This is a genomic window from Rhodococcus spelaei, assembly GCF_006704125.1.
Taxonomy (GTDB): domain Bacteria; phylum Actinomycetota; class Actinomycetes; order Mycobacteriales; family Mycobacteriaceae; genus Rhodococcus_G; species Rhodococcus_G spelaei.
The window spans coordinates 287765-343521 of the sequence record NZ_VIGH01000001.1 but is presented as its reverse complement, the minus strand read 5'-3'; the positions used below and the strand labels follow the sequence as shown (position 1 = coordinate 343521).

59 protein-coding genes and 1 pseudogene (1 of these 60 cut by a window edge) are annotated in these 55757 nt (G+C 70.0%); 32 read left to right on the top strand and 28 right to left on the bottom strand.

Going from position 1 to position 55757, the window contains the following annotated elements; genetic code table 11:
• Positions 1-585, bottom strand: the 5' end (the start) of a protein-coding gene (glf, locus tag FK531_RS01575) for a UDP-galactopyranose mutase (protein ID WP_142094891.1). 636 nt of this gene lie to the left of the window's left edge; 585 of the gene's 1221 nt are visible here — the first part of the coding sequence; its start codon is at positions 583-585; its stop codon lies off the left edge, out of view.
• Positions 586-699: 114 nt separating this feature from the next.
• Between glf and FK531_RS01570 the strand changes: the two genes are divergently transcribed.
• The gene (locus FK531_RS01570) at positions 700-1446 is read left to right on the top strand and encodes a VIT1/CCC1 transporter family protein (protein ID WP_142094890.1); all 747 of its coding nucleotides are present in this window, start codon (positions 700-702) and stop codon (positions 1444-1446) included.
• An 18-nt stretch (positions 1447-1464) separates the two neighbouring features.
• Here FK531_RS01570 and FK531_RS01565 read toward each other — a convergent pair whose 3' ends face one another.
• On the bottom strand, positions 1465-2031 hold the full coding sequence (locus FK531_RS01565) for a DJ-1/PfpI family protein (RefSeq protein ID WP_142094889.1): 567 nt from the start codon (positions 2029-2031) through the stop codon (positions 1465-1467).
• Positions 2032-2300: 269 nt separating this feature from the next.
• On the opposite strand from FK531_RS01565, the gene FK531_RS01560 reads away from it, so the two are divergent.
• Positions 2301-2831, top strand: coding sequence for an IclR family transcriptional regulator domain-containing protein (locus FK531_RS01560; protein WP_142094888.1), 531 nt, complete (start codon positions 2301-2303; stop codon positions 2829-2831).
• A gap of 12 nt (positions 2832-2843) precedes the next feature.
• Here FK531_RS01560 and FK531_RS01555 read toward each other — a convergent pair whose 3' ends face one another.
• The 4 genes from FK531_RS01555 to FK531_RS01540 form a co-directional block, all read right to left on the bottom strand.
• A complete protein-coding gene (locus tag FK531_RS01555; RefSeq protein ID WP_142094887.1) occupies positions 2844-3431 on the bottom strand; it encodes a TetR/AcrR family transcriptional regulator in 588 nt (195 codons plus the stop codon).
• Positions 3428-4666: a cytochrome P450 gene (locus FK531_RS01550; RefSeq protein ID WP_142094886.1), complete on the bottom strand. Its 1239-nt coding sequence runs from the start codon at positions 4664-4666 to the stop codon at positions 3428-3430. The genes FK531_RS01555 and FK531_RS01550 overlap by 4 nt, the downstream gene beginning before the upstream one ends.
• Before the next feature lie 125 nt (positions 4667-4791).
• Positions 4792-4974, bottom strand: coding sequence for a hypothetical protein (locus tag FK531_RS01545; protein WP_142094885.1), 183 nt, complete (start codon positions 4972-4974; stop codon positions 4792-4794).
• 121 nt (positions 4975-5095) lie between these two features.
• On the bottom strand, positions 5096-6637 hold the full coding sequence (locus FK531_RS01540) for a SpoIID/LytB domain-containing protein (protein WP_142094884.1): 1542 nt from the start codon (positions 6635-6637) through the stop codon (positions 5096-5098).
• Between the two features lie 245 nt (positions 6638-6882).
• On the opposite strand from FK531_RS01540, the gene FK531_RS01535 reads away from it, so the two are divergent.
• Positions 6883-9030 (top strand): N-acetylmuramoyl-L-alanine amidase, encoded by a 2148-nt coding sequence (locus FK531_RS01535; protein ID WP_142094883.1) that lies wholly within the window; start codon positions 6883-6885, stop codon positions 9028-9030.
• Position 9031: 1 nt separating this feature from the next.
• Here FK531_RS01535 and FK531_RS01530 read toward each other — a convergent pair whose 3' ends face one another.
• Together FK531_RS01530 and FK531_RS01525 are read right to left on the bottom strand one after the other, a co-directional pair.
• Entirely contained in the window at positions 9032-9871 is an 840-nt protein-coding gene (locus FK531_RS01530) for an HAD family hydrolase (RefSeq protein WP_142094882.1), read from the bottom strand.
• A 43-nt stretch (positions 9872-9914) separates the two neighbouring features.
• Positions 9915-10712, bottom strand: a complete 798-nt coding sequence (locus tag FK531_RS01525) for a polysaccharide deacetylase family protein (RefSeq protein ID WP_142095309.1) — start codon at positions 10710-10712, stop codon at positions 9915-9917.
• A 150-nt stretch (positions 10713-10862) separates the two neighbouring features.
• On the opposite strand from FK531_RS01525, the gene FK531_RS01520 reads away from it, so the two are divergent.
• The gene (locus FK531_RS01520; RefSeq protein ID WP_142094881.1) at positions 10863-12281 is read left to right on the top strand and encodes a HAMP domain-containing sensor histidine kinase; all 1419 of its coding nucleotides are present in this window, start codon (positions 10863-10865) and stop codon (positions 12279-12281) included.
• On the opposite strand, the gene FK531_RS01515 is transcribed toward FK531_RS01520, so the two are convergent.
• Complete coding sequence (locus FK531_RS01515; RefSeq protein ID WP_142094880.1) at positions 12257-12931, bottom strand: response regulator transcription factor; 675 nt, start codon at positions 12929-12931, stop codon at positions 12257-12259. The two genes, FK531_RS01520 and FK531_RS01515, sit on opposite strands and share 25 nt — an antisense overlap.
• Before the next feature lie 109 nt (positions 12932-13040).
• Between FK531_RS01515 and FK531_RS01510 the strand changes: the two genes are divergently transcribed.
• Positions 13041-13880, top strand: a complete 840-nt coding sequence (locus tag FK531_RS01510; protein ID WP_181762769.1) for a phosphatase PAP2 family protein — start codon at positions 13041-13043, stop codon at positions 13878-13880.
• 77 nt (positions 13881-13957) lie between these two features.
• On the opposite strand, the gene FK531_RS01505 is transcribed toward FK531_RS01510, so the two are convergent.
• On the bottom strand, positions 13958-14539 hold the full coding sequence (locus FK531_RS01505) for a SanA/YdcF family protein (protein ID WP_142095308.1): 582 nt from the start codon (positions 14537-14539) through the stop codon (positions 13958-13960).
• Positions 14540-14646: 107 nt separating this feature from the next.
• Positions 14647-15402, bottom strand: coding sequence for a lysophospholipid acyltransferase family protein (locus tag FK531_RS01500; protein ID WP_142094878.1), 756 nt, complete (start codon positions 15400-15402; stop codon positions 14647-14649).
• 131 nt (positions 15403-15533) lie between these two features.
• Here FK531_RS01500 and FK531_RS01495 point away from each other — a divergent pair, with 131 nt between their 5' ends.
• From FK531_RS01495 to FK531_RS01480, 4 genes are all read left to right on the top strand, one after another.
• On the top strand, positions 15534-17081 hold the full coding sequence (locus tag FK531_RS01495) for a Rieske 2Fe-2S domain-containing protein (protein ID WP_142094877.1): 1548 nt from the start codon (positions 15534-15536) through the stop codon (positions 17079-17081).
• A 197-nt stretch (positions 17082-17278) separates the two neighbouring features.
• Positions 17279-18115, top strand: a complete 837-nt coding sequence (locus tag FK531_RS01490; RefSeq protein WP_142094876.1) for a mycofactocin-coupled SDR family oxidoreductase — start codon at positions 17279-17281, stop codon at positions 18113-18115.
• Between the two features lie 19 nt (positions 18116-18134).
• Positions 18135-19280, top strand: coding sequence for a 3-ketosteroid-9-alpha-monooxygenase, oxygenase component (locus tag FK531_RS01485; RefSeq protein ID WP_142094875.1), 1146 nt, complete (start codon positions 18135-18137; stop codon positions 19278-19280).
• Positions 19281-19284: 4 nt separating this feature from the next.
• Complete coding sequence (locus FK531_RS01480) at positions 19285-19509, top strand: hypothetical protein (RefSeq protein WP_142094874.1); 225 nt, start codon at positions 19285-19287, stop codon at positions 19507-19509.
• Between the two features lie 78 nt (positions 19510-19587).
• Here FK531_RS01480 and FK531_RS01475 read toward each other — a convergent pair whose 3' ends face one another.
• Both FK531_RS01475 and serS read right to left on the bottom strand, forming a co-directional pair.
• Entirely contained in the window at positions 19588-19983 is a 396-nt protein-coding gene (locus FK531_RS01475) for an ankyrin repeat domain-containing protein (RefSeq protein ID WP_142094873.1), read from the bottom strand.
• Between the two features lie 100 nt (positions 19984-20083).
• On the bottom strand, positions 20084-21343 hold the full coding sequence (serS, locus tag FK531_RS01470) for a serine--tRNA ligase (RefSeq protein WP_142094872.1): 1260 nt from the start codon (positions 21341-21343) through the stop codon (positions 20084-20086).
• A gap of 238 nt (positions 21344-21581) precedes the next feature.
• Between serS and FK531_RS01465 the strand changes: the two genes are divergently transcribed.
• From FK531_RS01465 to FK531_RS01440, 6 genes are all read left to right on the top strand, one after another.
• Entirely contained in the window at positions 21582-22595 is a 1014-nt protein-coding gene (locus FK531_RS01465; protein WP_246097826.1) for a septum formation family protein, read from the top strand.
• A 1-nt stretch (position 22596) separates the two neighbouring features.
• Positions 22597-22947, top strand: a complete 351-nt coding sequence (locus FK531_RS01460; protein WP_142094870.1) for a metallopeptidase family protein — start codon at positions 22597-22599, stop codon at positions 22945-22947.
• Between the two features lie 145 nt (positions 22948-23092).
• A complete protein-coding gene (locus tag FK531_RS01455) occupies positions 23093-23401 on the top strand; it encodes a PE family protein (protein ID WP_142094869.1) in 309 nt (102 codons plus the stop codon).
• A 34-nt stretch (positions 23402-23435) separates the two neighbouring features.
• Positions 23436-24671, top strand: coding sequence for a PPE domain-containing protein (locus FK531_RS01450; protein ID WP_142094868.1), 1236 nt, complete (start codon positions 23436-23438; stop codon positions 24669-24671).
• On the top strand, positions 24668-25465 hold the full coding sequence (locus FK531_RS01445) for an ESX secretion-associated protein EspG (RefSeq protein WP_142094867.1): 798 nt from the start codon (positions 24668-24670) through the stop codon (positions 25463-25465). The genes FK531_RS01450 and FK531_RS01445 overlap by 4 nt, the downstream gene beginning before the upstream one ends.
• 102 nt (positions 25466-25567) lie before the next feature.
• Positions 25568-26203, top strand: coding sequence for a TetR/AcrR family transcriptional regulator (locus tag FK531_RS01440; protein ID WP_142094866.1), 636 nt, complete (start codon positions 25568-25570; stop codon positions 26201-26203).
• A 42-nt stretch (positions 26204-26245) separates the two neighbouring features.
• On the opposite strand, the gene FK531_RS01435 is transcribed toward FK531_RS01440, so the two are convergent.
• Complete coding sequence (locus FK531_RS01435) at positions 26246-27028, bottom strand: enoyl-CoA hydratase (protein WP_142094865.1); 783 nt, start codon at positions 27026-27028, stop codon at positions 26246-26248.
• A 372-nt stretch (positions 27029-27400) separates the two neighbouring features.
• Between FK531_RS01435 and FK531_RS01430 the strand changes: the two genes are divergently transcribed.
• The 4 genes and pseudogenes from FK531_RS01430 to FK531_RS01415 all read left to right on the top strand — a co-directional run bounded on the left by FK531_RS01430 (position 27401) and on the right by FK531_RS01415 (position 31058).
• Positions 27401-28594: a thiolase family protein gene (locus FK531_RS01430; RefSeq protein WP_142094864.1), complete on the top strand. Its 1194-nt coding sequence runs from the start codon at positions 27401-27403 to the stop codon at positions 28592-28594.
• A 29-nt stretch (positions 28595-28623) separates the two neighbouring features.
• On the top strand, positions 28624-29400 hold the full coding sequence (locus tag FK531_RS01425; RefSeq protein ID WP_142094863.1) for a 3-hydroxyacyl-CoA dehydrogenase: 777 nt from the start codon (positions 28624-28626) through the stop codon (positions 29398-29400).
• A 26-nt stretch (positions 29401-29426) separates the two neighbouring features.
• Positions 29427-30049, top strand: a pseudogene (locus FK531_RS01420) (TetR/AcrR family transcriptional regulator).
• Positions 30050-30074: 25 nt separating this feature from the next.
• Complete coding sequence (locus FK531_RS01415; protein WP_142094862.1) at positions 30075-31058, top strand: NAD(P)H-dependent flavin oxidoreductase; 984 nt, start codon at positions 30075-30077, stop codon at positions 31056-31058.
• A gap of 74 nt (positions 31059-31132) precedes the next feature.
• Here the strand turns inward: FK531_RS01415 and FK531_RS01410 are convergent, their stop codons facing one another.
• From FK531_RS01410 to FK531_RS01395, 4 genes are all read right to left on the bottom strand, one after another.
• Positions 31133-31747: a TetR/AcrR family transcriptional regulator gene (locus FK531_RS01410; RefSeq protein ID WP_142094861.1), complete on the bottom strand. Its 615-nt coding sequence runs from the start codon at positions 31745-31747 to the stop codon at positions 31133-31135.
• A 141-nt stretch (positions 31748-31888) separates the two neighbouring features.
• Positions 31889-32563 (bottom strand): histidine phosphatase family protein, encoded by a 675-nt coding sequence (locus tag FK531_RS01405; RefSeq protein WP_142094860.1) that lies wholly within the window; start codon positions 32561-32563, stop codon positions 31889-31891.
• Positions 32564-32565: 2 nt separating this feature from the next.
• A complete protein-coding gene (pheA, locus tag FK531_RS01400) occupies positions 32566-33486 on the bottom strand; it encodes a prephenate dehydratase (RefSeq protein ID WP_142094859.1) in 921 nt (306 codons plus the stop codon).
• A gap of 71 nt (positions 33487-33557) precedes the next feature.
• The gene (locus FK531_RS01395) at positions 33558-34292 is read right to left on the bottom strand and encodes a hypothetical protein (protein WP_246097763.1); all 735 of its coding nucleotides are present in this window, start codon (positions 34290-34292) and stop codon (positions 33558-33560) included.
• Positions 34293-34402: 110 nt separating this feature from the next.
• Here FK531_RS01395 and FK531_RS01390 point away from each other — a divergent pair, with 110 nt between their 5' ends.
• The 4 genes from FK531_RS01390 (at position 34403) to FK531_RS01375 (ending at position 38016) form a co-directional block, all read left to right on the top strand.
• The gene (locus FK531_RS01390; RefSeq protein WP_142094858.1) at positions 34403-35143 is read left to right on the top strand and encodes a DUF2470 domain-containing protein; all 741 of its coding nucleotides are present in this window, start codon (positions 34403-34405) and stop codon (positions 35141-35143) included.
• Between the two features lie 62 nt (positions 35144-35205).
• Positions 35206-36018 carry a CPBP family intramembrane glutamic endopeptidase gene (locus FK531_RS01385; RefSeq protein WP_142094857.1) on the top strand — a complete coding sequence of 271 codons (813 nt, stop codon included), beginning with the start codon at positions 35206-35208 and terminating at the stop codon, positions 36016-36018.
• 194 nt (positions 36019-36212) lie between these two features.
• Positions 36213-37439, top strand: a complete 1227-nt coding sequence (locus FK531_RS01380) for an LCP family protein (RefSeq protein ID WP_142095306.1) — start codon at positions 36213-36215, stop codon at positions 37437-37439.
• A gap of 28 nt (positions 37440-37467) precedes the next feature.
• Positions 37468-38016: a ferritin gene (locus tag FK531_RS01375; RefSeq protein ID WP_142094856.1), complete on the top strand. Its 549-nt coding sequence runs from the start codon at positions 37468-37470 to the stop codon at positions 38014-38016.
• A gap of 48 nt (positions 38017-38064) precedes the next feature.
• Here FK531_RS01375 and FK531_RS01370 read toward each other — a convergent pair whose 3' ends face one another.
• The gene (locus FK531_RS01370) at positions 38065-38595 is read right to left on the bottom strand and encodes an LGFP repeat-containing protein (protein ID WP_246097761.1); all 531 of its coding nucleotides are present in this window, start codon (positions 38593-38595) and stop codon (positions 38065-38067) included.
• 189 nt (positions 38596-38784) lie between these two features.
• On the opposite strand from FK531_RS01370, the gene FK531_RS01365 reads away from it, so the two are divergent.
• The gene (locus FK531_RS01365; RefSeq protein ID WP_142094855.1) at positions 38785-39333 is read left to right on the top strand and encodes a ferritin; all 549 of its coding nucleotides are present in this window, start codon (positions 38785-38787) and stop codon (positions 39331-39333) included.
• Positions 39334-39530: 197 nt separating this feature from the next.
• On the opposite strand, the gene FK531_RS01360 is transcribed toward FK531_RS01365, so the two are convergent.
• Both FK531_RS01360 and FK531_RS01355 read right to left on the bottom strand, forming a co-directional pair.
• Positions 39531-40244: a FadR/GntR family transcriptional regulator gene (locus FK531_RS01360; protein WP_142094854.1), complete on the bottom strand. Its 714-nt coding sequence runs from the start codon at positions 40242-40244 to the stop codon at positions 39531-39533.
• Positions 40245-40269: 25 nt separating this feature from the next.
• Positions 40270-41937, bottom strand: a complete 1668-nt coding sequence (locus FK531_RS01355; RefSeq protein ID WP_142094853.1) for an L-lactate permease — start codon at positions 41935-41937, stop codon at positions 40270-40272.
• A 199-nt stretch (positions 41938-42136) separates the two neighbouring features.
• Here FK531_RS01355 and FK531_RS01350 point away from each other — a divergent pair, with 199 nt between their 5' ends.
• The 3 genes from FK531_RS01350 to FK531_RS01340 are packed head-to-tail and all read left to right on the top strand — an operon-like array spanning position 42137 to position 45023.
• Positions 42137-42892, top strand: a complete 756-nt coding sequence (locus tag FK531_RS01350; RefSeq protein WP_142094852.1) for a (Fe-S)-binding protein — start codon at positions 42137-42139, stop codon at positions 42890-42892.
• A complete protein-coding gene (locus tag FK531_RS01345) occupies positions 42889-44403 on the top strand; it encodes a LutB/LldF family L-lactate oxidation iron-sulfur protein (RefSeq protein ID WP_142094851.1) in 1515 nt (504 codons plus the stop codon). The genes FK531_RS01350 and FK531_RS01345 overlap by 4 nt, the downstream gene beginning before the upstream one ends.
• Complete coding sequence (locus tag FK531_RS01340; protein WP_142094850.1) at positions 44400-45023, top strand: LutC/YkgG family protein; 624 nt, start codon at positions 44400-44402, stop codon at positions 45021-45023. The genes FK531_RS01345 and FK531_RS01340 overlap by 4 nt, the downstream gene beginning before the upstream one ends.
• 65 nt (positions 45024-45088) lie before the next feature.
• Here the strand turns inward: FK531_RS01340 and FK531_RS01335 are convergent, their stop codons facing one another.
• Genes FK531_RS01335 through FK531_RS01320 form a run of 4 tightly spaced genes read right to left on the bottom strand, consistent with a single transcriptional unit; the run spans position 45089 to position 48030 of the window.
• Entirely contained in the window at positions 45089-46000 is a 912-nt protein-coding gene (locus FK531_RS01335; protein ID WP_142094849.1) for a DUF5926 family protein, read from the bottom strand.
• Between the two features lie 24 nt (positions 46001-46024).
• Positions 46025-46780, bottom strand: a complete 756-nt coding sequence (locus FK531_RS01330; RefSeq protein WP_142094848.1) for a glycerophosphodiester phosphodiesterase — start codon at positions 46778-46780, stop codon at positions 46025-46027.
• Positions 46777-47688, bottom strand: coding sequence for a DUF4328 domain-containing protein (locus FK531_RS01325; protein ID WP_142094847.1), 912 nt, complete (start codon positions 47686-47688; stop codon positions 46777-46779). Before FK531_RS01325 ends, FK531_RS01330 begins: the two co-directional genes overlap by 4 nt.
• Positions 47689-48030: a rhodanese-like domain-containing protein gene (locus FK531_RS01320; protein WP_142094846.1), complete on the bottom strand. Its 342-nt coding sequence runs from the start codon at positions 48028-48030 to the stop codon at positions 47689-47691.
• A 254-nt stretch (positions 48031-48284) separates the two neighbouring features.
• Here FK531_RS01320 and FK531_RS01315 point away from each other — a divergent pair, with 254 nt between their 5' ends.
• Entirely contained in the window at positions 48285-49214 is a 930-nt protein-coding gene (locus FK531_RS01315) for an LLM class F420-dependent oxidoreductase (protein ID WP_142094845.1), read from the top strand.
• Positions 49215-49344: 130 nt separating this feature from the next.
• On the opposite strand, the gene msrA is transcribed toward FK531_RS01315, so the two are convergent.
• Together msrA and FK531_RS01305 are read right to left on the bottom strand one after the other, a co-directional pair.
• A complete protein-coding gene (msrA, locus tag FK531_RS01310; protein ID WP_142094844.1) occupies positions 49345-50055 on the bottom strand; it encodes a peptide-methionine (S)-S-oxide reductase MsrA in 711 nt (236 codons plus the stop codon).
• Positions 50056-50064: 9 nt separating this feature from the next.
• Positions 50065-51165 carry an acyltransferase family protein gene (locus tag FK531_RS01305; protein ID WP_142095304.1) on the bottom strand — a complete coding sequence of 367 codons (1101 nt, stop codon included), beginning with the start codon at positions 51163-51165 and terminating at the stop codon, positions 50065-50067.
• A 323-nt stretch (positions 51166-51488) separates the two neighbouring features.
• Between FK531_RS01305 and FK531_RS01300 the strand changes: the two genes are divergently transcribed.
• The 4 genes from FK531_RS01300 to FK531_RS01285 all read left to right on the top strand — a co-directional run bounded on the left by FK531_RS01300 (position 51489) and on the right by FK531_RS01285 (position 54751).
• Positions 51489-52112, top strand: a complete 624-nt coding sequence (locus FK531_RS01300) for a superoxide dismutase (RefSeq protein ID WP_142094843.1) — start codon at positions 51489-51491, stop codon at positions 52110-52112.
• Between the two features lie 161 nt (positions 52113-52273).
• Positions 52274-53122: an SMP-30/gluconolactonase/LRE family protein gene (locus FK531_RS01295; protein ID WP_142095303.1), complete on the top strand. Its 849-nt coding sequence runs from the start codon at positions 52274-52276 to the stop codon at positions 53120-53122.
• Between the two features lie 102 nt (positions 53123-53224).
• Positions 53225-53752, top strand: a complete 528-nt coding sequence (locus FK531_RS01290) for a peptidase (protein ID WP_142094842.1) — start codon at positions 53225-53227, stop codon at positions 53750-53752.
• 285 nt (positions 53753-54037) lie between these two features.
• Positions 54038-54751, top strand: coding sequence for a TMEM165/GDT1 family protein (locus tag FK531_RS01285; protein ID WP_142094841.1), 714 nt, complete (start codon positions 54038-54040; stop codon positions 54749-54751).
• A 54-nt stretch (positions 54752-54805) separates the two neighbouring features.
• Here FK531_RS01285 and FK531_RS01280 read toward each other — a convergent pair whose 3' ends face one another.
• The gene (locus FK531_RS01280; RefSeq protein WP_142094840.1) at positions 54806-55468 is read right to left on the bottom strand and encodes a hypothetical protein; all 663 of its coding nucleotides are present in this window, start codon (positions 55466-55468) and stop codon (positions 54806-54808) included.
• Positions 55469-55757 lie beyond the last annotated feature (289 nt).

Sequence of the window (55757 nt, the reverse complement as noted above, 5' to 3'; positions counted from 1 at the left end):
GTTGTCGAACGTGTAGCGCACCGGCAGCCGGGTGATGTTGCCCGCGGGCAGGTTCTTCGGGTCCGTTTGCCACTGCTTGGCGGTGTAGTCGCGCACGAATGCCTCGTACAGGGGGCGGCCGATCAGCGCGATCCCCTTCTCCTCGAGGTTGGACGCGTCCTTGACGTCGAACTCGGCGGCCTGCTCGGCGATGAGCGCTCGGGCCTCGTCCGGGCTGAAGTAGCGCCCGAAGAACTGCGAGACCAGGCCGAGCCCCAGCGGGAACTGGTACGACTGGCCCTTGTGCATCGCGAAGACGCGGTGCTGGTAGCCGGTGAAGTCGGTGAACTGGGTGACGTAGTCCCAGACCCGCTTGTTCGAGGTGTGGAACAGGTGCGCGCCGTACTGGTGCACCTCGATGCCGGTTTCCGGCTCCGCCTCGGAGTAGGCGTTGCCGCCGATGTGGTGGCGCCGGTCCAGCACCAGCACCCTCTTGCCCAGCTGGGTCGCGGCCCGCTCGGCAATGGTCAGTCCGAAGAATCCGGAACCGACGATGATCAGGTCGTACTGGCCGGGGGTCGCGGAGCCGGGGGTTACAGAGGTCACGGGCAACCAGGGTATCGGAACAGTCACCGCGACCCCGGTCGGCCGCTCCGCGCCGACACTTCGGACAGGCTTGCATTGCTGGTTGACGGATCGCCCGAGCGCTAGCGTTCGGCCATGGAATCCCAGAAGCGGCCGATTCATGAGCAGGCGGGGCAGGCGGCGCACCCGAACGAACCACACGGTCAGGGCCTGTACGCCAAGCTGAACTGGCTGCGCGCGGGGGTGCTCGGCGCCAACGACGGCATCGTCTCCACGGCCGGGCTGGTGGTCGGCGTCGCGGCCGCGACCACCGAACGCGGTCCGATCTTCACCGCGGGTGTGGCCGGGCTCGCCGCGGGCGCTGTGTCGATGGCGCTCGGCGAGTACGTGTCGGTGAGCACGCAGCGCGACACCGAACGCTCCCTGCTGGCGAAGGAGCGCACCGAGTTGGCCGAGACGCCCGGGGCGGAGCTGGCCGAACTCGCCGGTCTCTACGAGGCCAAGGGCCTGTCCCCCGCGACCGCGCAGACGGTCGCGAGGGAACTGACCGAGCACGACGCGTTCGCCGCGCACGCCGACGCCGAACTGGGCATCGACCCGAACGAGCTCACCAACCCGTGGCAGGCGGCCGGGTCGTCGGCGGTCTCGTTCACGATCGGGGCGCTACTGCCGCTCGTCGCGATCCTGTTCACGCCGGCGAGCATCCGCATCCCGGTCACCTTCGTCGCGGTGTTGGTCGCGCTGGCCCTGACCGGCAGTCTCAGTGCGCGGCTGGGCGGGTCGAAGCGAGGCCGGGCAATCCTGCGGGTGGTGCTCGGCGGCGCGATGGCCATGATCGTCACCTACGCCATCGGGCAGTTGTTCGGCGGAGTCGTCGGCTGATCCGGCGCCGGCGCGTTTCTAGTTCACCGGCGCTGCCTTCTCCAGCAACTGCATGAACTCGCGCATCCAGGTCGGGTGGTCCGGCCAGGCCCGGCCGGAGACGAGGTTGCCGTCCACGACGCCCGCGCCGTCCTCGAAGGTCCCGCCGCCCGCCTCGACGTCGAGCGCGAGCTCCGGGTAGGCCGCCGACGTCCGGCCCTCGAGCACACCCGAGGCGGCGAGCAGCATCGGCCCGTGACAGATCGCGGCGACCGGAGCACCCTCGGCGAAGAAGTGCCGCACGATCCGCTGCGCGTCCGGGTTGTTCCGGATGTACTCCGGCGCCCGTCCGCCCGGCACGACGAGTGCGACGTAGTCCGCGGGATCGACGTCGGCGAAAGCGATGTCGGCCTCCCAGGTATGGCCCAGCTTCTCCGTGTACGTGTCGAACCCGTCGACGAAGTCGTGGACGACGAACTGGAGCTTGCGCTTGGTGGGCGCAGCGATGTCGACCTCGTAGCCCGCCTCCAGCAGTCGCTGGTAGGGGTAGAAGACCTCGAGGGTCTCACCGCCGTCACCGGTCAACAGGATCACCTTGGGAGCCATGTCCACGCCTTTCGTGCGTTGTCGCGGCCTCGATGCGGGGCCGGGAACCCAGCGTGCGCCGGGTCCGCCGATGGCGGCAAGACCGGTTCGCGCCATGTGAGAAAGGACCGCGGAATCGCCGATCGGCTACCTCGCTGCGTCACTAGACTCGGCGTCATGCCCGCTACCTCACGGCCGCTCGCCGCACGGGACACCGGGAATCTCCAGTCGGCGGATCGAGTGTTGCGGATCCTCGCACTCGTCGGCGGCACCCCGGGCGGGACGACCGCGTGCCCACCCCGGAGGTGGTCGCCGTCCTCGACGCACTCCACGTCGGCACGGACGCCCCCACCTACCTGACCCTGTTCCGGGACCAGGAGATCGTCGTCTCGCACATCAGCGAGTCCGCGCGACGGCCCCGCATCCGGGAGTTGCACGTCGGTTTCGCGGAGGCAGCTCACACGACGGCGTTCGGGAAGCTGATGCTCGCCGAGATGAGCGAGGCCCAACTCGACGCCTACGTCGGCGGTCGCGGCCTGGACGCCGTCACGCAGCGGAGCGTGACGGCAGTGGCGCGCCTGCGTGAGCAACTCGACGAGGTTCGCGCGATGCGGTTCGCGGTGGAGGTCGAGGAGTACATGCCGAAGCTCGCGTGCCTCGCCGCCCCGGTGGTCGTCGGTGGCTCGACGGTCGGCGCGGTGTCGCTGAGCGTGAACGCGAGCGACTTCGACGCCCGCGGCGGGTGGTTGGAGCGGGCGCTGCGGCGCGGCGCCTGGCAGGTGGGCCGACGATTGGCCGGGGTCGGGTCCGCGACGACCTGACCCCGGCACCGGTCAGTCCAGACCGCCGCTTCCCGGCGCCAGGAGCACCGGCACGACGAACTGCTCGATCATCGCCCGCTCGTCCGCCTCGTCGGCGCCGGGCACGGTGAGCAACGAGACGATCACCCGCACCAGCCAGCGCGACCGACGCGAGAGTTCCGCGCCGCCACCGGCATCCGCGAGGAACGTCGACCCGAGCACCTCGACGACCTCCGACGTGCCCGCGAGCTCGGAGGCGATGCCCGCATCGCCCAGCCCGAACCAGGCCGCGAGCGTCGACGTCTGCCGGACCTCGCGGACGGCGGCGAGAGTGGCCTCGGTGATCCGTTCCCCCGGATCCGCGATCCCCGCCACCTCCGCCGCGACGCGGTCGCCGAGCCGCCGGGCCTCGCGGTGCACGAACGCCAGGTGCAGCGCACGCCTGCTGTCGAAGTAGCGGTACAGCGTGGCGCGCGAACACCCGGCGGCCTTGGCCACCTCGGCCATGCCGGTGGTGGCGACGCCGCGCTCGACGAAGAGTTCGGCCGCGGCGTCGAGGATCCGCTCGGCGGCGGCCTCGATCCGCTCGTCACGCAGCCACGGCGTGGCCGAGGACGTCACCGCGCGTTCACCACGAAGGGCACCCGGGTGGGCCTGCGGACGTAGTTGCCTGCCGCGTACTCGATGCCGTCGACGTCCACCGAGAAGTCGGGGCAGCGGGCCAGCAGTTCCTCGAGCGCCACGCGGGCCTGCATCCGGGCCGCGGCCGCGCCGAGGCAGTGGTGGCTGCCGTGGCTGAAGGTCATGATCTGCCGCGGTGCGCGCAGCACGTCGAGTTCCTCCGAGTTCGGGCCGTACGCGCGGGGGTCGCGGTTCGCGGAACCGTAGACCAGCAACACCTTTCGCCCCTCCGGGATCGTGACGCCCTCGATCGTGACGTCCCGCGTGCTGGTGCGGGCCAGACCCTGGACCGGCGAGGTCAGCCGCAGCAGCTCGTCGACGGCGTCCGGGATGCGGCTCGGGTCCTCGAGCAGCAGCGCCCGCTGGTCGGGTCGCTGGGTGAGCAGCGCCGCGGAGCCGCCGAGCATGCCGGTCGTGGTGTCGTTGCCGCCGGTGACCATGGTGAACGCGAAACCGAGGATGGACAGGATGCCGGAGATGTCGCCGTCGGCGCCGATGCCGGCAGCGACGAGATGGGAGATGGTGTCGTCGCCCGACTCGCCTGCCGCGGCCTCCGCGCGCCTGCGCTCGATGAGCCCGCCGAAGTAGCCCATCAGGTCGCCCACCGCGGCGGCCGCCTCGAGGGGATCGCCGTTCGCGTTGGCCGCGACGATCGCCTCGGTCCAGCCGTCGAACTGGCCGCGGTCCTCGGCCGGGACACCGAGGTAGTGCGCGACCACCATGCTGGGCAGCGGCTTGAACAGTTCGGCGACGATGTCGCCGCCACCCGACGCGCGCAACCCCTCGATGCGCTCGACGACGAACTCGCGGACCGCGGGCTCGACGGCCTCGACCTGGCGCGGCGTGAAGCCGCGCGCGACGAGCTTGCGGAAGTCGGTGTGCTTGGGCGGGTCCAGCATCACGAGCGGCGGGTTGTCCCGCAGCCCGATCTTGTCGAGTTCGCCGTAGGTGGTGGTCAGGCCGTCGGCGGAAGAGAAGGTCTCGTGGTCGCGGGCCGCGGCGAACACGTCGGCGTGCCGGGTCAGCACCCAGTAGTCCGCAGCCGGATCGTGCGCGGGAACCACATGGTGCACCGGGTCGTGGTCACGCAGGTCCGCGTACATGCCCCAGGGGTCACGCCAGGTCTCGGCGGAGCGCGGCACGAAGGCAGCCTGGCCGGACATCGTCGTCGTCATGTGTCGAGGGTGAGACATATCTGCGATGTTGTCAATGGGATGATCGAGGCCATCGTCTTGGGAAGGTTCGACCCCGGATTTCGGGGTCGAACCTTCCCAAGTGCGCGATACGGAGCCGACCCGCCTCAGTCCGTCATGCCGCAGGCGATCCAGTTCCGGATCCGCCAGATGACGTTGTAGAGATTCAAGGGCGCCACGTCGAAGGTGTCCCAGGTCTGCCCGACATGAGCGGTCCACTCCGGGATCCGCCCACAGCAGATCCGGTGTCCGAACACGCGAAAGAGGCCGTCGCAGAGAACAGCACGCATCGAGATTCCTCTCGTCCAGTCGCCGGCCCCGGATCGGGGCTAGCGTTGCCGCGTGCTCATGGCAGGAACGGTAGCAGGACTGCATGATTCGGTGAGACTGCGCACTCCGCCCAACTCGCCCTCAGCCCGCGCTACCGGTGCCGGGCAGCGTGGACTTCAGAACGCTCGCGTCGATGACCTGGGCACCGGTTGCGTCGGTCCAGACGATGGCACCGTGCTCGAACATCCGGAACCGCCCGGCCTCGTCCGGCATGGACATCTCCGGGCCGAGCGGACCACCGAGAACGCCTGCCGGACCACCGAATTCGGCGTACTTCTTCTCGATCTCGCTCGGCGGGACCGGCGCCGGGGCCGGGTTCGGGTCCGGCGTGGCTCCCGGGGCGGGCGGCGCCGCGGGCGGCGCGACCGGGGCGGGTGCACCGAGACCCTCGGCGATGGTGAACCAGTCCGACTTGATGCCGAGTTTGACCCGCGCGTCGTTGCCGGTGGCCTGCACGGTTCCGGTCGACCCGACCACCTCGAGTCCGGTCACCCGGCCGCCGTCGGCGCCGAGATTGTTGCGGGAGGTGACCTTCACCGAGTGCAGCTCGCCGACCCCGAACGCCTTGGCGATGTCACCCGCGGTCAGGGTCTGGGTCCAGTCATGGGTCGGCGAGAGCGCGTCGCCGAGGTCCTCGACCGCCGAGAACACTCCACCGGCGGTGTATCCGCCTGTGGAAGAGGAGAATTCGGCCGAGACCGGTTGGCCCCCGCTGACGAGGACCTTGCCCGCCGTGGTTCGGACCGCCTCGGTGGTCCGCGGATCCTCCTTGCCCGACCCGTCGTACACCTGGCAGTCCTGGGTGTCGCACGTCTCGGCGTAGCCGTACCGCTTCTCCGCCGACGCGTAGGAGCGTGCGGCGATGGCCTGCGCCCGCAGCGCCTCCTTGCCTCCGGTATCCGCCCATTCCGCCTTGGACTCCGCCGGCACCACACCGAGCAGGTAGTCCTCCATGTCGACGAAGTTGACCACCCGCGGCACCGTTCCCTCGAGGGCAACTCCCATCGATCCGCGGAAAGCGTTGCCGCCGCACAGCTTCAGGTGCTCGTTCGCCGGTCGGTCGGCATCGAGGTCGATCGGGTCCACCCACGGGTGATCGGTCGCGCCCTGCCACACCACCGCGCCGTCGCAGCCCTTGGTGATGACGACGTTCGCACCGCCGCCGGGTGTTGCAGTCAGGTGAACGGCGTCACCGGGAGCGACCTCCTGACCGGCGACGCGGGCCCCCGCGTCGGAGTGCACGGCGAGGTCCTTCCCGTCGAGTCCGATCAGTCGAACGCCGATTCGCTTGTCCGCCTGCGTTTCCAGCGTCGTCCCGCCGTAGTAGTGGCCGACGATGCGCTCGGCAGACCATCCCTGTCCACGTGCGTAGCCGTAGGCACCCCACTGACCCATGCCGCGCCCGTGACCGTGCCCGTGACCGACCAGGGTGAAGGGCGCGTCGGCCGCGACCACCGGGGCCACCGCGGGGGCAGCAGGTCCCTCGACGAGCACCAGCCCGACGGCGCCTCCGACCGCCAACGCGGGAACCACCGCCAGGGCGACGGCACGCGCGGACAGTGGCCTCCCGCGACCACGCACGGCCGTACCCAGGATGGAATTCTTCCGGCGGAACTTCGCCATGTCAGGTCTCCTCGTCGACGGAGCCGAACGCCCGGTCACGGGACCGTCACGCTGTGGTGAGTACGGGCAGAACGGTCGAGTCTCAAGCTAAGGTTGAGCCTTAGGTGAACTGTGGTTAGTGTTGCAAGAGTGATCGGTGTTAGCAACATCTGTCACTCCAGTCACATCAGTAACACCATCGTGGCCGAGCCGTGCGAGGCGACGCGACCACGGTGCAAATGAGCGCGAAACAACGAGGAGTCGACTTGCCGCACCGCCGACCGAAGCCGTCGATCGTCCTGGGGACGGTCGCCGCCTTGGCCATCGCGACTCCGGTCGCGGTCTGGGGCGTCACCAGCACCTCGGGCGTCCGATCCACCAGTGACTCCGCACCGTCCGCGGTCCCCACCCAGATCGCCGAGGTAGCCCTGGCAAAGATTCCCGACATCGTGATCCCACTCAAGGAGATCACCGGTCTGGACCTACCCGACGTTCGGCTCTCCGACCTGAAGAAGCTGCCGCTCCCCAGCGAGATCCCGCTGCCGCAGAATCTCCCGCTGCCCGGCGGCATCACGCTGCCGGAGACGCTCAAGCTTCCGCTCGACGCGCTGCCGTCGGCCCCCGCACCGGCACTGACGCCGGCACCGGCCGACGTCGCGGCACCGCTCCCCCCTGCATCGACGGCCCCGCAGGCCCAGGCGCCCACCGCCGGCGTCGAGGAGCAGGTCGGGACCGCGGTCAAGGAGATCACCCGCGACACCCCCTTCAGCATGATCGCGCTGACCTCCGACCTCGGCGCCACTGCCGCCAAGGTCCGCGCCAAACTGGCCGACGGGTCCTGGGGTCCGTGGTTCGCGACCGAGCAGGTCGACTCCCGCAAGAATGACCGCACCACCACCGGAAAGACCGGTACCGAACCGGTTTTCGTCGGGAACACCACCGCGGTCCAGGTCCTCGTGACCAAGGCCGCGCAGGCCGTCGCCGGCCTGCCCTCCACCGGCGCGGTCGACCCCGCCCCGGCGCCCGCCCTGCCGAACGTGTTGACCCCGGCCGATCCGGCGCAGGCGCCGATCCCCTTCGCTCCCGCCGCGGTGAGCACCCCGCTGCACGCCCAGGGTCCCGCCCAACAGCTGGCCGACGCCGTCACCGCCGTTCTGATCCAGCCGGGTTCCGGCGCTGCGGACACCTCGCTGACCGACATCGCCTCTCCGGTAGGCGGTTCCGGCCCGAAGGTGATCACCCGCGCGCAGTGGGGCGCCGACGAGTCGTTGCGCTGCGAGGAGCCCACCTACGACGACTCGCTCGGCGGTGCCACCGTGCACCACACCGCGGGCAGCAACGACTACACCAAGGCCGAGTCCGCCGAGATCGTCCGATCCATCTACGCGTACCACGCGCAGACGCTCGGCTGGTGCGACATCGGGTACAACGTGCTTGTCGACAAGTACGGCCAGATCTTCGAGGGCCGCTCGGGCGGGCTGGACCGAAATGTCCAGGGCGCCCACGCCGGCGGGTTCAACGAGAACACCATGGGCATCGCGATGATGGGCGACTTCTCCACCGTCAGCCCGCCGCAGGCGACCCTCGACGCGGTCGGCAGGTACCTCGGATGGCGGCTGGCCAAGGCGGGACTCGACCCGACCGGCCGGACCACGATGTGGTCCGAGGGCACCGAGTACACCCCGTACGCGCAGGGCGAGGCCGTCGACCTGCCGATCATCTTCGCGCACCGCGACGTGGGCAACACCAGCTGCCCCGGCGACGCTGCCTACGCGAAGATGGACGAGATCCGGGCGATCGCCAAGGCGAATCCCGGTGGCGGCAGCGGGATCCTGGCCGTCGCACCCGACAAGACTGCGGCCGCGGCCGAGGTTCCCGGTCAGGCCCCGGCGGCCGCCGGCACGGGCTCGGCGAGTTCGCTCGGGGTCCTGATCGGCGAACTGCTCAAGCTCACCGACCAGACGCCCATCGCGCAGAAGTGGATCGCGGAGGGCGGCGACACCGGCAGGCTCGGCGCCTCGCAGACCGGTGAGATCCCGGTGAAGTCGGGCTTCAAGCTGGTGAAGTTCGCCAACGGTGCGATCGCGACCTCCCCGAACGGCGGGGTCTGGACGGTGCTCGGCAAGATCTTCGACAGCTGGCGGCAGAACGGTCTCGACACCGGTTCGCTCGGGTTGCCGACCAGCGACGAGTACTCGGTGCCGGGCGGGAAACGCGCCGACTTCGAGAACGGCTCACTGGTCTTCAACGAGGTGACCGGCGTGGTCACCACCGTCCTCAAGGCCTACAACGAGGCGTACGCGAACGCGCTACCCCCGGCCGACGCCGCGCCTCCGGCACCGTCGGAACCCCTTCCGGTGCCCGTGGAACCGGCGCCGGTCCCCGCTCCGACCGAGCCCGCCCCGGCGGCCTGAGTCAGGTCCACCAGCGTTCGAGGATTCGGGCGACGCCGTCCGCGGAGTTCGAGGCGGTCACCTCGTCCGCGGCGGCGATCGCGTCGCGGTGCGCGTTCGCCACAGCGACGCCGTGCCGGGCCATCGAGAGCATCGGGACGTCATTGGGCATGTCCCCGAATGCGAGGACGGCCGAGTCCGTGATCCCGAGATGTTCGGCGAGCACGGCGAGTCCCGACGCCTTCGTCACGCCGGGCGCGGCCACCTCGATCAGCCCGTTGTTCGTCGAGTAGGTGAGGTCGACGCGGTCGCCCACGAGGGGGGCGAGCCGGGAGATCATGTGCGAACTCGCGATGCCGGGCAACCGGATCAGCAGCTTGACCGCCGGGTGCGCGAGCACCTCCTCGTCCGACGTCTCGGTGTTGTCCGGGTTCAGCCAGGCATGCTCGTAGCCGGGCGAACTCACGAACTGCGGGGTCGCGGCGTCGTGTGCGCTGGCCCCGACCCGCTCGGCGGCCAGGCCGCTGCCGGGCAGGGCGGACTCGGCGAGTTCGGCCACCCAGGCCAGGGTCTCGGTGGACAGGGTCACCGCGCTGAGTACCCGGTCGGCGGAGCTGTCGTAGAGCACCGCCCCGTTCGCGCACACCGCGAGCGGCGCGTAGTCGAGTCCGTCGACCACCGGCCCGATCCAGCGTGGGGGCCTGCCGGTCGCGAGGACGAAGGGAACGCCGTCGTCGAGCGCGGCGTGCACCGCTGCTCGCGTGCGGGGGCTGACGCGTTCGTCGTCGTCGATCAGGGTGCCGTCGACGTCGCTGGCGATCAGTTCGGGCTTGGCGTGGCGGGTGTCCTGCACCGCAACCATCTTGCCGCACCGACGACCACCGCGCCGCGGCCGCATCCGACCGTCACTGGCGCGGCCGCGCCAGCACGTCGTCGAGCGTGACCATCGACAGCTTGCGCTCCTTGATGATGTCGACCAGCTGCGGGTAGACGTGCGTGACCGCCGGGTGGTTCGCGTGCCCGATCACGATCGTCTGCGGGTTGAAGTACTTGCGGGCGCACTGGAGCAGGTAGTCCTCGGTGATCACCCCCGAATCCGAGAGCGAGCCGTACCAGAGGGTGGGGACCGTGTAGCCCAGGTCTGCGGCGACGCGGTCGACGGTCCCGTTGTGAAATCCGTAGGGGGGCCGATAGAACGGCGTGCCGTCGACGCCGTACTGGTTCTTCAGGAAGTCCCGGGTGCGCTGCAGTTGGCTCGCCACGCCCGAGCCGGAGAGCTTGGTCAGGTCGGGGTGGTCCCAGGTGTGATTCGCCAGCTGGATCTGACCGGAATCGACCAAGGGACGCAACTCTTTCCGGCTTTCCGTCCACGAGTCGTAGGACGCGGTGACAAAGAAGGTGAACCGGGCTCCGGTGTCCTTGGCGAACTTCACGTATGCCGCCACCACCTCGGGGCTCGCCCCGTCGTCGACCGTCAGTGCCATGCTCGACCCCGGTCCGGGCAGGGCAGTGATCGTGCCCGGTGACAGGGGGGTCTTCAGCGCGGGCGGCGGCAGCAGGGGCGGTGTGGTCGGCGCGGGCGGAGGGGGCGGCGGGGCGGGTGTGACCTCTCCGACAGCGGGAGCGCCGTCGGCGGTCGAGCAACCGGACAGGGCGGCGCAGGCGCCCGCCGCGAGCATGGTCATGAACTGCCGGCGATGCATCACCATGACCCGATTCTGGCCCATATCACGATGGACCACCCGGTCCGTGGTGCGCGACACGCGGGCCGTTCGATGGCGGACATGGCCGTGAGGATCCCAGTAGCAGGCTGTGAAAGCGCTGAGAGGTGTCCGCCTGGCAGGCTGTGTTCCATGAACCTGGGCTGGTTGCACCCGTCGCGGTGGAGCGTGCGAACCCGGTCCGCGGTCGCCGCAGCGGTCGTGGTGACGATCTGCCTGGCGATAGCGGGCGCCGTCCTGCTGCTGGTGTTGTTCCGCTCGCTCGAACATTCGGCACAGGACGCCGCGGCCGCTCGCGCCACCCAGATCGCCGGACAACTCCGCGGCGAATTGCCCGCACAGCTCGACCAGTCGCTGCTCGCCACCGACAGCCAGATCGGCGCGGTGCAGGTCGTCGACGCCCAGGGTCGCGTCCTCGCCGGGTCGAACGGCGCCCCGGACACGGCGCTGGTGCCGGGCATCCTGGACCTCGGCGAGGCCCGTGACCTGGGGCGGGTGAAGGGCCTCGGAGGCTCGTCCGACTACTGGATCTCCGGGCTCGGCGCGTCTTCGGGCGCCGGGACGGTCACCGTCCTGGTCGGCGCGGACCGCGAACCGGTCGAGTTGGTGGCGGAGAAGGTCGGCGGCCTGCTGGCGGTGGGCTCGCCGGCGATCGTCGCGCTGGTGGTGTTCGGCACCTACAGCCTGGTCGGGGCGGCGCTGCGGCCGGTCGAGGACATTCGGACGCAGGTCGCCTCGATCTCCGGACCCGACCTCGGCCGGCGTGTGCCGGTGCCTCCGTCACACGACGAGATCGCGCAGTTGGCCGCGACGATGAACGCAATGCTGGCCCGGATCGAGGCCGGCCAGCTCGCACAGCAACGCTTCGTCAGCGACGCCTCGCACGAACTGCGCAGTCCCCTGGCCACCATCTCCGCCGCCCTCGAACTCGCGCAGGGCAGACCGGACCTGGTGGACGCGCAGCTGATCGACGACTCGCTGCTGCCCGAGACCCGGCGCATGCACCACCTGGTGGAGGACCTGCTGTTGCTGGCCCGGTCCGACGAGGGGGGACTCGAGCTGCAGCGGGTCGACGTCGACCTCGACGACCTGCTGTACGGAGAGGAGGTCCGGCTGCGCGGAATCGGTTCGCTGCACACGATTTCCCGGATCGAGCCGTGCCGGGTGACCGGTGATCGTGCTGCGTTGAGCCGGGTGATCCGCAATCTCGTCGACAACGCGGCCCGGCACGCGCGTTCCACCGTCACCCTGGACTGCCACGGCGAGTCGGGCGTCGCGGTGGTCACGGTGTCGGACGACGGTCCCGGTATCGAGCCGGCGGACCGGGACCGGGTGTTCGAGAGATTCGTCCGGCTCGACCCGACGCGGACCCGGTCCTCGGGCGGCGCGGGCCTCGGGCTCGCGATCGTCGAGCAGATCGTCCGCTCGCACCACGGCACGGTGAAGGTCGCCGAGGCCGTCGGCGGCGGTGCGGTGTTCACCGTGACCCTGCCGGCGGCGCAGCCGGATTCGGGAAGTCCGGTGGATCAGCCCTCGTCGACGAGTCGGTAGCCGACCCCGCGGACGGTGTCGATGGTCGCGGTGCCGAACGGGGCGTCGATCTTGCGCCGGATGTAGCCGACGTACACCTCGACGACGTTGTCGTCGCCCTCGTAGTGGCTGTCCCAGACCGAGCGCAGGATCTCGGCCTTGGTCACCACATTCCCTTTGTTGCGCAACAGGAATTCGAGTACGCCGTACTCGCGCGGAGTGAGGCTGAGCGGGACTTCACCGCGCGCCACCCGCCGCCGGGCGGGGTCCAGCGTCAGCTCGCCGGCGGCGAGGATCGCCGGCCGCTGCGGGGCGCCGCGCCGCAGCAGCGCGCGCAACCGTGCCAGCAGCACCACGAACGAGAACGGTTTCGTGAGGTAGTCGTCGGCGCCGAGGTCGAACGCGTCGGCCTGGTCGTACTCGCCGTCCTTCGCCGACAGCATCAGCACGGGGGTCCACACCTCCCGGGCGCGCAGCTCGCGCAGCACCTGGTAACCGTGCTTGCCGGGCAGCATGATGTCGAGCACGACCACGTCGAACTCGCCGGTCGACGCCAACTCGAGTCCGTCGAAGCCGTCGCGGGCGATCTCGACGACGAATCCCTCCGCAGCGAGTCCGCGGCGAACGGTCTCCGCCAGCCGGGCCTCGTCCTCCACCAAGAGGATCCGCATGCACACCTCCAGTGACCCCGGCGGGCCACATTCCCTTTGTACCCATCCTTCCCCCGAAACGGGAGCAGATCTCAGCGTTCTCACAGCGCGCCGGACGGACACTTGGCCCATGTCCCACTCGATCGACGCCGTCCGTGTGCTGGTCACCGAGCTGCACACCGAAGAATCGACCGCGGAAGTGGCGCTGTGGACACTCGGCGCCTGCGCACTGGCGTTCACCGGGTCGCTGGCCGCCGACCGGTGGAACCGGCGGCGCGGAGAGGTCTCGTTCTGGACGGCGTTCGGGTGGTCGATGGTCCGGATCGGATCGCTCCTCGCCGCGCTCGCCCTGCTTGCCGTTCAGGTGCGCACCGCCGGATGGATCACCCGCGCGGACCCGGCCGTCGGCTCGTGGTTCGCCGGACACCAGTCGCCGGCACTGGTGTCGGCGGCGACGTGGGTGACCCGGGCGGGCAGCCCCGTCTCGACTGCGGTGGTCGCGGTCGCGGTCGCGGCGCTGCTGGCCCGGCGTCACCGGTCGGCGCTGCCCGCGGCGGTGCTGGCCGGAACCGTCGCCCTGGCCGCGGTCGCGAGTGTGGTCGTCAAGGACGTGGTGGCGCGGCCCCGACCGTCGCGGGTCGGGCACCTCGCCGCCGCCACCGACTACTCGTTCCCGTCCGGTCACGTCACCGGAACGGTCGCGCTGCTCGGCGCGCTGCTGGTGCTGATGCCCGCCGGCGTCGGACCGCTACGCCGGACGGTCGCGGCCGCGTCGGCGACCGTGGTGGTGATCGCGGTGGCGGCGAGCCGGTTGTATCTGGGGGTGCACTGGCTCACCGATGTCGTCGGCGGTCTGCTGCTCGGTGTCGCGGCCGTGTTGGTCGGTGCGCTCGCGGCGGCCACCTGGTCGGCGCGCTTCCCGACGGTCACCCGCTTCGAGGACCGGCCGGTGCCCGCTCTCGCCTCGTGACCCTGGAAACGGCTGAGGCGGCTTCGCCGCAGTGGTGCGGCTACGGAGTCGTGGGACTCCGCAACCGCACCACTGCGTCAGCGCCTTCCCAGAATCCGTGCGATCGAATCGTCCGGCGGAGAAACAACTTTCGGGTCCCGTCGGCTGAGCATGTCGACGACCGCCTTGGGACTGGCCAACCACTCGCGCACGGTGTTCCGGGCGACGGTGATGAATCGGCAGTCGCAGTCCCCGCGGACCCCGTCGGCCTCGATACCGGCGCGGCGGCACAGCGCGACCGCGCGCGAGACGTGGAAACCCTGACTGACGATGAGTGCCTTGCGAACTCCGAAAGTCGACACGGCGCGGGCGCAGGTGTCGTAGGTGTCCAGGCCGAAATCGTCGCCGACGATCAACTTGCGGTCGATGCCCTCGGCGACCAGGTACTCGGTCATCGCGGCGATCTCGTTCCCGGAGGTGCCGTTCGCGTCACCGGAGACCAGCACCGCGCGGGCCTTGCCCTCCCGCACCATCTTCGCCGCGACGTCGAGCCGGCCGGCGAGGAACGACATCGGCTTCCCGTCCTGGACCTTCGCCCCGAGCACGATCACCACGGGAGCCTCCGGCGCGTCCGCCGGGTCGTGCACGTGGCCCGCCGAGGCAGCCATGATCCAGGCCATCGAGCCGAGCACCACGACGCCCACCGCAGCAACCGCGCCGGCCGCGACAAGCAGCACCCTGCGCCTCACGCGCGACCGGCCCGCACCTGACGGTCGGGCTGCACCGGTCAGGATCCGTCCGACGACTGCGCCCGACGGGCGGCCTTCTTCTCGGCCTCCTCGGCGTCCATCCGGTTCGCCTCCTCGAGGGTCGGCGCACCCCCGCCGAGCCGCGCCGGCACCCAGTACGCCCCGGCCGGGTGTTCGTAGCCCTCCTGCAGCGCGCGCAGCATCGTCTCCATCGTCGAATGGAGTTGCGCCGTCAGCTCACTGGCCGGCTCGAACGGCTGGATCGGCTCGCCGACCGCGATCGAGATCGGGGTGTTGGTGCGCCCCAGCCGCTTCGGATACCCCTTGGTCCACACCCGCTGCGCGCCCCAGATCACCATCGGGACGATCGGCACACCCGCCTCGATCGCCATCCGCGCCGCGCCCGACTTGAACTCCTTGAGCTCGAAGCTGCGGCTGATCGTGGCCTCCGGGTAGACGCCGACCAGCTCGCCGGCCCGCAGGTCCTCCACCGCCGCCCGGTAGGAGTCGGCGCCCGCCCCACGGTCGACGGGGATGTGCCGCAGGGTGCGCATGATCGGACCGGAGATCTTGTTGTCGAAGACCTCCTTCTTCGCCATGAAGCGGATGTAGCGCTTCACAGTGCGCACCGGCAGCCCCGCGTAGGTGAAGTCCATGTAGCCGGTGTGGTTGACCGCGATCACCGCCCCGCCCCGCGCCGGGATGTTCTCGTCGCCCGTGACCGTGAACTTCAGGCCCTGGGCGGCGAAGACCGTGCGAGCAATGCCGATGATCGTTCTGTAGACGGGTTCCACGTCGGCAACACTAGCCGCCTGGCAGCTCGGCCGCCGGTGCGCCTTTTCCGTGGCCGGGATCACCAGAAACACGCACCGGCACCGGAGGCGCTTACCCTGGTGAGCGTCGAAAATCTCCAGGAGGCATTCCAGTGCAGGTCACGAGCGTCGGACACGCCGGTTTCCACATCCAGACCGAGGCGGGATCGATCCTGTGCGATCCGTGGGTCAACCCCGCCTACTTCGCGTCCTGGTTCCCGTTCCCGGACAACACCGGCCTGGACTGGGACGTGCTCGGCGACGTCGACTACCTGTACGTCTCGCACCTGCACAAGGACCACTTCGATCCCGAGAACCTGCGCAAGCACGTCAACAAGGACGCGACCGTGCTGCTGCCGGACTACCCGGTGCCGGACCTGCGCCGCGAACTGGAGAAGCTGGGCTTCACCAAGTTCTTCGAGACCCAGGACTCGGTCAAACACACCGTGAGCGGACCCAAGGGCGACCTCGACGTGATGATCATCGCGCTGCGTGCCCCCGCCGACGGCCCGATCGGCGACTCCGGCCTCGTCGTCTCCGACGGCGAGACCACCTGTTTCAACATGAACGACGCCCGCCCGGTGGACATGGACGTGCTCGGCGAGCAGTTCGGCAAGATCGACATCCACCTGCTGCAGTACTCCGGCGCCATCTGGTACCCCATGGTCTACGACATCCCGGCCGGCACCAAGCGCAACTTCGGCAAGCAGAAGCGCCAGCGCGGCATGGACCGCTGCCGCAGCTACATCGAGCAGGTCGACGCGACCTGGGTGGTGCCGTCGGCCGGACCGCCGGTGTTCCTGGACGCCGCGCTGCGCGACCTCAACGACGACCACGGCGACGAGGGCAACATCTTCCCCGACCAGATCGTCTTCCTCGAGCAGATGCGCATCCACGGCAACGACGGTGGACTGCTGATGATTCCGGGCAGCGTCGTCGACATCCACGGAGCGGACGCGACGCTGTCCCACCCGATCCCGGACGCCGAGGTCGACAAGATCTTCTCCGACAAGGCCGCCTACATCGAGGACATGGCGCAGCGCATGGCGCCGGTGCTCGCACAGGAGAAGGCGAGCTGGGCTCCCGCGGAGGGCGAACCGCTGCTCGGACCGCTGCGGGCGAAGTTCGAGCCGATCATGGCTCAGTCCGACCTGATCTGCGAAGGCATCGGCTACCCCGTCGGTCTGGTGATGGGCGGCGAGACGGTGGTCCTGGACTTCCCCAACCGCGCGGTGCGTGCGCCGATAGAGGGAGAAGGCAAGTACCGCTACGGTTTCCGCATCGTACCCGAGCTGGTCCGGACGGTCCTGCGCGACGACGAGCCGGACTGGGTCAACACCATCTTCCTGTCCACCCGGTTCGAGGCCTGGCGGGTCGGCGGCTACAACGAATTCCTCTACACCTTCTTCAAGTGCCTGACCGACGAGCGGATCGCCTACGCGGACGGCTGGTTCGCCGAGGCTCACGACGACTCCGCGTCGATCGAGTTGGGTGGCTACGAGATTCAGCGTCGCTGCCCGCACCTGAAGGCGGACCTGTCCAAGTTCGGCGTGGTCGACGGCAGCAACCTCACCTGCAACCTGCACGGCTGGCAGTGGGACCTCGAGACCGGTCGCTGCAAGACGTCGAAGGGCCACGAGCTCCGCTCCACCAAGCTCTGACTCCCCCCGCCACCAGTTCCCCAATGTCACATTGATGCCCGTCTGGGCCATCAATGTGACATTGGGGAACCTCCGGGCGTGACCGGGCACCCAACGAACCCGACATGTGACCGCCGTCTCACCCAACGGGACGGTGCCACACGGCGTCGCCGGTCTTTGGCTCACTGGAGCGAAGCCGACGACGCGAGGTGGCACGGATGGACGATTTCAAGGGCAGGGTTGCGCTGATCACCGGCGGCGCGCGAGGTCAGGGCCGCTCCCACGCGGTCGCGTACGCGGAGCGCGGCGCGGACGTCGTGCTGGTCGACCGCTGCGAGGACCGGGACGTGATCGGCCACCCGATGGCCACCAAGGAGGACCTCGCCGAGACCGTCCGACTGGTCGAGGCGGCCGGGGGCCGCTGCCTGGCGACCGTTGCGGACGTCGCGGACCGCGCGGCGCTCGACGAGGTGGTCGCCCGGGCCACCGCCGAGTTCGGCCGCATCGACATCGCCGTTGCGAATGCAGGGGTCTCGGCGGCGGCACCGGTGCAGTCCACCAGCACGGCGATGTGGGACGAGGTGGTCGGCACCAACCTGACCGGCGTGTTCAACACCCTCGGCGCCGTCTCCCCCGGCATGATCGAACGTGGCTACGGCCGGATCGTGACGATCTCCTCGATGCTCGGCCGCATGGGCAACACCAACATGGCTGCGTACTGCGCCTCGAAGTGGGGGGTGATCGGACTGACCAAGAGCGCCGCCCTCGACCTGGCCGGGCACGGGATCACCGTCAACGCCATCGCCCCCGGCAACATCGCCACCGGGATGCTGCACAACGACGCCCTCTACCGGCACCTGCGTCCCGACCTGGAGAACCCGGGACCGGACGACATCGAGGACATCATGCGGGGCCTGCACGCCCAGCCGGTGGCCTGGCTCGACCCCGCCGAGATCACCCGCGCGGTCCTGTTCTTCACCGCCGAGGCCGCCGCACACGTCAGCGGCACGGTCCTGCCCGTCGACGCGGGCAACGCCGCCCGCGTCACCGCCTGATCCGGAAGGAGCACGCCCGATGACCACCGCACAGAACGACGAGGTTCGCGAGATTCACGCGGAGGCCGCCCCGCAGCGGTTCGCGCGCGGCTGGCACTGCATTGGCCTGTCCCGCGACTTCAATGACGGAAAGCCGCACTCCCTCAACGCCTTCGGCACCAAGCTCGTCGTGTTCGCCGACAGCTCCGGCGAGATCAAGATCCTCGACGCGTACTGCAGGCACATGGGCGGTGACCTGAGCCGGGGCACCGTCAAGGGTGACTCGATCGCGTGCCCGTTCCACGACTGGCGCTGGGGCGGCAACGGCAAGTGCACCGGAATCCCCTACGCCCGACGGGTTCCGCCACTCGCACGCACCCGTGCCTGGCACGTCCTCGACCAGGACGGTCTGCTGTTCGTCTACAACGATCCCGAGGGCAACCCGCCGCCGGCGGAGGTCGCCCCGCCCCGCATCCCGGGCGCCCTGGCCGACGACTGGACGGACTGGAAGGGCTTCAAGCAGACGATCGTGCACACGAACGTCCGGGAACTGATCGACAACAACGTCGACATGGCGCATTTCTTCTACGTGCACGGGTCGTTCCCGACGTTCTTCCGCAACGTCTTCGAGGGGCACGTCGCCGCCCAGTACATGAACGGCGTCGCCCGCGAGGACGTCCGGCCGCCCGCCAAGCCCGGCGAGCCGCGGGCGCTGGGCAACTCGTCGGTCGCCGCCTACTACGGCCCGGCCTTCATGATCGACGAATTGACGTACCACTACGAGGGTTTCGACTCCGAAGCGGTCCTGCTCAACTGCCACTACCCGATCGACGAGAACACCTTCGTGCTCACCTACGGGGTGATCGTCAAGTACTCCGAGCACCTCGCACCCGCGGCCGCGGAGAAGCTCGCCGACGGGATGAGCTCGTTCATCAACAAGGGATTCGAGCAGGACGTCGAGATCTGGCGCAACAAGACCCGGATCGACAACCCGCTGCTGTGCGAGCAGGACGGTCCCGTCTACCAGCTGCGCCGCTGGTACGAGCAGTTCTACGTCGACGTCGATGACGTCAAGTCCGACATGACCGACCGGTTCGAGTTCGAACTCGACACCACCAGGCCGGTCGAGTCGTGGAAGCAGGAGGTCGAGGAGAACCTCGCCCGCCGCGCGGTCGCGCAGGGCTGACCCCGTGCAGTCCGTGCAGTGCCGCGAGTGCGGCGTCGCCGTGCTCGTGGAGAAGTTCAGCTGGGAGCACACCGGCGTGCAGTGGACCGAGGACGCGGTCGCGGCCTGCCCGGTGCTGGCGCCGCTCGCGGACCGCGACGACGCCATGGCGTTGACTCGCGGCTGCGAGGCGATGCGGTCGTCGATCCGGACGGCAGCGGTCGAGGGCCGCTTCGGCGACCTGGACTGACCCCGCGCACCGAACACCGAACGGGTGGTTACCGTTTCGCCCACTCGGGCGATCGTCCGGTAACCGCCCGTTCGGCGTCTACGAAAGCTCCCACAACGCGAGGTAGTCCTCGCGGCCGAACATCGCAGCGGCGTCCACGGCGGTCGGGTGCCCGGCACGGGGGTCGGCGCCGGCGGCCGCCAGCGCCCGGACAACCGCCTCCTCGCCCTTGAAGATCGCGCCTGCGACCGGAGACTGGCCGCGATCGTTGAGCCGGTCGACGTCGGCGCCCCGGTCGATCAACAACTGAACGGCCTCGACGTGCCCGTGATACGCGGCAAGCATCACGAGGGTGTCGCCGGTGCCGTTGGTGAGGTTCACCGGCACACCCGCGTCGAGGTAGGCGGCGAGGGTCGAGGCCTCGCCCGACCGCGCCGCGTCGAAGACTCGTTGCGCGATCTCCTGCAGCTGGGGGTCGATCGGTTCGTCGGTCATACCGTCCGACGCTACCGTCCACCCCACTGTCCCGAATGGCCCATTCGGTCACTCTGAGTGACTGAATGGGCCATTCGGGAACACCAGGGAGAGGGAAGAACTACGGAGCCCGCAGGACGTCGGTGCCGACGAACGGCTGCAACGCGACCGGCACGGTGACGCTGCCGTCGGCCTGCTGATGGTTCTCCAGGATCGCGACGATCCACCGGGTGGTGGCGAGGGTGCCGTTGAGGGTCGCGGCGATCTGCGGCTTGCCGTTCTCGTCGCGGTACCGCACGTTCAGCCTGCGCGCCTGGAAGGTCGTGCAGTTCGACGTCGACGACAGCTCGCGGTAGCGCTGCTGCGTCGGCACCCACGCCTCGCAGTCGAACTTGCGCGCCGCCGACGAGCCGAGGTCGCCGCCGGCGACGTCGATCACCCGGTACGGCACCTCGATCGCGGCGAGCATCTCGCGCTCCCAGCCGAGCAGCTTCTGGTGCTCGGCGTCCGCGTCCTCGGGCTTGCAGTAGGTGAACATCTCGACCTTGTCGAACTGGTGCACGCGGATGATGCCGCGGGTGTCCTTGCCGTGGCTGCCCGCCTCGCGGCGGAAGCACGACGACCAGCCGGCGTACCGCTTCGGCCCCGCGCCGAGGTCGAGGATCTCGCCGGAGTGGTAGCCGGCGAGCGGAACCTCGGAGGTGCCGACGAGATAGAGGTCGTCCTGCTCGAGGTGGTACACCTCCTCCGAGTGCTGGCCGAGGAATCCGGTGCCCTGCATGATCTCCGGTCGCACCAGCACCGGCGGGATCATCATCGTGAAGCCGTTGGCGGTCGCCTTCTGCGCGGCCAGCTGCAGCAGACCGAGCTGCAGCAGCGCGCCGTATCCGGTGAGGAAGGAGAACCGGGCACCGGCGACCTTGGCTCCGCGCTCCATGTCGATCAGGCCCAACGACTCGCCCAGCTCGAGGTGGTCCTTCGGCTCGAAGTCGAACGACGGGATCTCGCCGACGGTGTCGAGGGTGATGAAGTCGTCCTCGCCGCCGGCGGGCGCGCCGTCCTGGACGATGTTGGAGATCGCGCGCTGGGCGGCGGTGAGTGCGGCGTCGGCCTCGTGCTGCGCGGCCTCGGCGTCCTTGACCTTCTGCGCCAGCTCCTTCGACCCGGCGAGCAGGGCGGGCCGCTCCTCCGCGGACGCCTGCCCGACCTTCTTCCCGAGCGTCTTCTGCTCCGCCCGCAGGTTGTCACCCGCGAGCACCGCGGCGCGGCGGGACTCGTCGGCGGCGAGCAGCGCATCGACCAGCCCGGGATCCTCGCCCCTGGTGCGCTGTGACTCGCGGACGACGTCGGGATTCTCGCGCAGGAATTTAAGGTCAATCACAAGCACAAACCCTACTTGGTCGCCCCGCGGCGCTCATTTCGGTTTCGACGCGGACGGCGGCAGGCACCGGAAAGATCGGCTTCGTCTCGACAGGCAGGCATGATGGAGGGCGATGTCCGACGAACACACCCCCGACAACACCGACCCGAGCACCGGGCCCGCGGACGATACGCGGGCCCGGACCGGCGAGGCACCCGCTGCGCTCGGACCCCTGGTGAACAGGCTGTCCGGACGTCACATGTCGGCCCGGACCACCCGCCGCGGACTCGTGGCGATCGCGTTGGGCGCGGTGATCGCCGCAATCGCGACCGTGGTCATCTCGGGCGGCTTCGACAACAGCGGCGACCTCACGACCCACCCGAACAGCGGAGGACCGATGTCGACCGGCGCGGTCGCGGGCAAGGCGTTCGGTACGGCGGGTGCGGGTGACTGCCTGACCTGGTCGAAGGAGGACGCCAGCGACCTGACCAAGGTCGAGTGCTCGGACAAGCACCTGTTCGAGGTGGCCTCCGAGGTGGACCTGAGCATCTTCCCCGGCGCCGAATTCGGCCCCGGCTCCCGCTTCCCCGGAGTGCTGCGCTTCTCCCAGCTCCGCAACGAGCACTGCGCGCCCGCGGTCGTCGAGTACCTCGGCGCCCGATACGACCCCAACGGCAAGTTCAGCGTCGGGCTGATCAACCCCGGCGAGGCCGGCTGGGCGGCCGGCGAGCGCACCCTGCGCTGCGGGTTGCAGCGCTCCGGCACCACCGGCACCCTGCTGCCGATCGTCGGGAGCGTCGCGGGCCAGGACGAGTCGAAGGTGTGGGACGCGGGCACCTGCATCGGCATCAACCAGAACGTGCCCGCCGATCCGGTGGACTGCTCGGAGCCGCACGCCTTCGAGGTGATCTCCGTCGTCGACATGGGCGCCAAGTTCCCGGGCGGCTTCCCCCCGGTCGCCGACCAGGACAAGTACCTCGAGGAGACCTGCACGCAGGCGGCGAACGAGTACCTCGGTTCCCCCGACGCGTTGCGGAACAAGACCCTGACCCTGTTCTGGGACAACATCGAGCTCAGCAGCTGGCTCGCGGGCAGCCGGAAGGTCAACTGCTCGGTCGGCAAGGAACTCGACAGCGGCGGGTTCGCCCCGATCACCAACTCCGCGAAGGGCGACATCCTGATCAACGGCGCGCCCCCGGTGGCACCCCCCGCGGAACCCGAGGGACGGTCCCGGCCGGTACCGCTGCCCGGCGCCGCTCCGTTGGGTAACTGACGTGGCCGTAACCATGACCGAGGACCGCTTCGAGGAATTGGTCTCGGAGGCCCTCGACCTGATCCCTCCGGAACTCGCGCGGGCGATCGACAATGTCGTCGTGCTGGTCGAGGACCGCGACGAGCACGACCCCGGCCTGCTCGGGCTCTACCACGGCATCGCGCTGACCGAGCGCGACAGCCACTACGGCGGCTCACTGCCCGACACCATCACCATCTACCGCGAGGCGCTGCTGGAGATGTGCGACAGCGAGGAGCAGGTGGTCGAGGAGGTCGCGGTGACGGTCATCCACGAGATCGCGCACTACTTCGGCATCGAGGAAGAGCGGCTGCATCAGCTCGGGTGGGGCTGAGCGCGGTCCCGGGCTCTCCCCGGAGCCACGGCCAATTCGGCGGAACCGCGCAGTCGTGCGCCGCGTCCAAACTCCTGACGGATCAATCTCAGCGAGCTCGCTTCGTCGAATCCCCGCTTTGTCGACACTCAGGAGGCCGAGACCCATGCCAGGCCACGTGTACGTCTCTCCCGACGCCCTGATCTCCGCTGCCGCGCAGCTCGAGGCCCTCGCGGATCGCCTCGAGGCGGCCGTCCACGTCAACGGCCCGGCGCTGCACATGGCGCCCGCGGGTACCGAGGAGGTGTCGACGATGGCCGCCGGCTTCTTCAATTCGGTCGCGGACAGCTTCCTTCCCTCGGCTGCCACCGGGATCACCGAACTTCGGACCGCCGCCGCGACGCTGCGCAAGCACGCCGCCGAGTACCAGGGCCTCGACCACAGCTTCGGCGCCTCGCTCGCCGCGGGCATGTGACCGCGCGCCACCAGCATCCCGAGGAGTAATCGACATGACCATCGGATTCACCGGCGTCGTCTGGCTGCCCCGCGGCGCCACCTGGAACTCGACCTCGCTCAACGCGGGAGTCGGACCGGTCCAGCTGTCCGCCGCGAGCTCCGCCTGGACCGCCCTCGCCGCCAGCATGGCCGACGCGACAGCCACCCTGACCAGCGTGATGGGTGAACTGGGGGCCGGGTGGCAGGGCCTCGCCTTCGACACCGCTCTGGCGAAGCTGATTCCGTTCCACGCCTGGACCGAGACGGCGGGCGCGATGGCCGCCGAGACTGCCGCCAAGGCCGCGACCGAGGCCGGCGCGCACACGGTCGCCCGGATCGCGATGCCCAGCCTCGTGGAAATCGCCGCGGTCAAGACCGCGAAGGCCGCCGCGTACACCACCGGCGGTGCGCTGGCGGGGGCCGGCGCCGCCGCCGAGGCCGCGGACCGCGCCATGGACGTACGGGCGGCCCTGGTGATGGAGGCCTACGAGGCCGCGTCGAGCATCGTGTCGGTGCCGCAGAGCTTCACTCCCCCACCGCCGCTGGCCAACGGGCTCGGAACGTCGCGGGCGGACGCACCCGATGCGGTGCCGCCGAGCACGATCACGGCCGACGCTGCGGTGAACCCGGCGCAGGCCGCGCTCGGCGCGGTGATGGCTCAGGCACAGAACCCGGCCGTGATCAGCGCGGCCACGCAGGCGGGCAGCATTGCCGGTTCCGGCTTCAGCTCCGTCGCCTCGACCACCGCGTCACTCGCCCCGGCCGCGATCTCCGCGCTCACCGGCGGCGGGGGCGTCGGTGGTCCCGTCATCGGCGGTCCCGTGGGGGGCACCGCCGGAACGAACACCACGCGCGGCGGGTCCGCGGCCACCCGGTCGGTCGGCACGGCCGGCCTCTCGGGTGCGCCCGGCCGGGGCGCACCCGGCGCGGGGGTGACCGCCGGCTCCGGTGGCATCGGCCGAGCGGTCCTGCCCGACGGCTGGGGGGCCGCCGCGTCGGGCGACGCGGCCTCGCCCGTGTTCGGCCGCGGGAGCGCTGCGACCGGAACCGTCGGCGCCGACCTCGTGCGGGGCGACACGGCAGCGACGGCGCCCCGCGTCGGTCACATGGGGTCCGCCACCGCGGGCGCCGGCCGCGGAATCGGCCAGGACGACGAGGAGCACCGCACTCCGGACTACCTGAAGGGCCTCGAGCACTTCAGCGACGGCCGCGTGGTGATCCCGTCCGTGATCGGGGCGGATCCGCAGTGAGTCCGTTCGTCGCGCCGACCGACAGCCTCGGATCGGTGACGCTCGACCTCGACGAGCTGGACCTGCTGGTCCACCTGCTCGCGGTCGACGAGTTGCCGGTGGTGCTCGATGCGGGTCCGCGCTTCGACTCCGCCGCCGCGCGCGACGCCGCGTTCACCGACGCGCAGGAGAGCTTGACCGGTCGGGGGTTGCTGCCCGCGGGGGCGCCGCATCCGGACGTGGCGGACTGGCTGGCCCTACTCGCCCGGCCGAGCGCCGAGATCGCACTGCGCTGGTACACCACTGGACAGGCGGAGATCTCGCGCCTGTGCCTGGTACACGGCACGGCCGGCGAGTTGCTGGCCCTGCGCGGACCGAATTCCTATGTGCTGCAACCATCCGAGGGCCAGGGCCCGGAACTGTTGCTCGATGCGGTCGGCCGCGCGGCACCGCTCGACTTCGGTCCGGTGAACGCGCCGACCGACCTGCTGATCGGCGCGCTCGAGGACTGCGCGAATCGAGTGTCCACCGCCCGACGACTGACCGAGATCGGGGTCACCGAGGTCGATGCCGGCACCCTCGCGGCCGCTCTGGCGGGACGCCGCGCGCACGCCGAGATCGTCGGTATCCGGCACGCCGACGCGGCCGTCACGCAGGTCGGCGGGCCGGTGACGGTCTTCCATACCGACCGGGGCCGGATCGTCGGCACCTCGAGCGTGTCCGCGGACGGCGTCGCGTGGACCACGCTGAGCCCGGGGACCGACGCCCGACTCCGTCGGGCGATCGCGGACCTGGTCACCGAAACAGGGTGCTGAGCAATGCCTTTCGCATGCGGTACGCAGCCATCGAGGTCGGCACGTTTCGTCCCGGTATCCTCGACACCACTGCGCTGAGCGATCGACAGGTTGGGGACGGTAATGGGACAGCCCGCTGACGGGGCGGCCGACGACGCCGAGAGAGTCGACTGGCGCCGCCTCGAGCACCTGGAGCTCAGCCCCATCCTGTCCGCCTCGCTCGACGCCTTCCACGAGCTGGGGTTTCACGGCACGACCGTGCGCGAGGTGGCCCGACGGGTCGGGGTGACCGTGCCCGCCCTCTACTACCACCACGACAGCAAGGAAGGCCTGCTGATCGCCCTGCTCGAACTGTCCACCAGCGACGTGCTGGCCCGCGCGCACGCCGCGGACGCCGACGGCGGCGACGACCCGGCGCAGCGACTGTCCAACGTCGTCGAGGCCATCGTGCTGCGGATGACCGAGCGGGCCCGGCTCGCGGCGCTCGAGGGCGAGGTCCGGTACCTGAGCCCGGAGAACCGGCAGCGCTACCGCACCGTCCGCAAGGGCGTCGAGGACCTGGTGCTCGGCATCGTCGAGGACGGCACCGCCACAGGCGCTTTCGACGTCGACGACCCCGCGGAGACCACCCGCGCCCTGCTCGGGATGTGCCAGTCCATCCCCCGCTGGTACCACGCGGAGGGCACTCTCTCCCCGGAGGAGGTTGCGGGAAAGTACGCGGCGATCGCGCTGAAAACCGTTGGCGCTACGCGCCCGTGAGTCCTTGTGGCCCCCAGGCGGGCCTGAAGGACTCACAGCTGGTCAGCGGCGGAAGACCGCCGGCCGCTTGTTGAGGAACGCATCGACACCCTCCGCGAAGGCGGCGGCGGCGAGCAGGTCCAGTTGACCGGCACGCTCGCGCGCGAACGCGGGTTCGAGCTGACCGAGGGTGGCATCGTTGATCGCAGTCTTGGTGGCCGCGAACGCATCCGACGGCCCGTCGACGAGCCCGCGCACCAGCCCCTCGACGTCTTCGGCGAAGGTGGCGTCCGGGAAAACCTGCGCGATCAGCCCGGCCTCGAACGCCTCCACCGCGGGTAGCCTCTCGGCGAGCAGCGCCATCTTCAGTGCACGGGCCCGCCCGACGGACGCGGCGACGAGCGCAGTCGCACCGCCGTCGGGCATCAGACCGATCTTCGTGAACGCGAGCAGCAGGTAACTCGATTCGGTGGCGACCGTCAGGTCCGCGCCGAGCGCGAGCGAGACCCCGACCCCGGCGGCCGGACCGTTGACGGCGGCGACGACGGGGCGCGGGAACGCCCGCAGCGCGGCGACGAGACGGTTCGCGGCGTCGATGGTGGACCCGTCCGGCGGACCGGACACGTCACCGACCGTGGACAGGTCGGCCCCGGTGCAGAACGCCCTCCCACTGCCGGTCAGCAGCACGACGCGGACCGCGGCGTCACCGACGTGCTTGTCGAGGGTATCCGCGGCCGCGTTCAGGGTCTCGATGGTCACAGAGTTCATCCGGGCCGGCCGGTCGATGGTGATGCGCAGGACGCCGTCGGTCAGGTCGACGAGGACGTCGGAGGTGTCGGTGCTCATTCGCGGACCCTTCTCACGGTCGGAGGTGGAGCGCCACTGTGCCGGTGGCACTGCCGGTTTCGAGGCTACGCAGGCTGTCGAGGAATCGATCGCCGTCGCGGCCATTCCCATCAGTACCAGACGGCACTGAGCGGTCGCTAGCTAAAGCTGACCGTTGACCGCCGGACGCCGAGCGTGATAGGTGTCTTAGCGAGCGTTCAGTAATTACGGAATCCCCTCACCCGAGGAGCACCTTGGCCGACGAGCCGACCACCGCGCGCGAACCCGTCTGGCAGGGACGCTGAACGTCCCCCGATGCCGGCTCTGCGCCTGGGCGACGCCCTCCCGAGGCGCTGGGCCGCACCACTTCTCCTCTCCTCGAAAGGAATCACCATGACCAGCGCAGTCATCGTCGACGCGGTCCGTCTCGCGTCCGGCAAGGGCAAGATGGGCGGCGCCCTGTCCGGCACCCACCCCGTCGAACTCCTCGCCCACGTCCTGCGGGCCGTCGTCGACCGCAACGGCATCGACCCCGCCCAGGTCGACGACGTCATCGGCGGCTGCGTCCAGCAGGTCGGCGAGCAGGCCCTCAACATCTCCCGCACCGCACTGCTCTCCGCCGGGTTCCCGGACTCCGTGCCCGCCACCACGATCGACCGCCAGTGCGGCTCCAGCCAGCAGGCCGCGCACTTCGCCGCGCAGGGTGTCATCGCCGGCGCCTACGACCTGGTCATCGCGTGCGGTGTCGAGTCGATGAGCCGCATCCCGATGGGCACCTCCCCGATGGGACAGGACGCGTCGGGCCCCGGCATCGCGGCCCGCTACCCGGACGGACTTGTGCACCAGGGCATCTCCGCCGAGCTGATCTCCGCGAGGTGGAAGCTCGACCGCGACACGCTGGACTCGTTCTCCGCACAGTCGCACCAGCGCGCCGCCGCCGCGATCGCGAATGGCTCGTTCGACCGCGAGATCGTGCCGATCGACGTCGTGAACGCCTCCGGCGACACCGTCACGCACACCGTCGACGAGACCGTGCGGGCCTCGACCACCGCCGAGGGACTCGCCGGCCTCAAGCCGTCGTTCCGCACCGACGCGTTCGCGACCCGCTTCCCCGAGGCACCGTGGCAGATCACGCCCGGCAACTCGTCGCCGCTGACCGACGGCGCCTCCGCCGTCCTCATCATGAGCGAGGAGATGGCGACCAAGCTCGGCCTGACTCCTCGGGCCCGATTCCACTCGTTCTCCGTCGCCGGCGACGACCCCATGTTCATGCTCACCGCGCCGATCCCGGCCACCCACAAGGTGCTCGCGAAGGCCGCTCTGGGCATCGAGGACATCGACACATACGAGGTCAACGAGGCCTTCGCACCCGTCCCACTGGCCTGGGCGCACGAGTTCAACGCCGACCCGGCCAAGCTCAATCCGTGGGGCGGCGCCATTGCCCTCGGCCATGCCCTCGGGTCCTCCGGCACCCGTTTGCTCACCACCATGCTCCACACCCTCGAGGCGACCGGCGGCCGCTACGGCCTGCAGACCATGTGTGAGGGCGCTGGCATGGCCAACGCCACCGTCATCGAACGCCTTTGACAACCGACGTCTTTCGAAAGGAACAGCTCATGCAGATCAACGACAGCGTCGCCGTCGTCACCGGTGGCGCTTCCGGCCTCGGCCTCGCCACCACCAAGGCCCTGCTCGCCGACGGCGCCCAGGTCGTCATCATCGACCTGCCGTCCTCCGACGGCGAGACGGTCGCCAAGGAGCTGTGCAACGAGGTACAGGGCGACCGCGTCCGCTTCGTCGCCGCCGACGTCACCGACGAGGCCGCCGTCATCGCAGCCCTCGACCTCGCGGAATCCCTCGGCCCGCTGCGGGTCACGGTGAACTGCGCCGGCATCGGCAACGCAATCAAGACCGTGGGCAAGCAGGGCGCGTTCCCGCTGGACGCCTTCAAGAAGGTCGTGGACGTCAACCTGTTCGGCACCTTCAACGTGCTCCGCCTTGCAGCGGAACGGATCTCGAAGACCGAGCCGATCGACGGCGAGCGCGGAGTCATCATCAACACCGCCTCCGTCGCCGCGTTCGACGGCCAGATCGGTCAGGCCGCGTACTCCGCCTCCAAGGGCGGCGTGGTCGGCATGACCCTGCCGATCGCCCGCGACCTCGCTTCGCTGCTGATCCGCGTCGTCACCATCGCGCCGGGCCTGTTCAAGACCCCGCTGCTCGGCTCGCTGCCCGAGGAGGCGCAGAAGTCCCTCGGCGGGCAGGTGCCGCACCCGTCGCGCCTCGGTGACCCGTCGGAGTACGGCGCGCTGGCCGCGCACATCGTGTCGAACCCGATGCTCAACGGCGAGACCATCCGTCTCGACGGCGCCATCCGCATGGCCCCGCGCTGATCCACACGGGAACAGAGGAGGGGCCGATGTCCGCACCGCCCGAAACCACCGCCACCTGGCGGACCTTCGAGCCGCTGCAGCTCGGCCCCATCCTCGACCACGCACTGGACGCGTTCCACGAGAACGGCTTCCACGGCACCACCGTCCGCGACCTGGCCCGCCGGGCCGGGGTCACGGTGCCGGCGCTGTACTACCACCACGAGAACAAGGAAGCCGTTCTCGTCACCCTGCTCAACGCCGCGGTCCACGACCTGATCGACAGGGCCTGGCCGCGGTCACAGATGGCGGAGACGAGCCTGCGGCCCGCTTCGCGAACTTCGTCGAGGCGATGGTGCTGAACATGACGCACCGCGCCCGACAGTCCGGTCTCGACTCCGAACTGCGCCACGTGTCGCCGGCGAATCGTCGCGTATACGCCGCCACCCGTAAACGTTTCGAGATGATGGCCGTCGACCTGGTGAGCGACGGCGTGCAATGCGGCGTCTTCGAGGTCGACGACGTCGACGAGTCCGTGCGCGCGCTGCTCGGCATGGGACAGTCCATCGCCCGCTGGTACCAGATCGACGGCCCACTGACCCCGGACCAGGTCGCCGCCCGGTACGTCCGCATCGCGCTGCGGATCGTCGGCTACCGCCCCAACGATTCCTGAGATCCCATACCGCGAGGAGACTTTCGTGCTGTCCACCGCCTTCACCGAGACCTTCGGCGTCCGCCACCCCATCGTGCAGGGCGGCATGCAGTGGGTCGGCCGCGCCGAGCTCGTTGCCGCCGTGGCCAACGCCGGTGCGCTCGGCATGATCACCGCGCTCACCCAACCCACGCCCGAGGATCTCGCCGGGGAGATCGCCCGCACCCGCGAGCTGACCGACCAGCCGTTCGGCGTGAACCTGACCATCCTCCCGGCGATCACGCCGCCGCCGTACGAGGAGTACCGCCAGGTCATCATCGACTCCGGCGTCAAGATCGTCGAGACCGCCGGCTCCAGTCCCGCACCGCATCTGCCGGACTTCCACGCCGCCGGGGTCAAGGTGCTGCACAAGTGCACCAGCGTCCGGCACGCCGTCAAGGCGCAGGATCTCGGTGTCGACGGCATCAGCATCGACGGCTTCGAGTGCGCGGGGCACCCCGGCGAGGACGACGTCCCGGGGCTGGTGCTGATCGCCGCGGCGGCCGAGCAGATCACGATCCCGATGATCGCGTCCGGCGGGTTCGGTGACGGTCGCGGCCTGGTCGCGGCGCTGGCGCTGGGCGCCGACGGCATCAACATGGGCACCCGGTTCATGTGCACCGAGGAGTCGCCGATCCACCGGACCGTCAAGGAGGCGATCGTCGCGGCGAAGGAGACGGACACCGAGCTGATCTTCCGGCCGTTGCGCAACACCGCCCGGGTAGCGAGCAACACCGTCAGCCGAGAGGTCGTGGAGATCCTCAGCCGGGGAGGGCAATTCGAGGACGTCCGCGAGCTCGTCGCCGGGGCCCGCGGTCGGCTCGTCTACGAGAACGGCGACCCGGAGGCCGGCATCTGGTCGGTCGGCACCGTCCAGGGCATCATCCACGACATCCCTACCGCGGGCGAGCTCGTCGAGCGGATCGTCGCCGACGCCGAGTCACTGATCTCCGAACGCCTTGCCGGACTGCTGAATCCCGTCCACGCCTGATCCACCGGAGGAGACCCACCATGCAGCGCCGCCGAGTTCACGTAGAGAAGCACCTCTCCCGGGTGCTCGAGCAATCAGGTGGCGGCCGGCCGCCACCGCTCGATCTTCGCGGCGATTCCGTCGACGAACAGCGCGAACGCCCCGTCCACCCGGGCCCGGTCGCCGGTCGCGAGCAGGTCCAGCGAGAGCCCGCGCACCTGCCCGAGGATCAGCGTCGCCTCGAGCGGCGCCTCGTCGTCGGGACAGCCCGCGGACCTCAGCCCCTTCTCCAGCGCGGTGAGCCACTGACCGACGAATCGCGCCAGGAACCGCTCGTTCGCCTCCGGATGGAGCACCGCCTGCACGTAGATCTCGAGCATCACCCGGAACCGGGGGAGTGCCGCGGGATCCATTCGCGTGGACCACCATTCGGTCAGCAGCCCGAGTGGATCGCCACCCGGGTCGGCGAGCAGGTCCAGCGGGATGGACTCGACGCGCATGTTCTCGATGACCTCGGCGAGCAGGTTCTCCTTGCTGCCGAAGTGATGCAGCAGCGAGGCATGCGAGACGCCGACCTCCCTGGCCAGCGGTCGCATCGACAGCTCGAGGACGCCGTGCTCGACCACGTAGTCGGTGATGGCGGCGAGCAACTCCGCACGTCTGCCCGCGTACCGCAGGCTGCGCTTGTCGACCCGTTCGAACTCGCTCATCGTCACAGCGTACGCAGCGTCCCGAAACGCGCTGAACGTGAAGTCTCCGGCCAGAAGTGCTCTTCGACGTCCGGGTCGCGAGCGGCCGCCTCACCGCGGTCCAGCGCCGTCAACGTCGCCGACTCGGCCCGCGACGCCGCATCAACCCATCGGGTCGTCGAGAATGTCCTCCGGCGGAGCGAAGAACGGCGGCAACGCCGCGCCCCAGCGCACGCACTCCCAGCCGCCGCCCGCGGTCGGGACCAGCTCGATGGTCTGGGTGTTGTCGAGGTGGGTGTCAGCGGAGAAGGTGCCGTCCACGTCCGCGAGGTAGCGGGCCACCAGGCGGATGGCGGCGCCGTGGCTGACCACCAGCACGTCGCCGTCCTCGTCGGCGCGCTCGCCCTCGAGGAACTCGGACCGCAACGAGCCCACCACCGGCAGGTACCGCTCGAGGATGTCCTCGCCGGACTCCCCACCGGGCATCCGGGCGCCGAGTTCACCCGCGTGCCACGAGTGGAACACCCTCGCGAACAGCTCGTGCGAGGCGCGGTCGGTGCGGTCCTCGAGCTCGCCTGCCTGCGCCTCGTGAATGCCCTCGCGCACCTGCACGGTGATGCCGGACGCCAACTCCACGAAGCTCGCGGTCTGCCTGGCGCGCAACGCTTCCGATGCGACCACGGTCTTCGGCGGCGGACCGGTGAGCGCAGTCCCGAAGGCCAGCGCCTGCCCCTCTCCGCGCTCGGTCAGCCGCGCTCCGGGCAGTCGGGTGTCCAGCCGCCGCGCGACGTTCGCCTCGGTCTGTCCGTGCCGGACCAGGATCAGCTTGCCCGCCACCGTCAGTTCCCTCCGTCCGGCTCGCCGGCCTGGATCCGGCGCAACCACTCGGCGGCCTCCTCGTCCGACGGCGGCCGCTGGCCGCCGGGCGTCGCCGCCGGCCACGACCCGAGGAAGCGCACCGTGTGCTTGCGGTGCAGCGCCTTGAGCGCCTCCGCGACCGCGGTGTCCTCGATGTGCCCGATGCAGTCCAGGTAGAACTTGTAGGTGCCGAACTCGACCCGGGTGGGGCGCGACTCGATTCGCGTGAGATCGATTCCACGAGTAGCGAATTCGGACATCGCACTGACGAGCGACCCCGGCGAGTTGTCGAGCTGCAGCACCACCGCCGTGCGGTCGTCTCCGGTCGCGGGAGGCGCCGGGCACGGCCGGGTGACGAGCACGAATCGCGTTCGCGCACCGTCGAAGTCGGCCACCGAGTCGGCGAGCACCGTCAGGCCGAGCCGCTCCCCCGCCAGCGCGGTGGACACCCCTGCGTCCGCCACCCCCGCCGCGACGTCCTCGGCGGCACCGGCGTTGGACGAGGCGGACTCGACCGCCGCGTCGGGCAGGTTCTTCTCGATCCACATCCGGACCTGCGCACCCGCGACCGGGTACGCGCGGATGGTACGCACCTGCTCGAGGGTGGTGCCGGGGCGCGCGACGATCGTAAAGCTCACGTCCAGTTCGGTTTCCGCGACGATCTGCAGCCGGTCGTCGACCGCGAGCGCGTCCAGGGTCGGCGGCACCGGGCCCTCGACCGAGCTCTCGATGGGAACGACGGCACCGTCCACGGAGCCCGCGCGCACCAGCGCGAGCGCGGCAGGCGGACTCGGCGCGGCCACCCGCTCGACCGGGCCGTCGAAGAGACCGGACGACTCGAACTGGGCGAGGGCCATCTCGGTGAAGGTCCCGGACGGTCCGAAGTAGGCGATGCGAGGCACTGGTCCAGATTACGCACTACCCCCCGGTGTGAACGGACCGTTCAGGTTCGTGGTGAGCCTGAACGGTCCGTTCACGCCTTGGCGAGGGTGGCGGTGATGCCGCACGCGCGCAGGTGCGCCTCGACGGCGGCGGCGTCATCGACCGCAATGCCGAGCAGCACCTCGCGGACCGCCCCGGCGGCGGCCGTGCTCAGTGACGCGACCGGGGCCGGGTCCGCCCCGACGTAGGCGGCGCGGATGTCGTCGCCGCGCAGGGCCGCGACCGTCGCCGCCAGGATCGCGACGACCTGCTCCCCGGTCGCGGCGCGCGCGACGAAGCCGGCATCGGAATGCGCGAGCACGGCCAGGAAGTCGGCCACGTCCACATCGGCGAGGTCGGCGTCGAGTCCCGGGTGCGCCCCGGCGGCGGCGATCCGTTCGGCCGACTCGGCGGCCCAGCCGCGCCCGGCCGTGCCGCCGTCGACGAACACCGCCAGCGGGGCCGGCAGCGGGCGCGGATCGCCCTGCGCGAGGGCGACGGCGTCGTCGAGGCTCTCGAACGGGCAGTCGACCTCGACGCGCGCCAGCATGGGGCCGGCCTGTTCGGGTAGCAGGTCGGGGTCCGCACCCAACCGCACCCACAGCGGTCCGTCGGACGCCTCCGCCTCGGCGATCGCGGTGACCGGCAGGATCGGCGGGCCGAACAACTCGCCCCGTCGGCGCGTCCGAACGCCGGCGGCGTCGACGCAGATCTCCGAGAGCAGACCGGCGAACGGTGGCCGCGGATCGTTCGGGGTGGGCGGATGCAGGGTGAGCAGGGTGGACACGGCTCCACGGTAGCCGCGCGGCTGAGTCTTGCGCGCTCCGGGACGGCTCACGTAACTTAGGCATGGCTAACCTACTGTGACTCCGGTCTCCGGGGACGAAAGGAGCACCCATGCCCGCCCCCGCCACGCTCGCCCCGTCCACCGCCGAACGCGTTCGCAGCGCCTGCGCCCGCTCACGCCAGGCCGTCCTCGCTATCGACGGCAGCGACCCCGTGCCCGTCCCCGTCCAGCACCTGCGAGCATGCGGCGACGTGGTGCTCACCGTCCCCACCGACTCGGCCGTCACCGCGCTGAGTTGGCAAGCAGGTCGCGGCGGACTCCCCGCCGTCCTGGAGCTCACCGACCAGACCCCGTTGCCGCTGCGCGAACCCGTCCGCTCGCTCGTGTGGCTGCGCGGGGCGCTGCACGCCGTACCGGCCGAGGCCTCCCGCGCGCTGGCCGCGGCCGTCGCGGGCGAGCGGCCCGACCCCGCCCTCCTCGACGTCGGCCACAAGACCACTCTGCTCAGGCTGGTGCTCGACTCGGCGGTCGTCGCGGACAGCCACGGCGCCGAACCCGTGCCCCTCGACGACCTGCTTGCCGCGCGACCCGACCCCTTCCACGAGGTCGAGGACTGCTGGCTCGAACACCTCGAATCCGACCACGGCGAGCTGATCGCACTGCTCGCCCGGCGGCTGCCGCGACCGCTGCGCACCGGCGGCCGGATCCGCCCCCTCGGCTTGGACCGCTACGGCGTGCGCCTGCGGGTGGAGGGCGAGGACGCCGACCGCGACGTCCGGATCTCCTTCGCCGACCCCGTGGACGACGCGGTCGCGCTGAACCGGGCCCTGAGGCGGCTCCGCCACCTGTGAGTCCTTCTGGCCCGCACCGGGGCCAGAAGGACTCACAGGCGCGCAGCGCCTACTGTCGACCCGTGACCCGGCTCGACGACTGGCTCCGGCCCGCCCCACCTGCACAGACCGCGCCGCCGCCGGACCCCGCCGAGCGCCGCGCGTTGTGGTTCGAGATCACCGTCGTCCTGCTGGTCACGTTCGGGCTGAGCGCACTGTCGAGCATGCTGTCGCTGGCCGAGAGCGCGATGGCCCCCGGCGGACTGTCCGACCAGACGGTCGCGCTGAACGCGTCCCGCTCCACGGTCGACTGGATCGACCTGGGCCGGCAGCTGCTCGGCATCGTCAAGCTCTGCGCGTGGGCCGCCCTCGGGTTGTACCTGCTCTGGCGCGGCGGCCTCGGCCCCGAGCAGGTCGGGCTGAGTCGCCGGCCTCGGTGGCGTCGCGACCTGCTGCCGGGTGTCGGGCTGGCCGCACTGATCGGATTGCCGGGCCTCGGGTTGTACCTCGCGGCGACCGCGATCGGTGCGAACGTCACCGTGGTCCCGAGCACCATCGACGACCACTGGTGGCGGCTGCCCGCACTGGTGCTGTGGGCGCTGGCGAACTCCTCGGCCGAGGAGGTGCTGGTGGTGGCGTACCTGATCTCCCGGCTGCGCAGGCTCGGGTGGGGCGAGAACTCCTCGCTCGCGGCGTCCGCGCTGCTGCGCGGGAGCTACCACCTCTACCAGGGTCTCGGCGGGGGGCTGGGCAACGTCGTGATGGGCGTGGTCTTCGGACGATACTGGCAGCGCAGCGGCAAGCTGTGGCCGCTGATCGTGGCGCACTGGCTGATCGACGCGGTCGCGTTCGTCGGGTACACCGCGCTCCGCGGCCGCGTGTCCTGGCTGCCCTGACCCGTAGAGTTTCTGTGGTGAACGGCGACCACTACCCGCCCCGCGACCCCCGGGACCCCCGCGCGGGTCGCGGTGGGGCGCCGCGTCCGCAACCCTGGGGACCGAACCAGCCGCCGGCCCCGAACCAGCAGCAGCCGCGCCGGCCGGTCCCGCCGCCACGAGGCCCGGCGGCACCCCCGCCGGAGGGCACCCAGGTGATCCGCCGCGACGGCAGGCAGGTGCCGCCACAGGCCGCGCCGCGAGCCTGGTCGCAACAGCCCGACCAGCGTCCCCTCGCACCGAGACCCCCGCAACCCCGACCGCAGCCACCGCGGCCCGACAACCGGGCGGGCTCGCCGTACGCGCCGCCCCGGACGCCCCAGCCGTACGTCGACCCGTCGCGGCGACGCGGGACCCCGGTGCCGCCGCCCCCGCGCGGCGGACGCCCCGGATCCGTGCCGCCCGAGCAGCCACCCCGCCCCGCGAGGTCACGCCGGCGGCCGCGCTGGGGCCGGCGGATCGGGCTGGTGCTGCTGATCGTGCTCGTCGTCCTCGGCGGCTCCGTGTTCTACCTGGACCGTTCGCTGACCCGGATCGACGCGCTCTCCGACTACGCGGGCCGGATCGGCGACACTCCCGGCACGAACTGGCTGCTGGTCGGTTCGGACAGCCGCGCCGGGCTCACTCCCGAGCAGGAGCAGCAGCTCTCGACCGGCGGCGAGGTCGGGAACGGTCGCACGGACACGATCATCGTCGTGCACATCCCGAAGAGCGGCGCCACGACGATGGTGTCGATCCCGCGCGACTCCTACGTCCCCATCCCCGGCAACGGCAAGGACAAGATCAACGCGGCGTTCGCGATCGGTGGTGCGCCGCTGCTGGTGCAGACCGTCGAGGGCGCGACCGGGCTGCGGATGGACCACTACGCGGAGATCGGCTTCGGCGGGTTCGCCGGCATGGTCGACGCGGTCGGCGGCGTGAACCTGTGCGTGCCGTACCCGATCGACGACCCGCTCGCCGGGGTGAACCTGCAGCCCGGCTGCCAGGACCTCACCGGTAGTCAGGCGCTCGGCTTCGTGCGCAGCCGCGCGACACCGCTGGCCGACCTGGACCGGATGAACAACCAGCGCGCGTTCATGGCGGCGCTGTTGAAGAAGGCCACCGGCCTCGGCACCATGCTCAACCCGTTCCGGTTGTGGCCGTTGGTGACCAAGACCGCCGGCTCGCTGCAAGTCGACCAGGGCGATCACCTGTGGAACCTGGCAGGCCTGGCCTGGGCGATGCGCGGGGACCTCGTCACCACGACCGTCCCGGTCGGCGGGTTCGAGGACGTCGACGGTTCCGGGAACGTGCTGCTGTGGGACCGGGACAAGGCGACCCGGTTCTTCGGTGCACTGGCCGACGACAAGCCGATTCCGCAGGACCTGTTGACCACCAACTGACCGAGCCGTGCCCGGTAGCCTGTGCCGCATGAGCAACCCCCGTGAACGCAGCGAATTCCACGACCTACTCCGCACCCAGGTGCGCAACGAGTTCACGGCCTCGCAGCAGTACCTCGCGGTCGCGGTGTATTTCGACGGACACGATCTGCCGCAGCTCGCCGCGCGCTTCTACAGCCAGGCGAACGAGGAACGCAACCACGCGATGATGATGATCCAGTACCTGCTCGACAACGACCTCGAGGTGCAGATCCCCGGTATCGACGAGGTCGTCACCGAGTTCGGGTCGGTCCGCGAGCCCGTCGAGCTGGCGTTGAACCAGGAGCGCGCCGTCACCGACCAGATCACCAAGCTGGCCCGGACCGCCCGCGACACCGGCGACTACCTCGGCGAGCAGTTCATGCAGTGGTTCCTCAAGGAGCAGGTCGAGGAGGTCGCCTCGATGACCACCCTGCTGACCATCGTCGACCGGGCCGGGGACAACCTGTTCAACATCGAGGACTTCGTCGCGCGCGAGATGAACTCGGCGTCGGCCGCGGACGCGACCGCGCCGCGGCCCGCGGGAGGCGGTGCCGCGTAAGCACATTCGCCGCACCCGGGACGGTCTCCCGTGGTGCGGCGAATCCGGTCAGTTCTGGGTGACCTGTTCGACGAAGACGCCGTTGCCGGTGTCCACCCACTTGATGGTGCCGTGCTCGAAGGTGCTCTCCCAGCCGCCGGTGATCACCTTCTCGTCGCCGGTCGGGAACCCGAGCGTGCCGGTCGGGCCCTGCTGCGCGGTGTAGACGCGCAGGATCTCGCCCTGGACCACGTAGGCCGGGCCGGCCGCAGTGGAATAGATTGCGCCGTTGGTGAAGTGGACGACCTTGCCGCCGTTGCCGACGTCCTCGGGCGGCCCGAGCGGCACGCCCAGCGAACCGGTCGGACCGCCGGCCGCCGTGTACCGCTCGAGGATCGGTCCCGAGAGCGTCACGTCGCCGTTCGGGGTCATGATCGTCGTCGAGGGGGCCTCGGTGGTCAGGTTCGCCATGGCCCCCGCCGTGGTGGTGCTGGTGCCGTTGCCGCTGCTGTTGTCGTCGCTGCTGCAGCCGACTGCCGCGAGTCCCACTGCGGCGCATGCGACCGAAATGCTCAACAGCCGTTTGGTCGAAATGTTCATACCAGACAACTCCTTTCACTCCCGGAACACAGCGGCCAGGTGACCACTGACACCTGAATACAGTAATTCGAATACTCGCCGGAAACCGGACAACCGTGATATGCGCCGGCGCTATGAATTAGGGAACACTGTCCTCAATTAGGCTTGACTTGGATGACAATCGCTTCTGACCAGCGATATCGTCGCCGAATGAGCAATAGCGACGACAATCAACGGACGAAGTTTCACGCACTGCTCCACGATCAGATTCGCAATGAATTCAACGCGTCGCACCAGTACATCGCGACGGCCGTGTACTTCGACAATGCCGACCTCCCGCAGCTGGCCAAGCATTTCTACAGCCAGGCGGTGGAGGAACGTAACCACGCCATGATGATCGTGCAGTACTTCCTCGACCGTGACATGGAGGTCGAACTGACCGGGGTGGATGCCGCGAAGACCAGCTTCGACGGACCGCGCGAGCCGATCGCGCTCGCCCTCCAGCAGGAGAAGATCGTCACCGACCAGATCGTCCAGCTCGCGAGCACCGCCCGGGACGAGGGTGACTACCTCGGCGAGCAGTTCATGCAGTGGTTCCTCAAGGAGCAGGTCGAGGAGGTCGCCTCGATGACCACCCTGCTCGCCATCGCGGATCGCGCCGGCACCAACCTGTTCGACCTCGAGACCTTCGTCGCGCGCGAAATGGGTGCCCCGAAGGACGCGGCCGGCGCACCCACCGCGGCGGGCGGCTCGATCTAGGAGGCTCCGCCGCAGTGGCGCGGATACGGAGGGTCGGCCCTCCGTATCCGCACCACTGCGTCAGCACCTCGACACCCGGATCAGCGCGTCGAGTGCACTCGCATAGCTGTGGTCGGGCGGCGTGCCGTAGCCGACCACCACTCCCTCGCGCCGGGAGTCTGCGTCCGCTGAGGGTCCGGGTCCGGCCCGCCGGGGCGTCAGGGTCTGAGGCCCTCGTAGTAGCCGCGGATGTGGTCGAGGATCCGTCGTTCGGCCAGGGTCGGATCGCCCGCGACGACGGCCTCGACCAGCCCGCGGTGCTCGTGCCGCAGCCGGGTGCAGGTACTGGGCCACGCCGCGGCGTCCACTCCCCCGATCACGTACGACTCGATGGACTCGCGTAGGCCCGCCATCATCGCCGCGACCACCTGGTTGCCCGCGGCGTCGGCCATGGCGACGTGGAACTGCGCGTCGAGGATCAGGAACTCGTCGGCGGACAACGCCGTATCGTCCATCGAGTCGAGTAGTTCGGTCGCGAGACGCAGGTCCGGCTCGGGCCTGCGGGTGGCGAGGGTGCGCATCACCTCCGCCTCGAGCACCAGTCGGGTCTGCACCACGTCCGTCACCGGAAACCCTTGCGCCGCAACCTGCATCCGCATCAGCATCGCCATGCCACCGGTCGGGCGGGCGACGATCATCGCACCCGCGCTCGGCCCGGACCCGGTCTGCGCCTTCAGCAGCCCGAGCGCCTCCATCACCCGCAGCGCCTCACGCACCGACGACCGCCCGACCCCCAGGTCCGCGGCGAGCACCCGCTCGCCGGGCAGACGCTGGCCGGGACGGACCTCACCCGAGACCAGCATCTGCTCGAGCCGGCTCAGCACCTGCTCCCACGCGCGGGGGCCGGACTGCGACGACGACTCACCAGACATGGGAGCAGAGCCTATCGGCGCGCTCTCACGGCAGCATCCAGCCCAGTACCGGGGTGGACTGCAGGTACACCAGGGTGCACAGGATCAGCAGCATGCCGAGGCTGTAGCCGATCACCTTGCGCAGCAGGATCGGCTCGCTGCCCGGCTGCCCCACCGCCGTCGCCGCGATGGTCAGGTTCTGCGGGCTGACCAGCTTGCCGACCACACCGCCGGAGGTGTTGGCCGCCACCAGCAGCGTCGGGTCGATGCCCGCGGTCTGCCCGGCAGTCTGCTGCAGCTTCGCGAACAGCGCGTTCGCGGAGGTGTCCGAGCCGGTCACCGCGGTACCGAGCCAGCCGAGAATCGGGGAGAAGAAGGCGAAGACAGCTCCCGTGCCGGCCAGCCAGGTGCCGATCGCGACGGTCTGGCCGGACTGGTTCATCACGTAGCTCAGGCCGAGCACGGTCGCGACGGTCGCGATGGACAGCCGCATCTTGACCAGGGTGTGGCCGAAGGCGAGCACCCCGGCCCGCGCCGACATCGGGAACCGGCCGCCGCTCGTGCACGACGTGTAGACGACCGTGACGATGACGCCGCAGATCAGCAGCAGAGTGCCCGGGTTCGAGAGCCAGGAGAAGGTGTAGACAGCACTGGACGACGGTTTCCCGGCACCGGTGAGCAGGTTGCCGTACAGCCCGGGCCACTGCACCTTGCGGTCGGTGCGGGCCAGCCAGGCCGGCAGGTCGAACCCGACTGTCCACAGCTTGGCGACGCCGAAGACCACGACCACCAGCAGGTACGGGAACAGCGAGAGGAACACCCGGCCGGCGCCGAGGGCCTCCGGCTCGACCTGGGAGCGCTGCTCGTCGGGCGTGGTGGGGGCCCAGAAGCGGAGCATGATCACGGCGGCGGCGAGGCCGGCGAGCGAGGCGACCACGTCGGTGAGCTCGTAGGAGAAGTGGCTCGAGCACCAGAACTGGGTGATCGCGAAGACGACACCGGTGACCAGGGCGATCGGCCAGGTCTGCCGGAAACCGCGCTTGCCGTCGACGAGGAACAGCAGCAGCAACGGCACGAACAGCGCGAGCACGGGGGTCTGCCTGCCGACCACGGCGGCGATCTCCGTCGCCGGAATGCCGGTCAGGTTGCCCGCGGTGGTGATCGGAATTGCCATGGCGCCGAACGCAACCGGGGCCGTGTTGGCGACCAGTACGGTGACGGCGGCGCGAACCGGCGGCATACCGAGCGCGATGAGCATGGCGCCGGTGATCGCGACGGGCGCGCCGAAACCGGCGAGCGCCTCCAGCATGCCGCCGAAGCAGAACGCGATGAGCATCGCCTGCACGCGCATGTCGCCGCGGCCGATCGAGTTGAACACCCGGCGCAGGTCCTCGAACCGGCCGCTGACCACCGTCAGCTCGTAGAACCAGATCGCGGTGACCACGATCCACATCACCGGGAACAGGCCGAAGGCGATGCCCTGGGCCGCGGACAGCGCGGCGAGGGTGACCGGCATGGAGAACCCGACGATCGCGACGAGCAATGCGACGGCGAGCGCCCCGAGACCTGAGTACCAGGCCTTGAGCTTGAAGCCCGCGAGCAGGACGAAGAACGTCAGCAGCGGGGTCAGGCCGATCAACGCCGAGAGGGTCAGGTTGTGCGCGACGGCGTCGGTCGCCGGGGTGAAGGTCACCGCGAGCAGCTCAGTTGCCACATGTAACTCCTGTGATTACACCGCAGGTAGCGGCGGTTGTGACGGCCTGTGTGTGGTCAGACCACAGCAACGTACACCATGACCCACGTCACAATCGAGTGTCCGGCGGATACTGACGGTCGACGCACGGAATTTTCGTCACAACGCACTGACCATGGGTTACTGTGGTCTGACCACATAGACGATTTCGGAGATCTGCATGCGAATCGCGCTGTTCGCCACGTGCATCGGGGACACGATGTTCCCGGATGCGGCCAAGTCCACCGCCCTGCTGCTCACCCGCCTCGGACACGAGGTCGTGTTCCCTCCGGGACAGACCTGCTGCGGCCAGATGCACGTCAACACCGGCTACCAGCCGGAGGCGCTGCCACTGGTGCGCAACTACGCCGAGAACTTCGGCGACGCCTCCATCGACGCAGTGGTCGTGCCGTCCGGGTCCTGCGTCGGTTCGGTCCGGCACCAGCACGAGATCGTCGCCTCTCGCTACGGCAGTGCCGCCCTGTGCGGGCAGGTCGAGACCGTCAAGGCCAAGACCTACGAGCTCTCCGAACTGCTCGTCGACGTCCTCGGCGTCACTGACGTCGGCGCCTACTACCCGCATCGCGTCACCTACCACCCCACCTGCCACTCGCTGCGGATGCTGCGCGTCGGCGACAAGCCGCTGCAGCTGCTGCGCGCGGTGCGCGAGATCGACCTGGTCGAGCTTCCGGAGGCGGACGTCTGCTGCGGTTTCGGTGGCACCTTCGCGATCAAGAACGCCGAGACCTCGACCGCCATGCTCGCCGACAAGATCCGGAACGTCGCGGACACCGGCGCCGAATTCTGTTGCGCCAGCGACTCGTCGTGCCTGATGCACATCGGTGGCGGCATGTCGCGGCTGCAGATGGGCACCCGCACGGTCCATCTCGCCGAGATCCTGGCATCGGTGGAGAAGCCCGTGGAGGCGCGGGCATGACCGGCACGAACCTGGGCCTGCCCGCGATGCCCCCGCGCGCGCCCCGCGGCGCCGGCTTCCTGCGCGGCGACGAGAAGTTCCCCGACGCCGCGCACCACGAGCTGGCCAACGCCCAGCTGCGCCGCAACATCGGCAAGGCGACGCACACCATCCGGGCCAAGCGACTGCACGTCACCGGCGAGCTGCCGGACTGGGAGTCGTTGCGCGACGCCGGATCCGCGATCAAGGTCGACGCGATGAACCGACTGCCCGAGTTGCTCGAGCAGCTCGAGGCCGCGGTCACCGCGCGCGGCGGCGTGGTGCACTGGGCCGCGGATGCCAACGAGGCCAACGAGATCGTCACCCGCCTGGTCCGCGAGTCCGGCTCCGACGAGGTCATCAAGGTCAAGTCGATGGCCACCCAGGAGATCGGGCTCAACGAACACCTGGCCGAGCAGGGCATCACCGCCTTCGAGACCGACCTGGCGGAGCTCATCGTCCAACTCGGCCACGACAAGCCCTCGCACATCCTGGTGCCCGCCATCCATCGCAACCGCTCCGAGATCCGCGAGATCTTCCTGCGCGAGATGACCGGCGTCGACCCGGACCTCGACGACAACCCGGCGCACCTCGCCGCGGCATCCCGAAAGTTCTTGCGGCACAAGTTCATGACCGTGCCGGTCGCGATCTCGGGCGCCAACTTCGGAATCGCCGACACCGGCACCCTCGGCGTGGTCGAGTCCGAGGGCAACGGTCGGATGTGCCTGACCCTGCCGCAGACCCTGATCACCGTGATGGGCATCGAGAAGGTGCTGCCGACCTACGCCGACCTCGAGGTGTTCCTGCAACTGCTGCCGCGTTCGTCCACCGGCGAACGGATGAACCCGTACACGTCGATGTGGACCGGCGTCACCGACGGCGACGGCCCACAGGCCTTCCACCTTGTCCTGCTCGACAACGGCCGCACCGCCACCCTGGCCGACGAGATCGGCCGCGAGGCACTCAAGTGCATCCGCTGCTCGGCCTGCCTGAATGTGTGCCCGGTGTACGAGCGCACCGGCGGGCACGCGTACGGCTCGACCTATCCCGGCCCGATCGGCGCGGTGCTCACCCCGCAACTCGCCGGCATGGACGACGCCGCGGACCCCAACTCGACGCTGCCGTTCGCGTCCAGCCTGTGCGGGGCCTGCTTCGACGCGTGCCCCGTCAAGATCGACATCCCGTCGCTGCTGGTGGAGCTGCGGCACCAGAAGGTCGAGAAGGCGGGGCTCGGCGCCGAGAAGGTCGCGATGAAGGCCGCGTCGGTCGCGATGAGCTCCGCGCGCCGCTTCACCGTGGCCCAGAAGGCCGCCGGTCTCGGCCGCCTCATGGCCGGCAAGAAGGGCAAGATCTCCACCCTGCCGCCGCCGCTGAACGGGTGGACCGCCGCCCGGGACATCCCGGCGCCGCCGAAACACACGTTCCGCCAGTGGTGGGACTCGGACGAGGGCCGCGCCGCGATGGCGGCCGCACGGGAAGAGGGACGGGCATGAGCAGTCGGGACGTGATCCTCGGCCGGATCCGGGACGCGCTGACGCTGGCACCGCCTGCGCCGCAGCGGGTTCCGCGCGAGTACCGGACCGGGCGCACCCTGCCCCCGGCGGAGCTGATCGCGCTTCTGGTGGACCGGCTGGTCGACTACAAGGCGCACGTGCACCGGTGCGAGGCGGCAGACCTGCCCGCCACCGTCGTGCGGGTGCTCGGCGAGGTCGGTGCGAGGCGCGTGGGTGTGCCTGTGGGACTCGATGATTCGTGGCTGTCGGGATTCGACGGCGACGTGGTCGTGGACGGTCCCGACATCCCAGCGCCGCAGTTGGCCGACCTGGACGCGGTGGTGACCTCCTCGACGGTCAGCTGCGCCGAGACCGGAACCATCTTCCTCGACGGTCGCGCCGATCAGGGTCGTCGGGCGCTGACCCTGGTGCCCGACACCCACGTGTGCGTGGTGCCGCTGGGGACCGTCGAGGTGGGCGTGCCGGAGTCGCTGGCCCGGCTGGTGCCCGAGCGGCCGACCACGATGATCAGCGGGCCGTCCGCCACGTCCGACATCGAACTCGAGCGGGTCGAGGGCGTGCACGGTCCGCGGAACCTGCACGTCGTCATCGTGCGCTGACGCGCCTGTGAGTCCTTCCGGTCCCCATGGGGGCCAGAAGGACTCACGGGCGGCGGAGCCGCCTGTCAGCGCAGGGTGACCTGGCGTCCGCGCAGTCCGTCGCGGCTGCGACGCTCGTCGGAGGTGAGCGGGGTGTCGACGGCAAGGGCCTGCGCCAGACGCTCGCCGAGCTCGGCGGTCGCGGGCGCCCACTCCTGCGCGTGCTTCTCGGGATCGAGATCGAACACCGGCACCAGCAGGCCGTGCGTACGGAACGACCCGGCGTAGCGCGACCCCTCGCCGAGGTGCAGACCACCCGAGGCGTGGACGCGGGCCAGCGCGAGCATCAGCTCGTCCTCGTCCTCGGGACGCACCCAGCGCAGGTGCGCCTTCTCGCCGGCGTCGACCCACCAGGCCGCGACGACACCGTCGGCGTCGAGTCGGGCGGACGGCATGATCACCGAGTTGGCCTGCTCGACGGTCGCGGCGACCTCCGGTGCGGGCGTGACGCCCTCGGGGATCCACCAGTTGAAGTCCTGGTGCACGGTTATCTCCAGCAGCGCGGACGCGTCGATCACGTCGGCGAGGTGGGTACCCTCGCTCGCCTCGGCGGCCGTCAGCGACTGCCCGGGCTCGGCGGCGACGGCCCAGGTCACCGCGGCGGCGAGGTCGGCCGCCACGTCCGTCGACGAGGCCTGCACCTGCAGGCCGACGAATCCGGTGGCCGCGTCGGTCTCGTCGCGCACCAGTGCCGCGACCGCGCCGGGCAGCACGGTGGCGGCCACCACCGCACGCTCGCCGGCAGTCAGCGGCAGCGGCGCCGTGGCGGACGGGACGAACTCGCGCAGCGCGACGAGGTCGCACTCGGCCGCGAGGCCCTCGAACGGCCGGGGCACCGCTGTCGCCGCGGCGCTGTCCTGGGCGGCGCGCCGCTCGGCGAGCTTGGCCGCGCGGTTGCTGTCGGGCTTGGGACCACTGTTTCTCTTGCTCTTACCCACGACCGGAAAACCTACACGCCCCGGCTAACCCGCGAGCCATTCCTTGGTCCGGCCGGGGTGGTTGGTGGCGATCCAGCCGACGCCGAGTTCGCGGCACAGCTCGACGTCCGCGCGCTCGTCGACCGTCCAGCAGTACGTCGCCCGACCGGACGCGGCCGCCCGGTCCACCAGTTCGGGATGCTCGCGCAGGGTCTTGATCGACGGCCCGACCGCGGTGGCCCCGACCGTCGTCGCGGCGCTGCCGCCCAGGTACCGGGACGACTCGCCGAGCAGCACCGTCGGCAGCAGCGGCGCCGACCGCCGGATGCGCCACACCGCCGTCGCCGAGAACGACATGACTACCGCCCGCGAGTGGTCGGCCGACGCGGGCGCGGACAGCCCGAAACGCGCCAACTCGGCGAGCACCTTGCTCTCGACCAGCCCGCCGTACCGCACCGGATGCTTGGTCTCGATGAACAGCTTGGTGGGGCCGGTGAAGTCGAGCACCAGCGTGATCAGCTCGGCGAGCGTGAGCACCGGCTCACCGTTGCCGCCGAAGTCCAGCTCGCTCAGGTGCCGCAGCGTCATCTCGCTGACCACCCCGGACCCGGAGGAGGTGCGGTCCACCGTGCGGTCGTGCACGCACACCAGGTGCCCGTCGCGGGTGAGGCGGACGTCGCATTCGAGGCCGTCGGCGCCCTGCTCGAGGGCCAGTTGGTAGGCCGCGAGGGTGTGCTCGGGCAGCGCGGCCGACGCACCGCGGTGCGCGACGACCAGCGGTCCGCGACCGTCGGCGCTCACCCGGCGACCACCCACCGGGTCAGCTCCCGCGGCCGACCGGTGACGCCGAGACCGTCGACGCGGCGCATCACGGCCAGCGTGAGAACGGCGACGGCCACCGCGACCAGGTCGGTCAGCGCGGCCACCAGTACCCCGTTGGCGCGCGCCTGCAGGGAGTCGTGCGAGCGCCACGCCAGATTCAGCACCAGCATTGCGGCACCGACCGCCCATGTCACCCACCAGAGTCGAATCAGGTTGCGCGTCTTGGTATTCGACTCGGCGAGTTCGTTGAGGTACACCCCCGGCAGCACCAGGTTCAGTACCGGGGTGAGGCAGCCCAGGATCACCTCCGCAGGCCGGCGCGGATCGGTCCGGCCCGACCGGCCGAAGGCGGCCGCGCGCGCCCCCACCAGCCAGGACGCGGACGCGGCGGCGGCGCAGACGGCGACCACCGGGGCCATCACCCCGGCCGCCGAGACCAGCCCGTCCGAGACGGCCAGCACCGTCGGCGAGATCAGGCTGGTGCGGTTGCGCAGCAGCAGGGCGTACCGGAACAGCTCCGCGAGCGCGCCGACCGCGAACAGCAGCGCCGTCGCGACCAGCAGGGTGGGTGCGAGCTCGCCGAGCCGCTCGGTGCGGGTGCCCGGAGACTCCTCCGGCGCGGCGGGTGGCGGGTCGAGCAGGCCCCAGCGCGGCATCTCCCGGTAGGACGGCGTCGGCGAGGACCCGGACGCACCGCGCGGCGAGGGCGCGATCCGCGCGCCCGGTCTCCTCGCGACCCAGCGGAAGTTGCGCCGCGACCGCGGTTCGGGTCGGCTCGGATCCGTCGGGGACAGCAGCACGCCGCGGCAACCCGGGCACCACTGCGCGGGCGTGGCCGGCACCGGCCAGCTCACGCCGCATCGGGCACACACCTGTACGGCCGCCATCTAGTAGATCTTCGCCGTGACGCCCGGGCCGGCGGTCAACGGCAGGCCCGACTTCTGCCAGGCCACCATGCCGCCGCTGACCATGACCGCTTCGAAGCCGATCCCGTTCAGGTACTCGACGACCGTGACCGACCGCCCTCCGGACCGGCAGATCACGTACACCTCGGCGTCGATGTCGATGTCGTCGAGTCGGGCCGGCACGTCGACCATGCGGATGTGCAGGGCCCCGGGCGCATGCCCGAGTTCCCACTCGTCGTCCTCGCGAATGTCCAACAGGATCACCGACTCGTCCAGGTCGGGGACCTCCCCGACCGGTACCGACGGCACGTCACCGAAGCTCACGCCCTCGATACTGTCACGTTCGCCGCACAGCGGCAGCAAGGTGGCGGCCGTCGGTCCCCAACCCGTATTCCACAGGCTGGGGAATGCCGATGTCGGGGTTATCCACAGGCCAGAGCGAGTCCAGGCACCCCATTTGTGATGCGGGCCACAGGTTGTCCACCGAGTTATCCACAGTTTCCACAGCGTTGTCCACAGATAGTGCACAACGCTACGAGGTCGGCCGCGTGCGCGCCGATAGGGCACCATTGGCGGTCATGGAGCTGAGAATCTTCACCGAACCGCAGCAGGGTGCCACCTACGAGCAGCTGCTGCGCGTCGCGCGGACCGCCGAGCAGCTCGGGTACGGGGCGTTCTTCCGGTCCGACCACTACCTCGCGATGAACAGCGCAGGCCTGCCCGGACCCACCGACGCCTGGATCACCCTGGCCGGCATCGCCCGCGAGACCTCGACCATCCGGTTGGGCACCCTGGTCACCTCCGCGACCTTCCGCCACCCCGGACCGCTGGCCATCGCCGTCGCCCAGGTCGACGCCATGAGCGGCGGCCGCGTGGAGTTCGGCCTGGGCGCCGGCTGGTACGAGGAGGAGCACCTCGCCTACGGCATCCCGTTCCCCTCGCTCAAGGACCGCTTCGACCGGCTCGAGGAGTCGCTCGCGGTGATAACCGGGATGTGGCAGACGCCTGTCGGCGAGACCTTCTCGTACGAGGGCGCGCACCACCGGATCCTGGACTCGCCCGCGCTGCCCAAGCCGCACCAGCAGGCGGGTCCGCCGATCGTGATCGGCGGCATGGGCAAGAAGCGCACCCCCGAACTGACCGCCCGCTATGCCGACGAGTTCAACCTCCCGTTCGCCTCGCCCGAGGACACCGCGGTGCAGTTCGACCGCGTCAAGGCGGCCTGCGCGGCGATCGACCGCGACCCCGCCGAGCTGGCCTTCTCGAACGCGCTGGTGCTGTGCTGCGGACGCACCGAGGCCGAGATCGCCTCCCGCGCAGCACGGATCGGCCGCGAGGTGGACGAGCTGCGCGCCAACGGTGCCGCCGGCTCCCCCGCCGAGCTCGTCGACAAGATCGGCCGCTACCGCGAGCTCGGATCGAGCCGGATCTACCTGCAGACCCTCGACCTCGACGACCTCGACCACCTGGAACTGGTGGCCACCGAGGTCATGCCGCAGCTGCGCTGAGTGCGGGCCGGGTGGCCGCCCGCACCGGCGGTCGCCCCTCACCCCGCGCAGGTCATCCACGCCAGGGTCGTCCGCGCGGCGACCAAGATCAAGCCTGTGCGGACACCGTCACAGCGGGACCGCGAACCCCTCACTGGGGCGGCAGCACGTCCGTCTGCGCGGGCACCTCGTCCTGCGGGAGCAGCCCGACCGGGCAGCTGACTCCGGTCGCGTGGACCGGGCAGTACCCACCGGGGTTCTTGGCCAGGTACTGCTGGTGGTACTCCTCGGCGTAGTAGAAGGCGCCGAGCGGGGCGATCTCGGTGGTGATCGCGCCGTATCCGGCCTCGGCCAGTCGCGCGCCGAAGGCCTCGGCGGTGGAGCGGGCGGTCGCAACCTGCGCATCGTCGGTGGTGTAGATCGCCGAACGGTACTGCGTGCCCTGGTCGTTGCCCTGCCGCATGCCCTGCGTCGGGTCATGGTTCTCCCAGAAATGTTGCAGGACACCAGCATACGAGATCACTTCGGGGTCGAACACGACCAGCACGACCTCCGTGTGCCCGGTGCGGCCCGAGCACACCTCCTCGTAGCTGGGGTTCGGCGTGTAGCCGCCCGCGTAACCCACCGCGGTGCTGTGCACGCCGGCGAGCTGCCAGTACTCCTTCTCGGCACCCCAGAAGCAGCCCATCCCGACGACGGCCGTCTGCATGCCCTCCGGGAAGGGCGGGGTCAGCGGGTGTCCGTTGACGTAGTGGGCGGCCGGTACCGGAAGGGCCTGGGCGCGCCCGGGCAGAGCCTGTTCGGCGCTGATCAGGGTGGACTTCGCGGACGCGTGGCCGAGGATTTCGTCGTACCAGGACATGCCCCGATGCTACGCGCGGGTGGTGACGTCCTTCGGTCGGTCCGCGGCCGTGCGGGACGCGCCCATGCGGTCGGACACCGCAGAGATCCAGCGACCGGCCGGGACCTCAACCGCGCGGTAGAGCAGTTCCGAAGCCACCGCGGTGACCACGAGGAACACCCCGATCGCCGCCGTCTTGCCGACGTAGCCGACGGTCAACTCGTACGCCCGGTACAGGATCAACGTGTGCAGCAGGTAGATGGCGTAACTGCGGGTCGCCATCCAGCGCACCGGCGGCCATCGGGTCACCGGTCCGTCGTAGCGGACCAACAACAGCACCGCTCCGGTGACCACCACCATCGTCCACATGTAGCGGTCCCCGGCCCAGTAGGCGCGGACGTCGGTGGCCAGGCGCACCACCTCGGCCTGCGCGATGACGGCCACCACCACCCAGCGCCAGTCGGCCAGCCGCGCCCACCCCAGGTAGATGATCTGGCCGAGGAACACCGCCGGGAGCGTCGCGGCGATCTTGCTCAGCATCGGCACCGAGTACGGCATCGGGACGAAGCGGTTGTAGAGCAGGATCGCCGCGCACAGCGCCGCGCCCGCGATCGGCACCGCGATCGGCGAGGTGCGCAGCAGCGGGCGGGACGAGACGCAGTACAGGTAGAACACCACCTGCACCACGAGGGTCCAGGTCACCCCCAGCACGGCGACCTCGGGGGTGAGGAAGAAGCCACCGAGCACGAAACTGAGCGCCGACTGGGCATTGGTGATGCCGTGCTGCGGACTGAACATGCCGTTGACACCGAGCTTGACCAGCACGATCGCCAACGCGATCGCCACCCACAGCGCGGGCAGCAGCCGTCCGATCCGGTTGAACAGGAAGCGGCCGGGCGTGTGTCGCATGGACGAGGCGGTGAGCATCAGACCGGTCAGCATCATGAACACGGCGACGCCCAGGAACGACAGGTGCTGATTGAGACCGGCGCCGACGACGAACACCTGGTAGACGCCGTCGATCAGCCACCAACCGGTGTGCAGGTCGTCGATGAAGTAGAGCGAGATGTGCGAGTAGAGAACGGCGAGGACGGCCAGCGCCCGCAGCAGGTTGGCTCCGCTGAACTCGATCCGTGACGCCGGTGCGGCCGCCGGCGGGGAGTCGTGTCGGAGGTCAGGCACCACGCAATATTAAGGTTTCGTTCATCGGTCGGACGAATTCCCGCCATTTCGTGGAGCTCGCGGAACGAACCGACGGCCCAGTCGTGGAGCTCGCGGAACGAACCGACGGCCCAGTCGTGGAGCTCGCGGAACGAACCGACGGTCCTGTTCGTCGCGCGCCCGCGTGCTGACAAGTCTTGCGGACGGTGTACCAATGAGATTGGGTTATAGCCCGAGAAGGATCAATCAAGGTACACGCCGGGCGCACACCCGCCCGTAAAGAAGGGACCCTCGTGTCTGTCTACTCGCTGCCTGAACTGCCCTACGACTACGCAGCCCTCGAGCCGCACATCTCCGGCAAGATCATGGAGCTGCATCACGACAAGCACCACGCCGCCTACGTGGCCGGCGCCAACGCCGCCCTCGACAAGCTGGCGGAGCTGCGCGCGTCCGATGCCCTGGCCCCCGTGGTCAACCTGCACGAGAAGAACCTGGCCTTCCACCTCGGTGGCCACACGAACCACAGCGTGTTCTGGAACAACCTGAGCCCGAACGGTGGTGGCAACCCCGAGGGTGAGCTGGCCGCCGCGATCGACGACCAGTTCGGCAGCTTCGACGCCTTCCGCAGCCACTTCTCCGCGAACGCCAACGCCATCCAGGGCTCCGGCTGGTCCATCCTGGCGTGGGACTCCATCGGCCAGCGGCTGATCATCGTCCAGCTCTACGACCAGCAGGGCAACATCTCCATCGGCCTGACCCCGCTGCTCATGCTGGACATGTGGGAGCACGCCTTCTACCTCGACTACCAGAACGTCAAGGGCGACTACGTCAACGCCTTCTGGAACATCGTGAACTGGCCCGACGTCGCGGCGCGCTTCGAGAAGGCCCGCACCCAGACCGCCGGTCTGATCGTCTAGGCAGCTGCGCTGCCCGTGCGCGCGGTTCACCCCGGACGGGGTGAAAATCGCGCACAGTTCGACCCCGTCGCCGCGCCCCTCCAGGGCGCGGCGGCGTCGTTTCCGGCTCGGTTCGGCCGGGTTCATTTCGCCGGATCAGTCGTATCGTTGGAAGCGTGACCATGACCGTGGACACGCTCGTCGACGGACTCGCCTTCCCGGAGGGCGCACGCTGGCACGCCCACCACCTGTGGTTCTCCGACGTCTACGCGGGAGCGGTGTTGGCACTCGACCCGGTCACCGGGGCGGTGAACACCGTCGTCGAGGTACCTGGGATGCCGTGCGGGCTCGGCTTCCTGCCCGACGGCCGGCTCCTGATCGCTTCGGTCCAGGACCGCCTGGTGCTGCGCCGGGAATTCGACGGCTCGCTTGTCGTGCACGCCGACCTGTCCGGGATCGCAACCTCCCTGCTCAACGACATGTGTGTCGACCGGCGGGGGCGGGCGTACGTCGGCAATTACGGCGACGACAGCACTCCCCCGGCGCCCCCACGACCCGCCGACCTGGCGATGGTCGAGCCCGACGGGACCGTGCACGCCGTCGCGACGGACATGCTGTTCGCGAACGGGATGGTGGTGACCGCTGACGGGTCCACCCTCGTGGTGGCCGAGACCCGCGCGACACCGGCCCGGCTGACCGCCTTCACGATCGAACCGGACGGCAGCCTCGAGCAGCGACGCGTGTTCGCCGAATTCGAGAACGGCGTGCTGCCGGACGGACTGACGATCGACGCGGAGGACGGCATCTGGGTCGCGTCCCCGTCCAGCGACGAGCTGATCCGGGTGGACGCGGACGGGTCGGTCACCGACCTGTTGGCGATCGCGGGTCCGTACACCGCGGCTCTCGGTGGGTCCGACGGCCGGGACCTGTTCGTGTGCACATCCGGTTCGTGGATCGTCGAGGACGCGCTCGACGAGCAGTCGGGGGCGATCCTGCGCTTGCGGGTCGACGTCCCGGCGCCCGGACACTGAGCGTCGTCGGCACTCGACCCGAGTTGTCTGCCAGCGCAGTTCGGCGCATCCTGGAGGTATCCGGAGCGGCAGTCCCGGAGCGCACCACGGGCGGGGGCGGACATGGACAGAAACAGATACATCGGGGTCTCACCCTTCCATGCCTCGGGCGCATTGCGTGGGTTCGTGATCTCCGGCCGGTGGCCGGACACCACCAAGGAGTGGACACAACTGCTGGTGCTCGCGGTGCGGGTGGCATCGCTTCCCGGATTGCTCTCCACCTCAACGATTTTCGGTGCACACGAGGAACTCCCCGACGATCCCGCGCCCGACACGGTGGGCCTGGTTCTCGCCGAGGGCCCCATCATCGGCGAATCTGCCGTCGCGCCAGGATGTTTCGCGGACCATCAACCTCCGGCCTTGTTGGTGCTGCATCCGCCGTCGGAGACGGTGCCCTCCCTGCCCGAGTGCACCGGGGTCGCGTCCGGCTGCGTCCTGCTGCCCGGCCTGCCGTACCTCGGACTCGACCATCGGGCCGCCTGGGTGGAGGCCGAGGCGGACGGGACGGTGACTTCCATGGTCAGTCGAGTGCGCCTCGACCCCGCGTGCGACCCCGACACCGCGGTTTTGGCGATGCTGCTCACCGCCTGAGCGCAACCGAAAGTTCAAAGTTTGGTAGCCCAAACTTGTTGCGGGCTTTGCCATCTCACGATCCCGGGGGTAGCCTTTTGCACAGCGAAGGGGAGTAGCCCCCAATCGCGTAGTCGACATACTGGCCCGAACCGCACGCCGCGGTCGGGCCCGGCTGCGCGAACCGGCACTGTTGGTCGAGACGATCAACCCCGGTGGGCGAGACCTTCGGCCGTCGACGCACCCGCGTCGGGGGCCGGAGGAAGGTCCCCAACATCCTCCGAATCGACGAAACGGAGGATCCACGTGCTCGCCGCCCTACTGCTGAGCTTCGGCGTCATCTTCGTCGCCGAACTCGGCGACAAGTCCCAGCTGATGGCGATGACGTTCGCACTGCGCTACAAGTGGTGGGTCGTGATCGGCGGCATCACCCTGGCGACCACCGTCGTGCACCTGGTCTCGGTGGGCGTCGGCCACTACCTGGGCGTCGCGATCCCCACGAACGTCATCAGCATCGTCGGCGGCATCGCGTTCCTGGTCTTCGCGCTGTGGACCCTGCGCGGCGACAGCCTCAGCGAGGACGAGGAGAACAAGGCCGCCCGCGTCGGCACGTCCGCGTTCCTCGCAGTGGCCTCGGCGTTCTTCCTGGCCGAACTCGGCGACAAGACGATGCTGGCGACCATCACCCTCGCCGCGGACAACGACTGGGTCGGGGTGTGGATCGGCTCGACCATCGGCATGGTCGCGGCCGACGCGCTCGCGATCGTGGTCGGCGCCGTGCTCGGCAAGCACCTGCCCGAGCGGTTCATCCAGCTCGCCGCCGCCACCCTGTTCCTCGTGTTCGGCTTGATGCTGCTGCTGGAGGGCCTGTTCCCCGGGAACGCCGCGGCACCGATCGCGGGCGGAGTGATCCTCGCGGTCGCGATCACCGCGGGTGTCGTGCACTACGCGCGGTCCCGGCGGGCCGCGGCCCTACCTGTCGAGGAAAGCCCCACCGCCCTCGACCACGGGGCGGGATAACGGCGGCGGACCCACCGCCACATCACTAGGTGGGTGACGTGACGGTGGCGATCGCTAGAAGGAGCTGCCGAGATCCATGAGGGTGACTTTCGTGGTCCCCGTCACCATCCACCCCTCCGACGCCGGAACGTCGGTGCCGGTGAACCTGAGCCCGCTCGCGCCATCTTGACCAAACGCGGTCGCCCTGTAGCCCAGCGAGACGAAGACAGAGCCGGAGTAGCGGCCCGGTGCGGCGGTCCAGCCGCCGGCAGGCGCCGTGACAGTGACATCCCCGGTCACCGGATCCACCACCGCTGTCGAATCAAGGTACGTCACGACCCCGTCCCCAGCCGGATAGGACCAGGACCAATCCTTGGCCGACGTGAACTCGAAACCTCGCGGCGGGTGGTGGGTGACGCTCGTAATGACGGCATCCCGGCCGTCGAACCTTGTGAGGAACCCGGTCTCCTGACCCAGCACCACCGGCTTACTTGAGCCGATGTACTCCAACTGAATGTGCCCGACTGTCGCTACTTCCTTGAACTGGCCGTCGTCGCAACCGGGCATGGTGTCCTCGCCAGTACACGGATGCGCGGAGCTGCCGAGCGCCACGCTGCCCCCGTCCGCGCTTCCCGAGCCCGCCGCGCCGGCGGTCCCCACACCCGTCACCGCACCGCCCGCGGCGATGGTCGGCGCCGCGAGCATCGACCCGCCCGCGCGCACCAGACGTCCAGCCATTTTCGAGTTCCCCTTCCGTGCCGGAGCGCCGACGAGCCGACTACTGGCCCACCCCCGACAACCCGCCAACCCGTAGAGGACGAAACGGGCGCTCCGCCGCAGAACTGAGAAGCCACTTTGCGCAGGTCACAGCGTTAAACGGTTCGTTCGAACGGTCCTCCCACGAGGATTCGCGCCACAGTTCGAGTCACCCGCTGGCCGACCCGCAGTCGGCGGGCAGGCGCCGCGCGTGGTCCGGCGAGTTCGGGGACACTGAGGAGGTCTCGTCGGCACCCGGAGGAGGGTGGAC

What these genes read in the sequence shown, in the direction of transcription:
- FK531_RS01570 (WP_142094890.1), top strand. Translation starts at nt 700, where the DNA reads ATGGAATCCCAGAAGCGGCCGATTCATGAGCAGGCGGGGCAGGCGGCG.
- FK531_RS01565 (WP_142094889.1), bottom strand. Translation starts at nt 2,031, where the DNA reads ATGGCTCCCAAGGTGATCCTGTTGACCGGTGACGGCGGTGAGACCCTC.
- FK531_RS01550 (WP_142094886.1), bottom strand. Translation starts at nt 4,666, where the DNA reads ATGACGACGACGATGTCCGGCCAGGCTGCCTTCGTGCCGCGCTCCGCC.
- FK531_RS01545 (WP_142094885.1), bottom strand. Translation starts at nt 4,974, where the DNA reads ATGCGTGCTGTTCTCTGCGACGGCCTCTTTCGCGTGTTCGGACACCGG.
- FK531_RS01540 (WP_142094884.1), bottom strand. Translation starts at nt 6,637, where the DNA reads ATGGCGAAGTTCCGCCGGAAGAATTCCATCCTGGGTACGGCCGTGCGT.
- FK531_RS01530 (WP_142094882.1), bottom strand. Translation starts at nt 9,871, where the DNA reads ATGGTTGCGGTGCAGGACACCCGCCACGCCAAGCCCGAACTGATCGCC.
- FK531_RS01525 (WP_142095309.1), bottom strand. Translation starts at nt 10,712, where the DNA reads ATGCATCGCCGGCAGTTCATGACCATGCTCGCGGCGGGCGCCTGCGCC.
- FK531_RS01520 (WP_142094881.1), top strand. Translation starts at nt 10,863, where the DNA reads ATGAACCTGGGCTGGTTGCACCCGTCGCGGTGGAGCGTGCGAACCCGG.
- FK531_RS01515 (WP_142094880.1), bottom strand. Translation starts at nt 12,931, where the DNA reads ATGCGGATCCTCTTGGTGGAGGACGAGGCCCGGCTGGCGGAGACCGTT.
- FK531_RS01510 (WP_181762769.1), top strand. Translation starts at nt 13,041, where the DNA reads ATGTCCCACTCGATCGACGCCGTCCGTGTGCTGGTCACCGAGCTGCAC.
- FK531_RS01505 (WP_142095308.1), bottom strand. Translation starts at nt 14,539, where the DNA reads ATGGCCTGGATCATGGCTGCCTCGGCGGGCCACGTGCACGACCCGGCG.
- FK531_RS01490 (WP_142094876.1), top strand. Translation starts at nt 17,279, where the DNA reads ATGGACGATTTCAAGGGCAGGGTTGCGCTGATCACCGGCGGCGCGCGA.
- FK531_RS01485 (WP_142094875.1), top strand. Translation starts at nt 18,135, where the DNA reads ATGACCACCGCACAGAACGACGAGGTTCGCGAGATTCACGCGGAGGCC.
- FK531_RS01475 (WP_142094873.1), bottom strand. Translation starts at nt 19,983, where the DNA reads ATGACCGACGAACCGATCGACCCCCAGCTGCAGGAGATCGCGCAACGA.
- FK531_RS01465 (WP_246097826.1), top strand. Translation starts at nt 21,582, where the DNA reads ATGTCGGCCCGGACCACCCGCCGCGGACTCGTGGCGATCGCGTTGGGC.
- FK531_RS01455 (WP_142094869.1), top strand. Translation starts at nt 23,093, where the DNA reads ATGCCAGGCCACGTGTACGTCTCTCCCGACGCCCTGATCTCCGCTGCC.
- FK531_RS01450 (WP_142094868.1), top strand. Translation starts at nt 23,436, where the DNA reads ATGACCATCGGATTCACCGGCGTCGTCTGGCTGCCCCGCGGCGCCACC.
- FK531_RS01440 (WP_142094866.1), top strand. Translation starts at nt 25,568, where the DNA reads ATGGGACAGCCCGCTGACGGGGCGGCCGACGACGCCGAGAGAGTCGAC.
- FK531_RS01435 (WP_142094865.1), bottom strand. Translation starts at nt 27,028, where the DNA reads ATGAGCACCGACACCTCCGACGTCCTCGTCGACCTGACCGACGGCGTC.
- FK531_RS01430 (WP_142094864.1), top strand. Translation starts at nt 27,401, where the DNA reads ATGACCAGCGCAGTCATCGTCGACGCGGTCCGTCTCGCGTCCGGCAAG.
- FK531_RS01425 (WP_142094863.1), top strand. Translation starts at nt 28,624, where the DNA reads ATGCAGATCAACGACAGCGTCGCCGTCGTCACCGGTGGCGCTTCCGGC.
- FK531_RS01410 (WP_142094861.1), bottom strand. Translation starts at nt 31,747, where the DNA reads ATGAGCGAGTTCGAACGGGTCGACAAGCGCAGCCTGCGGTACGCGGGC.
- FK531_RS01390 (WP_142094858.1), top strand. Translation starts at nt 34,403, where the DNA reads ATGCCCGCCCCCGCCACGCTCGCCCCGTCCACCGCCGAACGCGTTCGC.
- FK531_RS01375 (WP_142094856.1), top strand. Translation starts at nt 37,468, where the DNA reads ATGAGCAACCCCCGTGAACGCAGCGAATTCCACGACCTACTCCGCACC.
- FK531_RS01370 (WP_246097761.1), bottom strand. Translation starts at nt 38,595, where the DNA reads ATGAACATTTCGACCAAACGGCTGTTGAGCATTTCGGTCGCATGCGCC.
- FK531_RS01365 (WP_142094855.1), top strand. Translation starts at nt 38,785, where the DNA reads ATGAGCAATAGCGACGACAATCAACGGACGAAGTTTCACGCACTGCTC.
- FK531_RS01360 (WP_142094854.1), bottom strand. Translation starts at nt 40,244, where the DNA reads ATGTCTGGTGAGTCGTCGTCGCAGTCCGGCCCCCGCGCGTGGGAGCAG.
- FK531_RS01350 (WP_142094852.1), top strand. Translation starts at nt 42,137, where the DNA reads ATGCGAATCGCGCTGTTCGCCACGTGCATCGGGGACACGATGTTCCCG.
- FK531_RS01345 (WP_142094851.1), top strand. Translation starts at nt 42,889, where the DNA reads ATGACCGGCACGAACCTGGGCCTGCCCGCGATGCCCCCGCGCGCGCCC.
- FK531_RS01340 (WP_142094850.1), top strand. Translation starts at nt 44,400, where the DNA reads ATGAGCAGTCGGGACGTGATCCTCGGCCGGATCCGGGACGCGCTGACG.
- FK531_RS01325 (WP_142094847.1), bottom strand. Translation starts at nt 47,688, where the DNA reads ATGGCGGCCGTACAGGTGTGTGCCCGATGCGGCGTGAGCTGGCCGGTG.
- FK531_RS01315 (WP_142094845.1), top strand. Translation starts at nt 48,285, where the DNA reads ATGGAGCTGAGAATCTTCACCGAACCGCAGCAGGGTGCCACCTACGAG.
- msrA (WP_142094844.1), bottom strand. Translation starts at nt 50,055, where the DNA reads ATGTCCTGGTACGACGAAATCCTCGGCCACGCGTCCGCGAAGTCCACC.
- FK531_RS01295 (WP_142095303.1), top strand. Translation starts at nt 52,274, where the DNA reads ATGACCGTGGACACGCTCGTCGACGGACTCGCCTTCCCGGAGGGCGCA.
- FK531_RS01290 (WP_142094842.1), top strand. Translation starts at nt 53,225, where the DNA reads ATGGACAGAAACAGATACATCGGGGTCTCACCCTTCCATGCCTCGGGC.
- FK531_RS01280 (WP_142094840.1), bottom strand. Translation starts at nt 55,468, where the DNA reads ATGGCTGGACGTCTGGTGCGCGCGGGCGGGTCGATGCTCGCGGCGCCG.